The 55,081-nt window shown below is 71.5% G+C and carries 59 protein-coding genes (1 of these 59 cut by a window edge); 38 read left to right on the top strand and 21 right to left on the bottom strand.

What is annotated here, in order from left to right; translation table 11 throughout:
• Positions 1-845, top strand: the 3' portion of a protein-coding gene (locus HNR73_RS24055) for a hypothetical protein (protein ID WP_184789875.1). 280 nt of this gene lie to the left of the window's left edge; 845 of the gene's 1,125 nt are visible here — the last part of the coding sequence; its start codon lies beyond the left edge, outside the window; it ends in the stop codon at positions 843-845.
• Here the strand turns inward: HNR73_RS24055 and HNR73_RS24050 are convergent.
• A complete protein-coding gene (locus HNR73_RS24050; RefSeq protein WP_184789874.1) occupies positions 755-1,411 on the bottom strand; it encodes a hypothetical protein in 657 nt (218 codons plus the stop codon). The two genes, HNR73_RS24055 and HNR73_RS24050, sit on opposite strands and share 91 nt — an antisense overlap.
• A 537-nt stretch (positions 1,412-1,948) precedes the next feature.
• Here HNR73_RS24050 and HNR73_RS24045 point away from each other — a divergent pair.
• From HNR73_RS24045 to HNR73_RS24035, 3 genes are read left to right on the top strand one after another with little or no spacing between them, the layout of a single operon-like run.
• Complete coding sequence (locus HNR73_RS24045; RefSeq protein WP_184789873.1) at positions 1,949-2,209, top strand: hypothetical protein; 261 nt, start codon at positions 1,949-1,951, stop codon at positions 2,207-2,209.
• A gap of 17 nt (positions 2,210-2,226) precedes the next feature.
• Positions 2,227-2,853 carry a hypothetical protein gene (locus HNR73_RS24040; protein WP_184789872.1) on the top strand — a complete coding sequence of 209 codons (627 nt, stop codon included), beginning with the start codon at positions 2,227-2,229 and terminating at the stop codon, positions 2,851-2,853.
• A complete protein-coding gene (locus HNR73_RS24035; RefSeq protein WP_184789871.1) occupies positions 2,850-3,269 on the top strand; it encodes a hypothetical protein in 420 nt (139 codons plus the stop codon). The genes HNR73_RS24040 and HNR73_RS24035 overlap by 4 nt, the downstream gene beginning before the upstream one ends.
• Here HNR73_RS24035 and HNR73_RS24030 read toward each other — a convergent pair.
• Together HNR73_RS24030 and HNR73_RS24025 are read right to left on the bottom strand one after the other, a co-directional pair.
• On the bottom strand, positions 3,241-3,420 hold the full coding sequence (locus HNR73_RS24030; protein WP_184789870.1) for a DUF397 domain-containing protein: 180 nt from the start codon (positions 3,418-3,420) through the stop codon (positions 3,241-3,243). The two genes, HNR73_RS24035 and HNR73_RS24030, sit on opposite strands and share 29 nt — an antisense overlap.
• Complete coding sequence (locus HNR73_RS24025) at positions 3,417-4,268, bottom strand: helix-turn-helix domain-containing protein (protein WP_184789869.1); 852 nt, start codon at positions 4,266-4,268, stop codon at positions 3,417-3,419. The genes HNR73_RS24030 and HNR73_RS24025 overlap by 4 nt, the downstream gene beginning before the upstream one ends.
• 248 nt (positions 4,269-4,516) lie before the next feature.
• On the opposite strand from HNR73_RS24025, the gene HNR73_RS24020 reads away from it, so the two are divergent.
• The 4 genes from HNR73_RS24020 (at position 4,517) to HNR73_RS24005 (ending at position 7,357) form a co-directional block, all read left to right on the top strand.
• Positions 4,517-5,227: a hypothetical protein gene (locus HNR73_RS24020; protein ID WP_184789868.1), complete on the top strand. Its 711-nt coding sequence runs from the start codon at positions 4,517-4,519 to the stop codon at positions 5,225-5,227.
• A complete protein-coding gene (locus tag HNR73_RS24015; protein ID WP_184789867.1) occupies positions 5,224-5,463 on the top strand; it encodes a hypothetical protein in 240 nt (79 codons plus the stop codon). Before HNR73_RS24020 ends, HNR73_RS24015 begins: the two co-directional genes overlap by 4 nt.
• The gene (locus HNR73_RS24010) at positions 5,460-5,771 is read left to right on the top strand and encodes a hypothetical protein (protein WP_184789866.1); all 312 of its coding nucleotides are present in this window, start codon (positions 5,460-5,462) and stop codon (positions 5,769-5,771) included. The genes HNR73_RS24015 and HNR73_RS24010 overlap by 4 nt, the downstream gene beginning before the upstream one ends.
• 473 nt (positions 5,772-6,244) lie before the next feature.
• Positions 6,245-7,357: a 7-cyano-7-deazaguanine synthase gene (locus HNR73_RS24005; RefSeq protein ID WP_184789865.1), complete on the top strand. Its 1,113-nt coding sequence runs from the start codon at positions 6,245-6,247 to the stop codon at positions 7,355-7,357.
• Here the strand turns inward: HNR73_RS24005 and HNR73_RS24000 are convergent.
• Positions 7,347-7,601, bottom strand: a complete 255-nt coding sequence (locus tag HNR73_RS24000) for a DUF2530 domain-containing protein (protein ID WP_184789864.1) — start codon at positions 7,599-7,601, stop codon at positions 7,347-7,349. The two genes, HNR73_RS24005 and HNR73_RS24000, sit on opposite strands and share 11 nt — an antisense overlap.
• Positions 7,602-7,746: 145 nt before the next feature.
• Here HNR73_RS24000 and HNR73_RS23995 point away from each other — a divergent pair, with 145 nt between their 5' ends.
• Both HNR73_RS23995 and HNR73_RS23990 read left to right on the top strand, forming a co-directional pair.
• Complete coding sequence (locus tag HNR73_RS23995) at positions 7,747-8,904, top strand: trans-sulfuration enzyme family protein (RefSeq protein WP_184789863.1); 1,158 nt, start codon at positions 7,747-7,749, stop codon at positions 8,902-8,904.
• 69 nt (positions 8,905-8,973) lie between these two features.
• Positions 8,974-9,939: a hypothetical protein gene (locus HNR73_RS23990; RefSeq protein ID WP_184789862.1), complete on the top strand. Its 966-nt coding sequence runs from the start codon at positions 8,974-8,976 to the stop codon at positions 9,937-9,939.
• 4 nt (positions 9,940-9,943) lie between these two features.
• On the opposite strand, the gene HNR73_RS23985 is transcribed toward HNR73_RS23990, so the two are convergent.
• Positions 9,944-10,918 (bottom strand): ArsR/SmtB family transcription factor, encoded by a 975-nt coding sequence (locus HNR73_RS23985; RefSeq protein ID WP_203686718.1) that lies wholly within the window; start codon positions 10,916-10,918, stop codon positions 9,944-9,946.
• Positions 10,919-10,992: 74 nt separating this feature from the next.
• Here HNR73_RS23985 and HNR73_RS23980 point away from each other — a divergent pair, with 74 nt between their 5' ends.
• Genes HNR73_RS23980 through HNR73_RS23970 form a run of 3 tightly spaced genes read left to right on the top strand, consistent with a single transcriptional unit; the run spans position 10,993 to position 13,816 of the window.
• A complete protein-coding gene (locus HNR73_RS23980; protein WP_184789861.1) occupies positions 10,993-12,213 on the top strand; it encodes an MFS transporter in 1,221 nt (406 codons plus the stop codon).
• A gap of 58 nt (positions 12,214-12,271) precedes the next feature.
• Entirely contained in the window at positions 12,272-12,910 is a 639-nt protein-coding gene (locus HNR73_RS23975; RefSeq protein ID WP_184789860.1) for an SAM-dependent methyltransferase, read from the top strand.
• 9 nt (positions 12,911-12,919) lie between these two features.
• A complete protein-coding gene (locus HNR73_RS23970; RefSeq protein WP_184789859.1) occupies positions 12,920-13,816 on the top strand; it encodes a phosphotransferase in 897 nt (298 codons plus the stop codon).
• Between the two features lie 7 nt (positions 13,817-13,823).
• On the opposite strand, the gene HNR73_RS23965 is transcribed toward HNR73_RS23970, so the two are convergent.
• The 3 genes from HNR73_RS23965 to HNR73_RS23955 are packed head-to-tail and all read right to left on the bottom strand — an operon-like array spanning position 13,824 to position 15,932.
• Entirely contained in the window at positions 13,824-14,408 is a 585-nt protein-coding gene (locus tag HNR73_RS23965) for a GNAT family N-acetyltransferase (RefSeq protein ID WP_184789858.1), read from the bottom strand.
• A 7-nt stretch (positions 14,409-14,415) separates the two neighbouring features.
• Positions 14,416-15,048 (bottom strand): class I SAM-dependent DNA methyltransferase, encoded by a 633-nt coding sequence (locus HNR73_RS23960; protein WP_184789857.1) that lies wholly within the window; start codon positions 15,046-15,048, stop codon positions 14,416-14,418.
• A gap of 11 nt (positions 15,049-15,059) precedes the next feature.
• Positions 15,060-15,932, bottom strand: coding sequence for a DUF4253 domain-containing protein (locus tag HNR73_RS23955; protein WP_184789856.1), 873 nt, complete (start codon positions 15,930-15,932; stop codon positions 15,060-15,062).
• Between the two features lie 42 nt (positions 15,933-15,974).
• Between HNR73_RS23955 and HNR73_RS23950 the strand changes: the two genes are divergently transcribed.
• The 10 genes from HNR73_RS23950 to HNR73_RS23905 all read left to right on the top strand — a co-directional run bounded on the left by HNR73_RS23950 (position 15,975) and on the right by HNR73_RS23905 (position 25,441).
• On the top strand, positions 15,975-16,238 hold the full coding sequence (locus HNR73_RS23950) for a DUF7710 domain-containing protein (protein WP_184789855.1): 264 nt from the start codon (positions 15,975-15,977) through the stop codon (positions 16,236-16,238).
• A gap of 404 nt (positions 16,239-16,642) precedes the next feature.
• A complete protein-coding gene (locus HNR73_RS23945; protein WP_184789854.1) occupies positions 16,643-17,185 on the top strand; it encodes an NADPH-dependent FMN reductase in 543 nt (180 codons plus the stop codon).
• Positions 17,182-17,676 carry a flavin reductase family protein gene (locus HNR73_RS23940; RefSeq protein ID WP_184789853.1) on the top strand — a complete coding sequence of 165 codons (495 nt, stop codon included), beginning with the start codon at positions 17,182-17,184 and terminating at the stop codon, positions 17,674-17,676. The genes HNR73_RS23945 and HNR73_RS23940 overlap by 4 nt, the downstream gene beginning before the upstream one ends.
• Positions 17,677-17,691: 15 nt before the next feature.
• Entirely contained in the window at positions 17,692-18,759 is a 1,068-nt protein-coding gene (locus HNR73_RS23935) for an ABC transporter substrate-binding protein (RefSeq protein ID WP_184789852.1), read from the top strand.
• Positions 18,756-19,856 carry an ABC transporter permease gene (locus HNR73_RS23930; RefSeq protein ID WP_203686720.1) on the top strand — a complete coding sequence of 367 codons (1,101 nt, stop codon included), beginning with the start codon at positions 18,756-18,758 and terminating at the stop codon, positions 19,854-19,856. Before HNR73_RS23935 ends, HNR73_RS23930 begins: the two co-directional genes overlap by 4 nt.
• Positions 19,832-20,584: an ABC transporter ATP-binding protein gene (locus HNR73_RS23925; protein ID WP_184789851.1), complete on the top strand. Its 753-nt coding sequence runs from the start codon at positions 19,832-19,834 to the stop codon at positions 20,582-20,584. The genes HNR73_RS23930 and HNR73_RS23925 overlap by 25 nt, the downstream gene beginning before the upstream one ends.
• On the top strand, positions 20,581-21,915 hold the full coding sequence (locus HNR73_RS23920) for an LLM class flavin-dependent oxidoreductase (RefSeq protein ID WP_184789850.1): 1,335 nt from the start codon (positions 20,581-20,583) through the stop codon (positions 21,913-21,915). The genes HNR73_RS23925 and HNR73_RS23920 overlap by 4 nt, the downstream gene beginning before the upstream one ends.
• Positions 21,916-21,939: 24 nt before the next feature.
• Positions 21,940-23,142 (top strand): vanadium-dependent haloperoxidase, encoded by a 1,203-nt coding sequence (locus tag HNR73_RS23915; protein ID WP_184789849.1) that lies wholly within the window; start codon positions 21,940-21,942, stop codon positions 23,140-23,142.
• Between the two features lie 86 nt (positions 23,143-23,228).
• Positions 23,229-23,717 (top strand): site-specific integrase, encoded by a 489-nt coding sequence (locus tag HNR73_RS23910; RefSeq protein ID WP_184789848.1) that lies wholly within the window; start codon positions 23,229-23,231, stop codon positions 23,715-23,717.
• Positions 23,718-23,782: 65 nt separating this feature from the next.
• Positions 23,783-25,441 carry a right-handed parallel beta-helix repeat-containing protein gene (locus HNR73_RS23905; protein ID WP_184789847.1) on the top strand — a complete coding sequence of 553 codons (1,659 nt, stop codon included), beginning with the start codon at positions 23,783-23,785 and terminating at the stop codon, positions 25,439-25,441.
• Between the two features lie 73 nt (positions 25,442-25,514).
• Here HNR73_RS23905 and HNR73_RS23900 read toward each other — a convergent pair whose 3' ends face one another.
• Positions 25,515-27,218 (bottom strand): helix-turn-helix domain-containing protein, encoded by a 1,704-nt coding sequence (locus HNR73_RS23900; protein ID WP_184789846.1) that lies wholly within the window; start codon positions 27,216-27,218, stop codon positions 25,515-25,517.
• Positions 27,219-27,489: 271 nt separating this feature from the next.
• Here HNR73_RS23900 and sepH point away from each other — a divergent pair, with 271 nt between their 5' ends.
• The 4 genes from sepH to HNR73_RS23880 are packed head-to-tail and all read left to right on the top strand — an operon-like array spanning position 27,490 to position 31,015.
• The gene (gene sepH, locus HNR73_RS23895; RefSeq protein WP_184789845.1) at positions 27,490-28,488 is read left to right on the top strand and encodes a septation protein SepH; all 999 of its coding nucleotides are present in this window, start codon (positions 27,490-27,492) and stop codon (positions 28,486-28,488) included.
• Positions 28,489-28,543: 55 nt separating this feature from the next.
• Complete coding sequence (locus HNR73_RS23890; protein ID WP_184789844.1) at positions 28,544-29,242, top strand: class I SAM-dependent methyltransferase; 699 nt, start codon at positions 28,544-28,546, stop codon at positions 29,240-29,242.
• A gap of 45 nt (positions 29,243-29,287) precedes the next feature.
• Entirely contained in the window at positions 29,288-30,016 is a 729-nt protein-coding gene (locus HNR73_RS23885; RefSeq protein WP_184789843.1) for a class I SAM-dependent methyltransferase, read from the top strand.
• Between the two features lie 12 nt (positions 30,017-30,028).
• Positions 30,029-31,015, top strand: coding sequence for an aldo/keto reductase (locus tag HNR73_RS23880; RefSeq protein ID WP_184789842.1), 987 nt, complete (start codon positions 30,029-30,031; stop codon positions 31,013-31,015).
• A 52-nt stretch (positions 31,016-31,067) separates the two neighbouring features.
• On the opposite strand, the gene HNR73_RS23875 is transcribed toward HNR73_RS23880, so the two are convergent.
• Positions 31,068-31,775, bottom strand: coding sequence for a restriction endonuclease (locus tag HNR73_RS23875; protein WP_184789841.1), 708 nt, complete (start codon positions 31,773-31,775; stop codon positions 31,068-31,070).
• Positions 31,776-31,974: 199 nt separating this feature from the next.
• Between HNR73_RS23875 and HNR73_RS23870 the strand changes: the two genes are divergently transcribed.
• The gene (locus HNR73_RS23870) at positions 31,975-33,765 is read left to right on the top strand and encodes an N-6 DNA methylase (protein ID WP_184789840.1); all 1,791 of its coding nucleotides are present in this window, start codon (positions 31,975-31,977) and stop codon (positions 33,763-33,765) included.
• Here the strand turns inward: HNR73_RS23870 and HNR73_RS23865 are convergent.
• Together HNR73_RS23865 and HNR73_RS23860 are read right to left on the bottom strand one after the other, a co-directional pair.
• Positions 33,712-34,896: an exonuclease domain-containing protein gene (locus tag HNR73_RS23865; RefSeq protein WP_184789839.1), complete on the bottom strand. Its 1,185-nt coding sequence runs from the start codon at positions 34,894-34,896 to the stop codon at positions 33,712-33,714. The genes HNR73_RS23870 and HNR73_RS23865 overlap by 54 nt on opposite strands.
• 1 nt (position 34,897) lies before the next feature.
• Positions 34,898-35,260 (bottom strand): ArsC/Spx/MgsR family protein, encoded by a 363-nt coding sequence (locus HNR73_RS23860; protein ID WP_184789838.1) that lies wholly within the window; start codon positions 35,258-35,260, stop codon positions 34,898-34,900.
• Between the two features lie 180 nt (positions 35,261-35,440).
• On the opposite strand from HNR73_RS23860, the gene HNR73_RS23855 reads away from it, so the two are divergent.
• The 4 genes from HNR73_RS23855 (at position 35,441) to HNR73_RS23840 (ending at position 41,330) form a co-directional block, all read left to right on the top strand.
• Entirely contained in the window at positions 35,441-36,598 is a 1,158-nt protein-coding gene (locus tag HNR73_RS23855) for a hypothetical protein (RefSeq protein WP_184789837.1), read from the top strand.
• Positions 36,599-36,607: 9 nt separating this feature from the next.
• Positions 36,608-37,156, top strand: a complete 549-nt coding sequence (soxR, locus tag HNR73_RS23850) for a redox-sensitive transcriptional activator SoxR (protein ID WP_203686723.1) — start codon at positions 36,608-36,610, stop codon at positions 37,154-37,156.
• 191 nt (positions 37,157-37,347) lie between these two features.
• Complete coding sequence (locus HNR73_RS23845) at positions 37,348-40,191, top strand: DUF8508 domain-containing protein (RefSeq protein ID WP_203686725.1); 2,844 nt, start codon at positions 37,348-37,350, stop codon at positions 40,189-40,191.
• An 83-nt stretch (positions 40,192-40,274) separates the two neighbouring features.
• The gene (locus HNR73_RS23840; RefSeq protein ID WP_184789836.1) at positions 40,275-41,330 is read left to right on the top strand and encodes a WD40 repeat domain-containing protein; all 1,056 of its coding nucleotides are present in this window, start codon (positions 40,275-40,277) and stop codon (positions 41,328-41,330) included.
• Between the two features lie 44 nt (positions 41,331-41,374).
• On the opposite strand, the gene HNR73_RS23835 is transcribed toward HNR73_RS23840, so the two are convergent.
• On the bottom strand, positions 41,375-42,805 hold the full coding sequence (locus tag HNR73_RS23835) for an FAD-dependent monooxygenase (protein ID WP_184789835.1): 1,431 nt from the start codon (positions 42,803-42,805) through the stop codon (positions 41,375-41,377).
• Between the two features lie 145 nt (positions 42,806-42,950).
• Here HNR73_RS23835 and HNR73_RS23830 point away from each other — a divergent pair, with 145 nt between their 5' ends.
• A complete protein-coding gene (locus tag HNR73_RS23830; protein WP_184789834.1) occupies positions 42,951-43,307 on the top strand; it encodes a YybH family protein in 357 nt (118 codons plus the stop codon).
• A 5-nt stretch (positions 43,308-43,312) separates the two neighbouring features.
• On the opposite strand, the gene HNR73_RS23825 is transcribed toward HNR73_RS23830, so the two are convergent.
• Complete coding sequence (locus HNR73_RS23825) at positions 43,313-44,095, bottom strand: DUF3027 domain-containing protein (protein ID WP_184789833.1); 783 nt, start codon at positions 44,093-44,095, stop codon at positions 43,313-43,315.
• Positions 44,096-44,130: 35 nt separating this feature from the next.
• Between HNR73_RS23825 and HNR73_RS23820 the strand changes: the two genes are divergently transcribed.
• The 3 genes from HNR73_RS23820 to HNR73_RS23810 are packed head-to-tail and all read left to right on the top strand — an operon-like array spanning position 44,131 to position 47,007.
• Positions 44,131-45,618, top strand: coding sequence for an MFS transporter (locus HNR73_RS23820; RefSeq protein ID WP_239122287.1), 1,488 nt, complete (start codon positions 44,131-44,133; stop codon positions 45,616-45,618).
• Positions 45,615-46,220, top strand: a complete 606-nt coding sequence (locus HNR73_RS23815; protein WP_184789831.1) for a futalosine hydrolase — start codon at positions 45,615-45,617, stop codon at positions 46,218-46,220. Before HNR73_RS23820 ends, HNR73_RS23815 begins: the two co-directional genes overlap by 4 nt.
• Positions 46,213-47,007, top strand: coding sequence for a 1,4-dihydroxy-6-naphtoate synthase (locus HNR73_RS23810; RefSeq protein ID WP_184789830.1), 795 nt, complete (start codon positions 46,213-46,215; stop codon positions 47,005-47,007). The genes HNR73_RS23815 and HNR73_RS23810 overlap by 8 nt, the downstream gene beginning before the upstream one ends.
• Here HNR73_RS23810 and HNR73_RS23805 read toward each other — a convergent pair.
• The 3 genes from HNR73_RS23805 to HNR73_RS23795 form a co-directional block, all read right to left on the bottom strand.
• Entirely contained in the window at positions 47,004-47,903 is a 900-nt protein-coding gene (locus HNR73_RS23805) for an NmrA family NAD(P)-binding protein (protein WP_184789829.1), read from the bottom strand. The genes HNR73_RS23810 and HNR73_RS23805 overlap by 4 nt on opposite strands.
• 192 nt (positions 47,904-48,095) lie before the next feature.
• Positions 48,096-48,485 (bottom strand): cold-shock protein, encoded by a 390-nt coding sequence (locus tag HNR73_RS40840; RefSeq protein ID WP_184789828.1) that lies wholly within the window; start codon positions 48,483-48,485, stop codon positions 48,096-48,098.
• A gap of 36 nt (positions 48,486-48,521) precedes the next feature.
• Positions 48,522-50,501, bottom strand: a complete 1,980-nt coding sequence (locus HNR73_RS23795) for a hypothetical protein (protein WP_184789827.1) — start codon at positions 50,499-50,501, stop codon at positions 48,522-48,524.
• Positions 50,502-50,600: 99 nt separating this feature from the next.
• Here HNR73_RS23795 and HNR73_RS23790 point away from each other — a divergent pair, with 99 nt between their 5' ends.
• The gene (locus HNR73_RS23790; RefSeq protein WP_184789826.1) at positions 50,601-50,966 is read left to right on the top strand and encodes an MmcQ/YjbR family DNA-binding protein; all 366 of its coding nucleotides are present in this window, start codon (positions 50,601-50,603) and stop codon (positions 50,964-50,966) included.
• Positions 50,967-51,177: 211 nt separating this feature from the next.
• Here the strand turns inward: HNR73_RS23790 and HNR73_RS23785 are convergent, their stop codons facing one another.
• The 4 genes from HNR73_RS23785 to HNR73_RS23770 form a co-directional block, all read right to left on the bottom strand.
• Positions 51,178-51,561, bottom strand: coding sequence for a VOC family protein (locus tag HNR73_RS23785; RefSeq protein ID WP_184789825.1), 384 nt, complete (start codon positions 51,559-51,561; stop codon positions 51,178-51,180).
• 63 nt (positions 51,562-51,624) lie between these two features.
• Positions 51,625-53,052 (bottom strand): ATP-dependent sacrificial sulfur transferase LarE, encoded by a 1,428-nt coding sequence (larE, locus tag HNR73_RS23780; protein WP_203686727.1) that lies wholly within the window; start codon positions 53,050-53,052, stop codon positions 51,625-51,627.
• Positions 53,053-53,428: 376 nt separating this feature from the next.
• Positions 53,429-53,725, bottom strand: a complete 297-nt coding sequence (locus HNR73_RS23775) for a DUF1905 domain-containing protein (RefSeq protein WP_184789824.1) — start codon at positions 53,723-53,725, stop codon at positions 53,429-53,431.
• A 19-nt stretch (positions 53,726-53,744) separates the two neighbouring features.
• On the bottom strand, positions 53,745-54,131 hold the full coding sequence (locus HNR73_RS23770; RefSeq protein WP_184789823.1) for a DUF1761 domain-containing protein: 387 nt from the start codon (positions 54,129-54,131) through the stop codon (positions 53,745-53,747).
• A gap of 70 nt (positions 54,132-54,201) precedes the next feature.
• Here HNR73_RS23770 and HNR73_RS23765 point away from each other — a divergent pair, with 70 nt between their 5' ends.
• Positions 54,202-54,912, top strand: a complete 711-nt coding sequence (locus HNR73_RS23765; RefSeq protein WP_203686729.1) for a TetR/AcrR family transcriptional regulator — start codon at positions 54,202-54,204, stop codon at positions 54,910-54,912.
• The last annotated feature ends 169 nt before the right edge of the window (positions 54,913-55,081 follow it).

Raw genomic sequence — 55,081 nt, 5'->3', positions numbered from 1 at the left:
AGTACGGCGACGGACTGCACCGCGTCCCATTGGCCGCACAACTCGACGCCCAGCGCGAGTCCGGAGCCACCGTCGCCCTCACGCCGACGCTCTTTCTCGACGGCGGCGACATCGGTTCGCTCGTATCGGTGCTCAGCTCCACCGCGCGCCTCGACCGGGACGACACCGTCTGCCTGCTGCCGCTGCACGTCGGCTGGCTGCGCTCGCCGCATTACGCGGCCTTGCGCCAAAGTCTCGGGGACATAAGGATTCCGACCGCGCTGACCTTCGGTGCCGACCGCGATCCCTTCGCCTCCGTCGAGGCCGCGCGGCGGCTGCGCGAACTCGTCGAGGACCACCCCGGCCTCTGTCTACTGAGGACGGACCTGGCCGGCTTCGACGCACTGACGCGCGGTGCGGGATTCACCGCGATGGGAGCGACCTCCGGTCACCGGCACGCCTGGATCCCCTACACCGCACCCACTCGGCGGATGGGGCGCCGACCCCCGCACGTCTTCCTGCCCGAGCTGCTCGGCTGGAAGAGCGGGGGGACGCTGGCCCGGGTGTTCGCCGGAACCGCCGCCCCCCAATGCTCCTGCCCCACCTGCGACGGCCGCCGGATCGACCGCTTCACCGGCCTCAGCGAGAAACTGGCCCGCGAGGCCGCCACGCACGCCCTCTTCCACCGCAACGCACTGCTCGACCAGTTCCACTACGTGGAGCCCGCGTACCGCGCCGACTGGTGGCGCATCGTCTGCCACGACGCGGTAGCGGGCTACAGGCGCTGGTCGAGTCGCTGGCGGTCGACGAGCGAGTTCTCCCCGGCGCCGAGCGCCCTGCGCTTCTGGGCGACGAGCAGTCCGTAGACGTGCTCGGCGAACCACCAGCGCGCGACCGTGTGGCGGCGCAGGCGGTACGGCTCCGGCACGACGACCGAGCGAGGCGCGACACCCGCGGCGCCGACGCCGAGGCCCACGCCGTACTGGTCGGCCTCGATGGCGATCAGCGGGTCGCCCGGCTCGCTCGGCAGCACGACGGCCTGCGCGCACATCGACGAGAACACGTGGGCCGTACGCAATCCCGGCGCCCAGCGCCGCGTGAAGGCGACGGCGAGCAATGGCCGCAGCGGTACCCGCGACAGTCGTACGACGTTGCCGCCCGAGCGCTCGACGGCCCACTCCGGCAACCCGTCGAGCAGCAGCTTCTGAGCCGGTGTCAGCACCCGCTCGGGCACCGATTCCCCCTGTGGCAAGGTCATCAGGAGGTCGAGGGCCTCCCAGCTCTCGATGCCCGGGCCGTCGTCCCCACGGCGCGCGCACTCGGCCTCGTCGAGCTCGGCCAGTACCACCGCCGACCGCCCCTGCATCCGCACACATGCCGACGGCGTCGCGCCGCCGACCATTCCGGTCCAGTCCTCAGTCCAGTCCTGCACGTTCTCCACCATGCCCCAAGTAACGATCACCATCGATGCCGGTGACGGCGAACCCCGCTTCCGGCACCTCACCATCTAAGAGGAACTTACGGTGCCGCCAAATACATATAGTTCACCGATCTTGCCAACACGGAGTGGAAGTAGGCCTGACAGCCGCACGTCGCGACCGTAACGGCCCAGCGTACGGCCCCTTCGGTGGAGGCCGTCACGACACGACGACGATTACCGAGGGTTATTCCCTGTGGAGAAAGGGAAGTGACGCGCACCTCCGTAACGATTCGGCGACGGTAGGGTCGCCAATTCGATGAAGGCGCGATCTCGCCGGTGTGCTGAATCACGCACGAGCTTCGACCTATGTGGACTCCTTGCTCGATCGTGCAGTGTTCAGCTGCGGACGTCTCTGAACGTTCCGCTTGCGCCACGGATTGTGGCTGCGCGGCACCCGGGATGCTCCGATGCTGGGATCGTGAACCGGCTGTCAAGTCGGCGAAGAAGGTGGAGGGTTCCTCGTTGTTCGAATGGCGGTAGGGTCCGGGCGTGGGGATGGACGAGGTACGGGACGGGATCCGGGCCGCGCAGGACTCGGCGCAGGCTGCGGTCGCGGCTTTGGACGGGGCCCGGTCGGAGATCGAGCGGGCGCGGGGGCCGCTGATGGTGGCGTTGAAGGGTGCGATGAATCCGCGGGCGACGTCGGTCGAGGTCGACTTGGGGCAGGCGGTCGAGGGGTTCGACGAGTTGATGCAGATCTTGCGGGACGGGGCGGGGAAGTTCGACGAGTACCTGGGAACGGTGACCTGATGGCGTTGGGGGAGGTCGTGGCGCAGCTCATCGCGGTTCGTGGGGCGATTCAGACCGCGATCGGTTTAACGGCGAACGCCGCCGACGAGGTGACGGATGCCCTGGCCAAGGCGGAGGACGCGCTCGCCGGCGCGAACCACGACCTGGCGATGGAGGGGCTCGGCCTGTGGCGGCGCGCCCAGAGCGGGGACGAGTTCACGGTGGCGAAGTTGGTGGCGGCGGATGAAGCCCTGGCCGAGTACCTGGAGATCCTCAGCCCCGGAAGCGGTGCGGGGACGAAGAACACCGACATCGCGAAGCCGTCCGGCGAGGAGCTGGTCAAGGCGCGCCCGACCGGCAGCCGAAGCCAGAACCTCTTTCGCACGATGGTCCAGCGCGACAACGACATCGATGACGCCATGAAGGATCTCGGCAAGCACCAGAAGTTCCTGGAGATCAGCGATCCTGACTGGGAACCACCACCGACCTACACGACCAACGAAGTCGGCCATCGCATCCCGGTGATGACCGCTCCCGACGCGCCCCAGCCGGATGCGGCCTCTATCGGCTCACTCGCAGTCGCCTCTGGGATCCTGATCGTGGCGGGGGCCAAGAAGGCGAAAGACATCACCAAGACCGCGATCGAGCATTGGAGGAGCAAGTGAACGAGGACGAACGAAGCCTGCTGACCGCGGCCATCACATCTGGGGTGCGGGCACCGATGGACGCCATCGAGCGGCTCGGAAACAACCGGACGTTCCACATCATGGCCGCCGCAATGTCCATCGCCATCGAACGCGGATTCGCCGATGGAACGACCCCTGCTCAGATCCAAAACTACGTCGAGGACCTACTTGAGCGCTTCCCGAAGGCGGACGGCGAGATCAAGGCGTCTGCGCTCGAAGCGGTCATCCGCGCCGGCCTGGGCGAACCCGAGCTGATCGAGCCGCTGACCTACGACGACCTCCTCGGCGCGTCCTACCTGCTCACCTTTGATCTCATCAGCCAACAAGAGCTTGACGATGCGGGCCGCGAAGAGTACTTCCAGACGGTCATTGCCTTGGCTGACGAAGAGAGCTAGCGAGGAATCCTCCCCACTCACCCCGAGGGCAGGCGAGCACCGCCCCCTCGGGGTTCTTGCTGTCCCGGACCAGCACATTCCCAGCCTCGGCGGCGACCTCGACGCACTGTCCGGCGCTGCTCTGGCTGCGGCTGCTCTTACGCCACTTCATGTGAGACCTTCCAACACGCTTTCGATGTACGCGACAGACTTCTTGGGAGGTAGCGCCGCCGCGTGCAGCTCATCGTACGCATGTTGGTACGCCTGGACTTTGGCCTGATCTTCGAGGAACGTCCGCCCGACGAGCCCTTCAATGTAGACCACGTCCGGATGCGGGTCGGGCAGCTCAAAGAGGGTGAACGGCCCCGGCCAACCACGATGCCAACCCGCTTCCGTGGTGATGATGCGGATGTCGAGGTAGTCCCGGCGCGCCAGCTCGATCAGGTTCACGAGCTGATCGCGGTGAGTATCGGGGCTGCCGATCTCACGGCGCAGTGGCGCCTCTTCGAGCACGATCGACAGAAACGTCGGCGTCTCACGGTCGAAGATGCGTTGGCGCGTCATCCGCAGTTCGACCATCCGGTCAAGCGTTGCCATGTCGTTCCCGAGACCAGCCGCGCTGACTGCGCGGGCGTAGTCCGGCGTCTGAAGTAGACCATTGATCAGGATCGGGTCGTACTGGCGAATCCCCGCCGCGCGGGCTTCCAGCCAGGTGTAGTCGATGAAGCCAACGTCCAGGTCGGCGGCATCGCCATCCCACCAGTCACGCCGCCAGGAATCCTCGTTCAGTTGGAGCAGGACGGCTCGATCCTCGGCACGCACACCGTAGAAGTCGATGAGATCGCGAATGTAGGACTTCCGAATCCGCAGGGTGCCCAGCTCGAACCTGCTGAGCGTCGCGTCGGCAAGCCCGGTGTACTCGGCCACATCAACAAGCTTGAAGCCTGCTGCGGTCCGGGCTGCCCGAAGGCGATTGCCGAGCCATTGCGCCCGCAACGACAGTGCTTCGTTCTTCGCCATGACACCTCTCAAAATCTACGCAGGTCGTACTTGCGCAGATTCTACTCATGTGAGATGGTGCGAGTGTGGCACCTGTTACTTGGTGTGATCTTTCGAGGTCAACCTTGGTGTCACTGCACTGAAAAAACAGATCGGGGCGGGCCTCTACGGCCTAGGAAACCTGGCCCGCCCCGATCCTCACAAAAGGAGGAACCCGCGATGCGGGAACCCAACTCTGCGTACCCCGCACATTACTCCGGCGGTGCGCGATGACCACACGCCTCTACACCCGCCGCCGTCTCCACGACCAGCGCCGCCACGACCCGCTCTACCTACTCGCCCTCATCGCCACCCTCGTCTTCGCGATCACCACATCCCCCGCCGCCGCCCGCCTCTTCACCTTCACGATCTTCATCCCCATCCTGTGCGGCTTCGCCGCACACAACGAGGTCAAACTCGTCCTCGCCTGGCGCGTCGAGTACTGGAAATCCCCCTACCGCCACTACCCCGGCCTCCTCGCCTGGCGCGTCCTGCTCCTCGTCACCCTCCCCAACGTCGCCGCGCCCGCATTCCTCATCGGCGCCATGACCCACCGCTTCGAACCCCGAGCACTGTGGACATACGCCGTCTTCGCCCTCGTCCTCACCCTGACCTACTCGGCCTTCGCCGTCGCCTTCACCGCGTTCGGGCGATCCGGGCTCATCGCCTTCGCGGTCTACGTCCTCGGCTTCGAGAACCTGCTCTGCCACTTCCTCGCCTGGCCGCGCTGGTTCTCCATCCGCGAGTGGGCGACGTCCGCGACCGAGCTCCTCCCCACCGGCCACCTCCTCCCGCCGACCGTCCTGCCCGGAGTGGTCGGAATCGCCCTCCTGCTCGTATTCGGAACCCTCGGCCTGCTCTGGTCCGGCGGCAACATCCTCTACGCCCGCTGGCTCAAGAACGGCGGCACCGCCGACGACTTCCCGGGGAGCCTGACATGACCCGCGACCTGCGAGCGACCCTCGTCGCCGAAACCGACCTCGCTTATACCCAGCTCCGGCTCCACCTCCACGACCCGTGGGCGGGCTACTGCCCGACCTGCAACGTCCCCGGCCCGTGCGCGCTCTACACCCACCTGCTCGACCGCCTCGCCGTCCTCGAAAACGCCGAGCTCCAACTCCCCGACCACGAGGACGAGGGCAACAACACCGCCGGCACCGAGGAGGCCGCGCCGTGACCGTCTCGGCCGTCCCGCGCTTCCCGACCGCTCCGTCCAACCGCCTGTCCGCCGCCGAATTCCGACTCAGCCTCCACCTAACCCGCCAACGTCGAAGGGAGCACACCCTCCGCACCCACCGCCCCAGTCGGCGCCGCCTGCGCATCGCCCGCTTCGCGGGTTTCCCCATCCCGGCGCTGATAGCCCGCTGCCAGTGCTGCGGCGCCGTCTGGCCGTGCCGGGACCTGATCTCCACCTTGCGGGAGACACTCGGCTGGACCCGCAGGCTCAACCCGATTCTCGCCCGCCTCCGCCGCGAGGCCCCCTGAAAACACCCGGACACGGCCGCGCCGATGGTTTTCGTGCGGCCGTGTCCAGCCGACCGACCAGCACAGATAGATGATCACCAAAGTGCTCTGGGGCACCATGCGGCACCATTGCCCGAGTCAGCACGGCCTCACCGACCGTTCCGTCCCAACAAGGAACGATGGACGTGAACACCGGCGCCGTCCCGCTCTACGCGATCGAGCTTTTCACCGAGGCCTTCTGGACCGCGCGAGGCGGCGCTCCTCGACCAGATCGAAGAGGCCATGGGCAAACCCGTCCATCGCGAGTGAAGCCGCAGCTCGCCGGGAGCCCGCAGCGAGACCGTCGCCCACCTCCCCCCGACTCCGTCACCCCCATCCGGCAGACTCGTCGACGGTGGACGCCACCGTCGGAGCACAGTTGCCGGAAGGGGTGAGGCGGCGTGAGATTCCACTTCGCCGGGTCGCGCCCTTCGCATCGCCCGGGGTGGGCGCCGGTGCCCTTGCCGGTGCGGCCGGCGGAGGGCAGCAGGCGCAACGCGGCGGTTTCCCGCCTGGTCGGGGCGCTTCATCGGGCGCCGGACCAGACGGCTGTCGACCTGTTCCTCCTGGCCAGCGCGGTGCACACGGCCGACCTGCTGGCCGGGGAGGGCACCGCCCGTGCGGTCGGGGTGAGTCTGCCCGTCGTCGCGCCGGAGCGGTGGGGGCGGGCGCTGACGATGCTGGAGCGCCTCCTTTCGCACCTGACAGGCGACGACTGGGAGCTCGAAGTCCGCGCGGCGAGTTCGTACTGGTCACCGGACATCCCCGGGTGGGGCCGTCGTGCCGACACGGTCGTCGGCTTCACCGGCGGCCTCGACTCCTACTGCCACGGCTCCTCGGTCCGCGACCGGCCGATGGTCCTCGTCGACCGTCGGGGGCGGCGGCCGCTGGAGCGTTTCCAGCGCGGCCTCGCCGACGGGCTCGGCGTGCCGCCGACGCGGCTGGCGTCGCTCTCGGTGGCGCCCGGCGGGCGGACGCGTGGCCTGCTCTTCCTCGCGGCGGGTGTCCTGGTCGCCTCAAGCCATCGTGTGCGGAACCTGCGCGTGCCGGAGAACGGCCTGCTCGCCGCGTGGCCGCCGCTCGGCGGGATCCGCGCGGCCCACCCGGTCACGCTCGCGCGCCTCAACGTCGTGCTGCGCCACCTCAAACTCCCGCACCGGGTCGTGAACCCCTTCGCCTACCTGACGAAAGGGGAGACCTGCCGGGAAACCCTGGAGTCGGGCACCGACCCGGCGGCGCTCTTCGCGACGGTCTCCTGCGCTTTCCCGAAGGCCGGCGACGGGGCGGTGCTCAACTGCGGTACCTGCCTGCCCTGCCTGGTGCGGCACGCCGCCTTCATCGTCGCGACCGGCGACGACGGCACGCCTTACCGCGTCGATCCGGCGGCCCTCGAACCGGGCGAGAAGGGTTCCGAGGCGCTCGACGCGCTGCGGGACTGGCTGGCGGCGCCCGAACCGTCGGCCGACGATCTCGCGCCCTGGCCCCCCGGCGCCGACATCGCGCCGGTCCTCGACGTGATCGAGCGCGGCCGCCAGGAGCTCCGGGACGTGTGGGGCGCTACTTCTTAGGCCGCCGCCGGTCGTGCAGGACCATCCACGTCGTCCCGACGAAGCCCGAGATGACCCCGGCCCAGCAGGTGCTGATCCACCAGCCCTTGCCGGCGGCGTTGAGGTCGTCTTTGAAGAACAGGAACATCACCAGCCCGGCGAGCAGCCAGAGCGCGGTGCCGGCGACGGCGATCGGCGTCATCGGCATGTCCGGCGGCGGCGGCGCGAGGCGCAGGCCGCCGTCGGTGGGCTTGGGTTGCGGCACGCCGACAGAGTACCGCCGCCCGCGCGGGCCCGGCATCGAAGATCGTAAGGATGTGAAACGACCGGCCAGACACGGCCGAAATGGACTGCCGCTCCTAACCCGGGTTTCCCTAGGTTGACGCGAGAGGCGATCGAGGAGGTGCGCGATGCACGACGACCCGCGGATCGAGACCCTGGCGGTGCACGCCGGGGAACAGCGGCCCGGGCCCGAGGGCTCGGTGGTCTACCCGATCTACCAGGCGACGGTGTACTCGGTCGAGCCTGACACGGCCTACGACGACATGAAGTACATGCGCCTCAACTCGACGCCCTCGCAGGTCTATCTGCACGGGAAACTCGCCGCCCTCGAAGGCGCCGAGGCCGCGGTGGCGACGTCGTCGGGCATGGCCGCGATCACGACGACGCTGCACACCCTGCTCAAGGCCGGCGACCACCTGATCGTCGCCGACGTCCTCTACGGCGGCACCCACGACTTCATCACCGAGCGCGCCGAGGCGCTGGGCTGGTCGTACACCTTCGTTGACGCGCAACGCCCGGAGACCTGGGCGGCGGCGGTGACACCGCGGACGCGCGTCATCTACGTCGAGACGATCGCCAACCCGCTCATGCGGGTGGCGCGCATGCCGGAGGTCGTCGACTTCGCGCGCGAGCACGGCCTGACCAGCGTCGTCGACAACACCTTCGCGGGACCGGTCAACTACCGGCCGATCCCGGCCGGGTTCGACGTCGTCGTGCACAGCGCGACCAAGAGCCTCAACGGCCACTCCGACCTCACCGCCGGGGTGATCGCGGGCGGCGCGGAGCTGGTCGAGCGGGTCCGGCACATCCTCAACCTCTACGGCGGCAGCCTCGACGCCCATCCGGGTTTCCTGCTCGCGCGCGGGCTGAAGACCCTGGCGCTGCGGGTGCGGGCGCAAAACGAGAACGCCCGCGCGCTCGCGGGTTTCCTCGCCGACCACCCGAAGGTCGCCGAGGTCAACTACGCAGGACTCCCCTCGCACGTGGACCACACCCACGCGAGCCGGTTCCTGTCCGGCTTCGGCGGCATGCTCAGCCTGCGCCTCACGGGCGGAGTCGATGCCGCCGAAGCCCTCTTCGACGGGTTGCGCCTGCCCTACGTGGCGCCGAGCCTCGGCGGTGTCGAGTCGCTGATCACCAGGCCCGCGCTGACCTCGCACGCGGGCATGACCGCCGAGGCCCGCGCGGCGAGCGGGATCACCGACGACCTGATCCGCCTCAGCTGCGGCGTCGAGGCGGCGGAGGATCTGGTGGCGGACTTCGAGAACGCGTTGCGGAAGGTTTAGGCGGGGACCGCTCCCGGGGTCGGGGCGCCAGACTGGCCGCGTCCGTTTCCCGTGAGCGAAGGCGGCCCGATGACCGGACGAGACCTGTCCATTGCCTGGTGGAATTTCGTCGTCGGGGTCGGCGCGGTCTGGGCCGCCGCCGTGACCGTTCCGGGCGTCGCCTTGGCCGGGACCGCCGGCCAGAACGCGCTGATCGTCGTGGTGATCGCGATCGTGGAGCTCGGCCTGAGCATGTCGGCGACTCTGCTCCCCGGACCTCCTCGGGCGAGGCTCTCGCCCGGACTCCACCGGGCGGCGGGGGCGGCCGTGTTTCTCGGGTTCGTCGTGGCCCTCCTCGGCGGCCCGATCGCCTGGCTCCTGGCCACGGTCGTCGCCGGACCGCTCGGCGTGCCGTTCACGATCGACGGTTTCCTGCCGTTCCTCGTCGCGCCTCTCATGGTGTTCCTCCTTTCCTGGCTCCCGATGCAGCTGCTCGGCATCCTGATCGACCGGGCGCGGTGGTGGCGGCTGCTGGGGACGGTCATGCGCGCCCTGGCGAGCGCCGGGGGGTTCACGCTGATGTGGGCCATCGGGGACTTCCGCGTCGAGGGCGCGTCGGGGTGGCAGACGGCGGTCGCGCTGGTGACACTCGTGGCGGTGTACCACGCGTTCGGCTGGTCGTTCGCGATCGATCCGGGTCAGGGCGACCGCGAGGAGCTGCGCAGGCGCATGCTGCGCATGGCGCCGGCGCTGCTCCTGCTCGGTTACGGCACCGATGTGCTGGTGTTGTGGGCGACGGAGTTCCTGAGCCGGTTCGTGAGCGTGGAGCTGCGATTCGTCGGCGTCTCCTCGCTGTTCCTGGGCGCGGCGGTGTGCACGCTGCTGACCTGGGCGATGAACGTGCCGTTCGCGATCTGGTCGTTCAACAGGACACCGGACGTGCCCCCGCCGTGCCGGATGGTCGGGTGGGAGTTCCGGGCGGCCCGCTACGGCTACCAGGTCACGCCGATCGTCCTCGACTTTCGCGGGCCGGCGCCGGTGCGGATCCGGGCGTGACGCCCTACCCCGCCGCCGCCCCCAGCAGTGTGTCCGCGGCGGGCGTGCGGATGTTCAGCACCGAGTGCCCCAGCCGGTGCGGGGTGATCAGCCCCGCCTCCCGCAGCACCCGCAGGTGCTGGGAGACCCCGCCCGGTGTCATCCCCGTGCGCTGGGCGAGGTCGGTCGTCGAGGCCGGTGAGCTGAGCTCGACGAGGAGCCGCGCGCGTCCTTTCCCGAGCACCGCGGCGAGCGCGGCGGGCGCTTCGCCGGGGGTTTCCCACAGGGTCCCGACGCCGCGCGGTGGATAGGCGAGCTGGGGGTTGTCGGGCGAGGCGACGGTGCGGACGGCGGGCCAGACGAACACGGTCGGGACGAGCAGGAGCCCGTTCGCGGAGAGGGTCGCGTCGTCGCTGCACCACTTGTGGGCGATCGACAGCGTGTTCTCCTCCCAGCCGACGCGCTCGTGAAGGCTGTTGAGCAGCCCGACGGCGCCTTCGGCGGCCAGGACGCGCGCGCGGTGGAAGACCTCGGCTTCGAGCAGGGCGCGCATGCGCCGCCAGTGGGGCGCGATGGCGATGTCCCACAGGGTGCGGAGTTCTCCGGCGACGCGGGCGAGCCCGGCGTCGGGGTCGGCGGCCATGGCGCGCACCGACGGCGTCGGGTCCCACGCGAGCCGGCCGATCTCGGCGCGGACGACCTCGTGGGGGGTGGCGCGCAGGACGTCGAGTTCGGCGTCGAGGTCGGGGGCGAGGCTCGTCGGGGGCGGGGTGAGGAAGTCGGGGGTGTAGGTGGGGCCGGGCGGGATGAGTCCGGCGAGGAGGCTGTCGCCTCCGGGTCTTAGTCCGGCGGCGTCGAGGGCGGGGCGCACGGCCCGCGCCCAGAGGTGGAGCACCGTGTGGCCTTCGGGGCCCTGGAGGACGTGGTAGGCGCTCATGGCCTCCCAGAGGCACGACAGCGCGAATCGCATGCGCGCGACGGAGAACTCGATGGTCAGCACGCGGGAAACCCCCTCAACATTCAGCCGTGACTAAAACAGTACTGCGGTGATCGTGGGAAACCGAAGCTCTACCCATGTTGCTTGAGTCCCCGCCCAAGGGCCGTGTCCGTACCGCCCTGGACACCCGTTTCGGTGGTCTGCCGCGTCAGTTCTGGATCGTCGCCGCCGGTACGGTCGCCAACCGCATCGGCGCGATGGTCGTGCCGTTCATCGTCTTCTTCCTGGGTTCGAAAGGCGTCGGCGAGCAGTCGACCGGCACGGTCGTGGCCGCGCTCGGTTTCGGCGGGCTGGTCGGCGCGATCGCCGGCGGCTGGCTGACCGACCGCATCGGGCCGCGCACGGCGCTGCTGACCGGGCTGGTCGCCGCCCCGGCGAGCCTCGGCGCGCTCTACGTCGCCCCGACGATCCCGCTGATGATCGCCGCCGCCGTCCTCGTGGGCGTCGCCGGGAAGCTCTACCCGCCCGCCGCCGCGTCCCTGGTCGCCGGGGCGGTGACCGGTGAGAAGCGGGCGCGCGCCTTCAGCCTCATCCACTGGGCCATCAACATCGGTGCCGCGACGGCCGCCGCGATGGCGGGTTTCCTCGCCGCGCACGGCTACGGGCTGCTGTTCGCCATCGACATCGCGACCTGCCTGGTCTTCGCCGGGATCGTCCTGGCGGGCGTGCCCAAGACGGCGCGGGCCGCGCGCGGCCGGGCCGAGCGCGGTGGGTACGGCGTGCTCTTCGCCGATCGCCTGATGCTCGGTTTCATCGCGTTGTCGCTGGTCAACGAGGTCGTCTACAGTCTCGTCGAGTTCGCGCTGCCCCTGGCCATCCGTCTCGACGGCTTGAGCCCGGCGGTGTTCGGCGCGACGGCGATCGTCAACGCGGCCCTCGTCGTGCTGCTTCAGCCGGTGCTGTACCCGCGACTGGCGCGGCTCGGCCGGGTCAGGGTGATGGTCGGCGCCACCCTCGTGCTGAGCGTCGGCGTGGCGAGCACGGGGCTCGCCGACCAGCTGTGGAGCTACGTGGTGACGACGGTGGTGTGGTCGGTCGGCGAGGTCGCGGCCGGGATCGTCGTCGGCGGGGTCGCCGCCGACCTGGCGCCCGCCGGGGCGCAGGGCCGCTACCAGGGTGCGATGAACTGGGTGAACGCGCTGTCGCGGATGGTCGGCCCGGCGCTGACGACGCTGCTGTTCACGACCGTCGGGCCGGAGTACCTGTGGTGGGGCGCGCTGGTCGCCGGGGTCGGGTCGGCGTTCGTGCTGCTGCGCATGGAGCCGGCGCTGCGGGAGCGGCTGTCGCGGGCGGCGTGAGTTGCCGAAACGGCAACGAAGTTTGCGGAACCGCCGGGCGGGTGCCCAGTATGGGGCCATGAGCAGCGAATACTGGGACACCCGCTACGCCGAGAGCCACCACGTCTGGAGCGGCCGCGTCAACGACGTCCTCGGCCGTGAGGCCGCGAACCTGCCCCCCGGCCGTGCCCTCGACCTCGGCGCCGGCGAAGGCGCCGACGCGATCTGGCTGGCCCGGCGGGGCTGGCGCGTGACCGCCGCCGACATCTCCCGCGTCGCCCTGGACAAGGCCGCCGCCCACGCCGCCGAGGAGGGTGTCGCCGACCGGATCGACTGGCAGCGCCACGACCTCAACGAGACCTTCCCCGAAGGCGCCTACGACCTCGTGTCGGCGCAGTTCCTGCACTCCCCCGACGGTCTCACCCGCGACCCGATCCTGCGGTCGGCCGCCGCGGCGGTCGCCCCCGGCGGTGTCCTGCTCATCGGCAGCCACGCCGGATGGCCCGACTGGGTCGAGCACCAGCACCACGACGTGGAGTTCCCCTCACCCGAAGAGATCCTGGATCGCCTGGAGCTCGCCGACGGGGAGTGGGACGTACTGATGTGCCGTGAACACGACCGCGAACAGCGCAAGCCCGACGGGACGATCGGGATCCGCGTCGACAGCACGGTGATGGTGCGCCGGAAGGCCTTGGCGGAAGCCGCGTCGGGTCACTAGGCTGCGGCGATGACCGCCGAGCTCGACGCCGTCCTGGACCATTACGGGCTGATGCGAACCGGCCCGGCCACCCCGCTCACCGGCGGCGCCGACAACGACACCGTTCGGGTCGCCACCGACAAGGGCGACGTCGTGGTCCGGCGATACCTGCGACCGGGGCCCGTGCGTACGGAACTGCGCTTCGTGGAAGCGCTGGCGCGCCGGGGATTCCCCACGCCGGGGCCGTTGCGGACGCACACCGGGGAGCGGCTGGTTCCGGGAGACGTGCCGGTCGCGGTGTTCCCGTTCGTGGAAGGCGCCGTGCCGGCGGAGATGACGGCGGAACTCGCCGTCCAATGTGGACGGCTGCTCGCGACGCTGCACACCACGGCCCCCGACGAGCGGCTCCCCGTGATCGACCGGCGGGCCCGGCTGCGAAAGGCGATCGGCGAACCGCTGGACCTCGACGGCGGCGAGGAGTTCCGCGACACGGTGAGCGCGTTCCTCCGCGATCGCGCCGGGGAACTCGACGCCCTGGAAGCGTTGCCGTCGGGAGCACTGCATCACGACCCGCACCGGCACAACCTGCTCGTCGCCGACGGCGAGATCACCGCGTTGCTGGACTTCGGGGAACTCAACCGTGGGCCGCTGATCGTGGATCTGGCGCGCGCGTTCCACTACCTGGCGGTGGATCGGGACGACTTCCGTCCGCCGGGGGACCTGGTGGCGGCGATGCTCGGGGGATATGGGCGGGTCCGGGGGTTGTCGCCCGCGGAGCGGGCGTCGCTACAGGTCGCCGTGGACTTGGTGGGCTTGGTGGACGCCGCGGAGTTCCTCGTGGAACACGCGCCGGGGCTGGGGTACGGGAGCGTGGAGTCGTGCCACAGCTGGCGGGCGTTTCGGGGAAGCGCGGGGATTCTCGGCTGAGCGGAACTCACGCGTCCGGGGACGGGTCCGTCGCCAGCCGCGCGTGAAGGTGCATGTCGTGGTGGCCGTCGGCGTGCAGTGCGCCGCCCCGGCGGGTCCCCTCGGCCGGGAACCCGGCTTTCACGGCGACGCGGCAGGACGCGTCGTTGGCCGTCGAGTGCTCCAGCTGGAGCCGGTGGAGTCCGAGGGTGCCGAACGCCCATCCGGTCAAGGCCGTGAGGGCGCGTGGGGCGACGCGGCGGCCGCGTGCGGCGGGCAGGACCCAGTAGGAGATCGAGGCGATCCCCTCCTCCAGGGCGATGTGGCGGAGGCTGATCTGGCCGAGCAGCCCACCGGCGCCGGTGATCGCCCAGCCCGCGTCGGCCTCGTCGTTCCAGCGTTTCCTCCACGACGCGATCCACGCCTCGGCTTCGCCTTCGTCCATCGACCGGGCGTGCCAGACGCGGATCGCGGAGTCGGTGAACGCGCCGGTCACGTCGGCGGCGTCGGCGAGCCGCCACGGCCGCAGTGTGATGTCGTCGGCGGTGATGTCGGGCTGGTCTCGTTCGGCGAGGCTTCCCGGCGCGAGGTGCGGGGTGAGGAGTCGGGGCATGTGATCATTATCGGCGGGCGTGCAGGATCGCTCCGGGCAGGCGCTCGCCGATGCCGAGCAGGGTCTGGGCCTCGACGGTGAAACCGTTGTCGCGCAGGAGGTCCGCGACGGCGTCGGGTTCGCGGCGATGGACGTGGACCTTCATGGGGTGGCCGCCGTAGCCCTCGGTCTTGAGGGTCGAGCCGGTACCGGCGTGGAAGCCGGCGAGGAGGCGTCCGCCGGGCCGCAGGACCCGCCGGAACTGTTGCAGCACCTGGGGAAGCGTCTCGTCGGGGATGTGGATGAGTGACCAGAACGCGACGATTCCGGCGAGCGTCTCGGCGGGGTACGCCAGGTCGGTCATCGAGCCGACCTCGAAGGCGCATTCGGGATGGTTCCGCCGCGCGATGCCGATCATGCCCGGCGACAGATCGATGCCGGAGGCGTTGAGCCCCAGGCGATGCAGGTGCGCGGTGGCGTGCCCGGGGCCGCAGCCGATGTCGGCGACGGGCGCGCCGGGGCCGACGTGTTCGGCGAAGACGGCGAGCGCGGCGCGCAGGTGGGCCTCGGCGTCGAACATGGGGCCGACGATGTCGGCGTAGCTCGCGGCGACGGTGTCGTAGGAGGCGCGGGTGTCGTCGAGCCAGGAGTCGGTGGACATGGTGGATGAGCCTACGGCCGGGAGAAGAGCACCCAGCGGTCGCGGCCGAGGAGCGCGCGGGCGTGGTCGCGGATGCTCAGACCCGGGCCGCTGAAGGTGTTCTCGGCGAGGACGTGGTGCTCGAAGGCCAGTCGCCAGGCGGTTTCCGGCTCGGCCGGTGGTCGCGCGACCGACAGCCAGGTCATGACGCCGAGGGCGGCGACGGGTTCGGCGCCGAAGCGTTCGTGCCAGCGCCGGGCGGCGGCGGTGAGGAGGTCCTGGCCGTAGCCGCAGGCGTCGTGGAGGGCGTCGACGTAGGCGTAGGCCGACCAGGGCTCGGGGGTCGGCAGGAGGACGAGGACGGCGGAATCCTCGGTGCCGTACCAGTCCTGGACGCCCGGGCCGGGGTCGGTGAGGGGTTCGCGGCCGAGTTCCCACGCGAACAGGAACCTGTCGGCGGCGGCCCGGGCGGAGGCGGCACCGGCCGTCGCCGCGTGGACCTCGTCGAGGGTGGGCGCGTCGCCGAAGCGCGTGAGGGTCACCGATCGCTCGTACTCGGCCCAGTCGACGCCGACGGTGGGATAGCGCGTGTGCAGTTCGTGGAGCGCGCTGTCGACGTCGATCGTCCCGGCCCGGGTGAGGACCGCCGACGGAGCGGGATCCCCGTCGTGGGCGCCTTCCTCGAAGTAGAAGCGGGAGAAGAGGTCGTCCTCGTCGTCCGTGCAGAGCACCGGCCACCGGCCGGTCTCGGCGACGGCGGCGCGTGCCGTCGCCCAGGCGCCGAGCATGTCCTCGCCGGTGACCTCGACGAGCAGGGCGGTGCCGTCGCCGGCCGCGTCGAGGGAACGGACGCGCCGGCCGGCGAGGCCGGCGGCTTCGAGGGCGGCGTGGTCGCTGGGGTGCATGGGCGGAGGGTAGCGGAGGGGCCCGCGCACACTGGAGTGGTGATGCAAACGGTCTGGGTCTTCCATGGTGAGGAGGCGCGCTTCGCCTCCGCCGTGTTCGCCGCCGAAGCCGATGGCCTCGCCTGGGCCGCCCGCCACGGTGTGAGCGGCTTGCTCGCCGAGTACCCGGTCGGCGACGGCTGCTACGACGTCGCGGTCCGCGAGGGCCGATTCCGGTCCAGTAGGGAACACCACGGCACTCCGGGGCACGTCGCGGGTTTCGGGCCGGGGCTCCGGCATGTGCACATCCGCGACGGCGCCCCTTAGCGGCCCGCCTGTGCGGGCGGGGCTGGGCCGACGAGCGTTGGTCCGGCCCGTTCCGTGATCCACTACTCTGTACCACATGGTGAGAATCCCTAGTTACCCGATCGGAATTAGGGAATAGTCGTCCCCATGACCGCGGTCGGCAAGTTCACCCAGCGACGAGACCTCGTCCCGACTCGCGCTTTTCGCGCGTGCTGTTGCTGTCGTTAGAACCGCCCTGACGGACCCGGGCAAGCGCGCCGCCATCCGGCGACGACGCGACCGCCCGTAGCCCGGCCCGCCCTCCCCACCGACCTACCGCCGACGGCCCGAGCGTGGCCCGTCCGCCCGGCCGGCGTCGGCACGCCGTTCGCTCTTCTCCTGTCTCCGCGCCGTCGCGGATCCGCGCACCCATCGAAGGACCCTCCATGCCTCCACGTCCCATCGCCGTGCTCGTCGGCAATCCGCGAGCGGCCTCCCGAACGCGCCTGGCCGCCGAGCAGCTCGCCGTCGACCTCGCCGCCCATCTGCCCGAGTCGGAGTCGACGACCATCGACCTCGCCACGATCGGCCCCGCCGCCGTCGGCACCGCCGATCCCGCACCCACATCCGCGGTGGCGCAGGCGATCCGGGACACGACCGGCGCGCGTGTCCTGGTCATCGCCACACCCGTCTACAAGGCCGCCTACACCGGCCTGCTCAAACTCTTCCTCGACCAGCTCGCGCCCGGCGCGCTCGACGGCGTCGTCGCCGTGCCCGTCACGATCGCCGCGGCACCGACGCACGCGGCGCTCGCCGACCTCCAGCTCCGCCCGGTCCTCGCCGAGCTCGGCGCGAGTCTGCCGGTCCCCGCGCTGGCGCTCACCGAGAAGGAACTGCCGAACCTCACCGCGCTGACGCGGGCGTGGGCGGCGCAGCACGGGGCGGCCGTCCGCGCGCTCACCGACGTCGGCGCGGGGGTGACGGCATGACCGTCGCGACGCGGCCCGAACTCGACGCGGCGACCTTCCGCTCGGTGTTCCGGACGCACGCCGCCGCCGTCGCGATCATCACCGCCGACGACGGGCACGGGCCCGTCGGCTTCACCGCGACCTCGCTGACGAGCGTCTCCCTGACCCCGCCGCTGGTGTCCTTCGCACTGTCCACGGTGGCCTCGTCGTGGCCCGCGGTCGCGGTCGCCCGCAGCCTCGTCGTCCACCTGCTCGACTCCGGGCAGCACGAGCTGGCGCGGCGCTTCGCGACCAGCGGCATCGACCGCTTCGCCGCACCGACGCGCTGGTCGCGACTCGACACCGGCGAACCCGCCCTCGACGAGGCGCCGATCCGGCTGCGCGGCCTCGTCGAGCACCGCTACCCGGCGGGCGATCACCACATCGTCGTCGTGCGGCTCACCGCCGCCGACGTCGCCAGACCCCACTCGCCGCTGATCTATCACGGCGGCTCCTACGCGTCCCTCACCTGACCTCGAAAGGCCACCATGTCAACGCCATCCGCGCGCCGAATACCCTTCGCCGCTCCGCTCGCCCTCCTGCTCACCGCGCTGGCGGCGCTGACCGGCTGCGCCGGCGCCGACCCGGAAGGCCCGGTGCTCGCGCTCGACGCGCCGCTGCCGGGCGCGGTCCCCGAAGGCACGAAACTGATCGTCGGCGACCCCTCCACCAAGGTCGCGCTCCAGCTGTCGGGCGAGCTCGACAAGTTCTCCTTCGAGGTCGAGTGGGCCAACATCAGCGGCGGCCCGCAGACGACGGAGGCGTTCCGGGCCGACGCGCTCGACGTCGGCGCCGTCGCCGAGATCCCGGCGATCCACGCGACGTGGACGGGTCTGCCGGTGAAGATCGTGGCCTCGAAGTTCCGGGTGGACCCGATCGCGCATCCCCTGTACCAGCTGGGGATCGCGCCGGGCGTGACCGTCGCGGGTCTCGCCGACCTGCGCGGCAAGAAGATCGCCTACAGCCCGGGGCAGGCGCAGGGCGCGCTGATCCTGCGTGTCCTGCAGAAGGCCGGGCTGTCCAAAGAGGACGTCGAGCTCGTCGAACTGCCGAGCACGGGCGACGTCTACCCGAGCGCGCTCGCCGGGCATCAGGTCGACGTCGCGCCTCTCGGTGGGGTGAACATCTCGCGCTACCTGGCGAAGTACGGTCCCGACGGCGCCACGACGATCGCGCACGGCCTGCGTGACGATCCGAGTCACCTGTACGTGCGCACCGAAACCCTTGAGGACGCGGCCAAGGCGGCCGCGATCGCCGAGTACGTCGCGGCGTGGGGGCGGGCGACGAAGTGGGTGTACGAGCACCCGCAGGAGTGGATCGACGGGTACTACGTCGCCGACCAGGGCCTGTCCAAAGAGGACGGTCAGTACCTCGTCGACTCGGCCGGGGAGCCCGATGTCCCGGCCGACTGGACAGACGTCATCGCGCGGCACCAGGAGACCATCGACCTGCTCGCGGCCGAGACGGGGAATCCGGTGATCAGGGCCGAGGACCTCTACGACCGCCGCTATGAGGCGATCGGGGCCGAGGCGTACGGAAGCGGTGAGCGGGGATGACGGCCAACGTGACGCGCGCGGTGGGCGCGCCGACGGTCTCGGGGCCGGTGGTCACCGAGGATCCGGTGCACCAGGACGCGGGGGCCTCCCCCGGGGTGGGGGTGGTCCAGGGCACGGCCACGGCTCTGGGGCCGCCCGTTCCTCCCTCCACGGCCGACCGTAGCGCGAGCCCAGGCACGGCCGGCGAACGCGAGAACCGTTCCCTGTGGACAACCCTCCGCTTGTGGACAACCCGCGCGGCACCCCGCGACCGGGTACCCGGCGCCCCCTCCCCCAGCCGCCTCGCCGCCCGTACGGACCGCAAGGCTTTCAAACCCCGCCGTCCCCGCCTCGGTCCCGGCCGGCGCATCCCCGGCGGCGCCCTGCTCGGCCCCTTCCTGCTCCTCGCGGCCTGGGCCGCGGGCTCGGCCACCGGCGTCCTCGACCCGCGCGTCCTGTCGGCGCCGTGGACCGTCGTCACCACCGTCGGCGACCTCATCGCCAACGGGCGCCTCCAGGACAACCTCGCCACCTCGGCCGAGCGCTTCGCCTACGGACTCGTCCTCGGCGTCGCCATCGGCACCGTCCTGGCCCTCGTGTCCGGGCTTAGCCGCTGGGGCGAAGCCGTCCTCGACGGCCCCATCCAGATCAAACGCGCGGTCCCCTCCCTCGCGCTCCTCCCGCTGCTGATCCTCTGGCTCGGCATCGGCGAGGGCATGAAGATCACCACGATCGTCCTCGGCGTCCTCATCCCCGTCTACATCCACACCCACAACGGCCTGCGCGGCATCGACAGCCGCTACGCCGAACTCGCCGAGACCGTCGACCTGGGCCACGCGGCCTTCATCCGCCGCGTGATCCTGCCCGGCGCCCTGCCCGGATTCCTGCTGGGACTGCGCTTCGCGGTCACCTCGGCGTGGCTGTCGCTGGTCGTCGTCGAACAGATCAACTCCACCAGCGGCATCGGCTACATGATGGAACTCGCCCGCACCTACGGCCAGACCGACGTCATCGTCGTCGGTCTCGTCCTCTACGGCGTGCTGGGCCTGCTCTCCGACGGCGCCGTCCGCCTCGTGCAAAGGAGGGCGCTGTCATGGCGACGCACCCTGGCGGGCTGACCGTCGACGCCCCCGCCGTCCGGATCCGCGACCTCGACCGGTCCTTCGGCGAACACCGGGTCCTCGACGGCCTCAACCTGACCCTCCACAAAGGAGAGTTCGTCGCGCTGCTCGGGCGCAGCGGCTCGGGGAAGTCGACCCTGCTGCGGGCCCTGGCGGGACTCGACTACGACGTCCACGGCACCGGGGAGATCAACGTGCCCGGCAAGGTCTCGGTCGTCTTCCAGGACTCCCGTCTCCTGCCCTGGCAACGGATCCTCGACAACGTCCTGCTCGGCCTGAAGGCACCCGACGCCCGCCGCCGCGGACTCGCCGCCCTCGCCGAAGTCGGCCTCGCCGGACGCGAACGCGCCTGGCCCAACGAACTCTCCGGCGGCGAGCAACAGCGGGTCGCACTCGCCCGTTCGCTGGTCCGCGAACCCGAACTACTCCTCGCCGACGAGCCTTTCGGGGCGCTGGACGCCCTGACCCGCAGGCGCATGCACGGCCTCCTGCGCGAGCTCTACCGGCGGCACCGCCCCGCCGTGCTGCTGGTGACCCACGACGTGGACGAGGCGATCGCGCTCGCCGACCGCGTCCTGATCCTCCACAAAGGACATATCGCCGCCGAGCAGGCCGTCGACCTCGACGGCGAGCGCGGTCCGGGTGATCGGGACTTCGCGCGGATCCGGGCGCGGCTGCTGGCGGCGCTCGGGGTGGGCGCCGATGACGACAAGGATGGAACATGAGCCGGAAACACCTGCATCTCAACGCCTTCCTGATGAGCACGGGCCATCACGAGGCCTCGTGGCGGCTGCCGGAGAGCGATCCGTACGCGACGACCGATGTGCGGCACTACCAGGAGCTGGCGCGGATCGCCGAGCGCGGGAAGCTCGACTCGGTGTTCTTCGCCGATTCGCCGCAGTTGTGGGGCGACATCGGGCGGCGGCCGTCGGGATCCCTTGAGCCGACGGTGGTCCTGACGGCAATCGCGGCGGTGACGACCCGTATCGGGCTGATCGCGACGGCGTCGACGACGTACAACGAGCCGTACAACCTGGCGCGGCGCTTCGCGTCGGTCGATCACGTGTCGGGCGGCCGGGCGGGCTGGAACATCGTGACGACGGCGGGGATCGAGGCCGCGCGGAACTTCAACCTGGACGAGCTGCCGGCGCACCGGGCGCGTTACGAGCGGGCCGACGAGTTCCTGGAGGTGTCGCGCAAGCTGTGGGACAGCTGGGACGACGACGCGGCCCTCGGCGACAAGGCGAGCGGCGTCTGGGGCGACAACGACCGGGTGCGGCCGATCGACCACCGTGGACCGCATTTCCGGGTGGCGGGGCCGCTGAACGTGCCGCGTTCCCCGCAGGGGTACCCGGTTCTGGTGCAGGCGGGTTCGTCGGAGGACGGCCGGGACTTCGCCGCCCGGCACGCCGAGGCCGTGTTCACCGCGCAGCAGACGCTCGACGACGCCCGCGCGTTCTACGCCGACGTGAAGCTGCGCGCGGCCCGGCTCGGCCGCGACCCCGACAGCGTCAGGATCCTGCCCGGGATCGTGCCCGTCCTCGGCGACACCGAGGCCGAGGCCGCCGCCCTGGAGGCCGAACTGGACCGGCTCATCGTTCCCGAGTACGCCCGTGACCAGCTCGCCAAGACGCTGCGGGTGGCACCCGGGGACCTGCCGCTGGACGCCGAACTGCCCGCCGATCTCCCCTCGGAGGACGAGATCGAGGGCGCCAAGAGCCGCTACACGCTCATCGTGGAACTCGCCCGGCGTGAGCGCCTCACCGTGCGGCAGCTGATCGGCAGGCTCGGTGGCGGGCGCGGGCACCGGACCTTCACCGGTACGCCCGTCCAGGTCGCCGACGCGATCGAGGAGTGGTCGGCCGCCGGGGCCGCCGACGGCTTCAACATCATGCCCGCCGTGCTCCCGTCCGGCTTGACGTCCTTTGTGGACAAGGTCGTGCCGATCCTGCGGGAGCGCGGCCTGTTCAGACACGACTACGAGGGCACGACCCTCCGCGAGCACTACGGCCTGGCCCGCCCGGCCAACCGCTACGCCAAGGCCGTCGCGGCCTGACCCGCTCCACACCTGAGGAGAACCGTGCACAAGACGTCCCGCAGGCGACTCATCGTCGCCGCCGCCCTGACCCCGGCGGCGCTCGCGCTGCCCACCCCCGCCCACGCCGACACGATCGACCCGGTCGCCGAGTGGTACGACCTGACCGCCGACGCGGTCACCACGTCCGGACCGTCCGCGCAGGTCAGCGGCAGCCGGATCTGGGCCCTGGCCTGGCTTTCGGCCGCCCGCGCGCTGCACGGCGACTCGCACCCCGACCGGCAGAGCGCCGCGCTGGTCTCCGCCGTCCACGCCGTGCTGCGCGACCAGATCCCGTCCCGCGCGACGGATCTCGATGCCGCGCTGGAGGCGTCGCTGGCCCGCGTTCCCGACGGCTCCCCGAAACGACGCGGAACGGCGGCGGGCCGTGCCGAAGCCCGGTCGCTCCTCACCGGCCGGGCCGGTGACGGTCTCGACCCCGCGTCGGTCAACGCGCCCTACACCCCCGACCCGCCGACACCGGGACGATGGCAGCCGACGCCACCGGCCTTCGGTCCTGGACAGCAGTCCGGAACCCGTCACGCCAGGCCGTTCCTGCTCGGCCGCGCCGACCGCTTCCGCCCACCACCGCCGCCCGCGCTCGACTCCGCCCGCGATGCCCGCGACCTCGCCGAGGTCCGTGCCTTCGGCGCGCTGGACAGCACGGTGCGAACCCAGGCCCAGACCGACACCGCGCAGTTCTGGTACGGCTCCTCCCTGGTGCTGTACAACGGGATCCTGCGGGCCGCGCTACTCCAGTCCCGGCGGTCGGCGTACCGGCGCGCGCGGCTGGTCGCGCTGTTCCACGTCGCCCTCGTCGACACGCAGATCGCGACCTCCGACGCCAAGTACCACCACCGCTCGTGGCGGCCGGTCACGGCGATCCGGGCGCTGCACGATCCACAGTGGACGCCGTACCACGTCACGCCCTCGCACCCCGACTACGTCTCGGGCCACAACACCTACTCCGGCGCCGCCGAGGCGGTGCTCGCCGAACTGGCGGGCCCCGCGCGGCCTTATACGATCGGCAGCCCCAGCGCGCCGGGTGTCACCCGCACCTACACCGACTGGTCGACCCCGTCGCGCGAGAACGTCGACGCTCGCGTCTGGTCGGGGATCCACACCAGGACCGCCGACGAGGCCGGGATCATCCTCGGCCGGAAGGTCGCCCGCCACGCCCTGAGCCGCGCCGAACGGCTCTTCGACTAGCCGATGGGCGCCGACACCACCGTCGGCGCCTATCTTTTTCTATCCGGATAGTTGCTGGATTTATCCAGAACAGATATCGTCGAGCCATGAGCAGCTCCCCCCGATACGAGGACCTCTTCGCCTACCTCGACGCCGTCGCCCGCGCCGGCCACCTCAAGAAGACCTCCATCGACCTGGCGCGCTCGACGCTCAAGCGCGTCCTGGAGGCCACCGACGTCACCATCGACACCGCGCTCAACGACCTCGACATCGACCGGATCCGCGAACAGCTGGAATCCCTCGACCTCAAGCCCACCACCGCCGAGGCCTACGCCGGGCGCCTGCGCCGGATGGTCAAGGAGTCGCGCGAGTGGGCGACCGGTGAGCCGCTGAAGAAGGCACGGGAGGAGAAGTCGATGATCGACTACCCCTTGCAGCTGCGTCCCGGGATGCGGCTGAACTTCACGCTCCCCGCCGACCTCACGGCCGCCGAGGTGGACCGGATCGGACGGTTCCTGACCGCCCTGATCGTCGAGGAGGACGAGACGGAGAACGCGGCGCCCCAGGCGAAGGGCGAGGAGGAGACCGAGGACTGACGCCTCGGGCCGAACCCGCCAAAGGGGATTTCCGCATCCGATCTTTGGTCGATAGGGTGCGCACCATGATCTATCGTCCACTGAGGACAGCCCACCTCAATCCCCTCCGCACCAACGCTTCCCACCGCAGGAGCCCACTCCTGCGGCGCGGCCTGGCCGCACTCGCCGGTGTCGCCCTGGCCGCCGGAGGCCTGGCGGCGACACCGGCCGCCGCCGGGCCCTCCGAGACCCCCGCGCCGGCGGCGGTCGAGGCCCCGCCCGCGCCGATCTGCGGCAACGCGGCCGTCCTCGACGGCCCCGCCACACCGCCCGACGGCGCGACGATCGTCGCGGCCGAGAACAACAACGACCTGTTCTTCGACTTCCGCGCCGAAGGCGGGACCTTCTGGTTCGCCCCCGGCGTCCACACCATGGACGCCGACCAGTACGGGCAGATCGAACCGGGCAAGAACACGACCTTCATCGGGGCACCGGGCGCGATCTTCGACGGTCAGGGCATCAACCGGGCCGCGTTCACGCAGGGCGCCACGGGCGTCACCATCGCGCACCTGACGATCCAGAACTTCGTCGCCGATCAGGACCAGGGCGTGGTCAACAAGGACGCCGCGCGCGGCTGGACCGTCCGGAACAACACGATCATCGACAACAAGGGCGCAGGGCTGATGGCCGGGCGCGACAACGTCTACCGCGACAACTGCATCAAGGACAACGGCCAGTACGGCATCAACGCCTGCTGCGGCGGCCACACCGAGGCCGACGACATCGCCGGCTTCGTGCTCGACCGCAACGAGATCGTCGGTAACAACACCGACGACTGGGAGACCCAGGTCCCCGGCTGCGGTTGCAGCGGCGGCGTCAAGTTCTGGATCAACCGGAACGTCACGGTCACGAACAACTGGCTGCACGACAACCGCGGCGTCGCGCTCTGGCTCGACAACAACAACCGCGGCTTCGTCATCGAGCACAACCTGATCGAGGACAACGACGACCAGGCCCTGTTCATCGAAGCCGGATACGACGCGCGCGTGCGGTTCAACACCATGCGCCGCAACGCCATCGTCGCCGGAAAGAAGAAGGCCGACCGGGGCGACACCTTCCCGATCGGCGCGATCTACGTGTCGGAGGCCGGAAGCCCGGCCGGGTACGGCCTGCCCACCTCCCCGATGGTCATCAGCGACAACGAGCTGACCGACAACTGGGGTGGCGTGATCCTGTGGGAGAACCCCGACCGCTACTGCTCCTCCGAGGCGCACACGCATCCGCCGTTCTGCACGATCAAGACCGACCTCTACGACGACGCGCAGTGCGAGACCGCCGTCGAGAACGACATCCCGGACGCGATCGACAAGTACCGCTGCCGGTGGTCGACCGAGAACATCGTGGTGGAGAACAACACCTTCAGCATCGACAAGGCTGCCGTCGGCGCGAGCTGTGCCGGCGGACGGTACTGCGGCCTCAACGGCGTGTTCTCCAACTGGGGCAACTTCGAGGAGTTCCCCGGCTACACGATCCCGTGGCGACTCACCTTCCAGCAGGGCATCGTCTTCCGCACCAACCACTACACGGGTGACTGGTGGTTCGCGGGATTCCAGCAGGTGCGTCCCGACGGCCAGCGTGTGAGCTGGGCCGACTGGACCGCGCCCGCCCCGGAGGTGCCGCCGGTGTTCACCCACGACAACCGGCCGACGACCTTCGGGCAGGACCAGGGAAGCACGTACAACTGATCACGGCTTCGACCCGACCGCCCCCGGACGCCGACGTGTCCGGGGGCGGTTCGTTCGTCGCGCACGGTGGCGGCTAGCCCAATCCCTCCGCCACCCGCAGCGCCCCCTCGTACACCCGCGCGTCGACGCGCACCGCCGGATCCGCCAGGACCCGGCTCAGGCCCGCCGTGGCGTGCTCGACCTCGCCTTCGGCGAGCAGCGCCTCCACCATCCCCAGTTCGGCGTGGAGCCGGGCCGGATGGTCCCCCAGCCGCATCGCCGCCACGCGTGACCGGGCGTACCAGCCGACGGCCTCGCGTCCGCGTCCGGCGTCGCGGAGGTGCGCGGCGCGGGCGACCGCGGCGACGGCGCGCGGCATGAGCCCGTCGGCGACCCGGAGGGCGTGTTCGGTGGCGGCGTCGCCGGGACGGGCGGCGGTGACGGCCGCGAGGCGCCACACGACCTCGGCGAGCCCGAGGCGGACGGCGGTGGGCAGCAGGGCCGTCGCGGCCTCGTACCAGCCGGGTCGGCCGGGGGCGGGTTCGCCGCCGAGCCGCCTCCACAGTGGACCGATGCGCTCGGCCGGGGAGTCGGGTGCTCCGGCGGCGATCCGGACGACGGCTCGCGACGCGCGTTCGACGGCGTCGCGCACGTCACCGGGCCGGTCGGTGGCCATCCGCCGGCGCAGCGCGAAGGCGCGGACGACGTCGTGCATCCGGTACAGGCACATGCCTTCCACGTACCCGCCGCGGTCGACGAGCCCCGCCTCGGCGAGCTCGTCGAGCCGGACCGTGCCCTCCACTTCGGACAGTCCGGCGAGCTGTGCGCCGAGCCAGCAGGGGGCGGGGTCGAGTTCGGCGACGGTGAGCAGTCGCAGGAGCCGCGCGGTGGGTTCGGTGAGGGACCGGTAGGCGAGGTCGAGGGCCGTGCCCTCGGTCTCCAGGCGGGCGGCGAGTTCATCCATCGTCCACTGTGGCCGGTCGGCGAGCCGGGCGGCGGCGAGCCGGATCGACAGGGGCGAGCCGCCGCAGGCCGTCACGATCCGTGTCGCGTCCTCGTCGCGTCCCGACAGGGCTCGCAGGAGCGCGGCACCGGCGTGCGGGGCGAGTGGGCCGAGGCGCCGTTCGGCACCGAATCCGAGTGGGCGGCGGGCCGTGACGACCGTGAGGCATCCCCTCGACGGCAGCAGCGGGCGGACCTGTGCGGCGCTGGAGGCGTTGTCGAGCAGCACGTACAGGCCGCGCCCGGCGGTGAGTTCGCGCCATCTGCCGGCCAGTTCGCCGACGTCGCCGGACGGTGTAGTCACGCCGAGGGCCGCCAGCAGCGAGCGCAGGGCGGCGGCGAGGGACAGCGGTTCGGTGGTGCCGCGCAGATCGAGGTAGACGCGCCCGTCGGGGCATTCGGCCGCGGTCGCGCGGGCGACGCCCGCGGCCAGGGCGGTCTTGCCGACGCCGCCCGGGCCGGTGATCACGAGCGGTCCCGAGCGGGCGAGGACCGCGCAGGCGCGCAGTTCGGCGTCGCGGCCGGTGAAGTGGCGCGGTGTGTCGGGTAAGAGGTCGGGCGCGACGGCGAGGGCCTCGGGTTCGCCGCGTCCGGCGGCGACGAACTCGCCGCGTTCGCGCCCGCCGAGTTCGAGCGCGTCGGCGAGCAGCGCTATCGAGCTCGGGCGTGGTCTGGCGACCCTGCCGTGTTCGAGGTCCCTGATGGTCCGCACGCCCAGTCTGGCGCGTTCGGCGAGACGCTCCTGGGTGAGACCGAGGCGGACCCGGTGGCCGCTCAGCCGTGCGCCGAAAGTCATGGCATCGCCCCCCTTGACTCCACGTTCACGTTACGTCGCCGAAAGAGCGTGCGATATCACGTTTCCGGCACTACGGTGGTGCACATCCGTGATGACCTGGGAAGTCCTTCCCGGGCCGGCGGCGGATACATCCGTACGGTCCGATTCGGACGACCAAGGTCTAGAAGAAATTGGTGATCTTCTTCCTTTCGCGGCGGCGCGGCATGGATGTATGCCGGTACGGTGGGGCGTAATGTGACCTGAAGCGACATCCGATGCGAGGAGGAGCGCGATGCGGCCGGTACGTTTTGTCGCCCTCTCCGAGGACGGGCAGGCCCTCGTTCTGGCCGATGAGGTCGGCCGTCTCCTCACGTTGCCCCTCGACGAGCGCATCGCCACGGCCGTCCGCCATGAGAAGGGCGTCGCCCTCGAAGGCGACGAGCCGCCGCCGGTCATCACCTCGACTCCCGTGACCCTGTCGCCGCGCGACATCCAGTCCCGGATCCGCGCCGGCGAGTCCGCCGACGACGTCGCCCGCCACGCCGGTGTCCCGGTGACGCGGGTGCTCCGTTATGCCGGTCCGGTCCTGCAGGAACGCGCCATGCTCGCGCAGCACGCGCGGCGGGCGCGGTTGCGCACGTCCGACCGGGGCGCGCGCCTGGCCGACATCGTCGACGGCAAGCTCGGGCAGCACGGCGTCGACTCCGACAAGGTCTCCTGGGACGCCTATCGCCGTGAGGACGGCACGTGGCGGATCACCGCGACGTGGCCGAGCGGCAAGGCGACCGCGCAGGCCGTGTGGGAGCTCGACAAGGCCCGTCAGACGGTCGGCCCGGACGACGAGATGGCGCAGTTCCTGTCCACGGAGGGCCCGGCCGGGCTTTCCCCGACGGGTCTCGGCCAGTCGGGTCCGGCGGACCGGACGATGACCGCGCCGAGCTCGCGTCCGTCGCGGGATCCCTTGCACGGTGCGCCTTCGCGGCCCGCCGGGCGGGAGACGATCACGACGCGCGACCCCTTGCGGCGGGACGCGCTGCGGGCGGTCCTGGAGCGCCCGATGGGCGCGCCGAGCCGTCCCGAGCCCGCTTCGGGTGGCCTGGGCCTGCCCGGGTCGGAGCCCGTCGACGTGCGCGACACCCCGAGCGTGCCTTCGCTGGCGGTCCTGCGTCCGCGCCGGACCGAGACCGAGCCCGAGGGCGAGGCGACCGTGGGCGGCAAGCCCCGCAACCGGCTCCCCGCCTGGGACGACGTGCTCTTCGGCGACACCTCGCCGCGGTCGAGCACCCGCTAGCGGCACCGGCCGTAAACGGGCTGCGCCCCGGCGCGGCCGGGGTTAACGTGCGGTCATGTACGCCGAGGACACCGCACCCATCTATGACCTGATGTACTCCGGCAAGGACTACGCCGCCGAGTCGGCGGCCTTGACCGGGCTGATCCGCGAGCGCGTCCCGCGGGCGGCGTCGCTGCTCGACGTGGCCTGCGGGACGGGTTCGCATCTGCGGCACCTCGGCGCGTCCTTCACCGCCGAGGGGCTCGAACTGTCCCCGCAGATGACCGCGATCGCGCGCGGCCAGGGTCATACCGTCACCGAGGGCGACATGCGGGATTTCACGCTCGGCCGCCGTTTCGACGCCGTCGTGTGCCTCTTCGGGTCGATCGGTTACGCCGGTGGTGCCACCGGTCTCGACGCGGCCGTCGCGCGGATGGCCGCGCACCTGGCTCCCGGTGGTGTGCTGGTGATCGAGAACTTCCACCAGCCCGGGGAGTTCTTCGACGGGTACCGCGTCGCCGACGGCTGGCGCGACGAGCGGCGTGCGGTGACCCGGCTGTCGGTGTCGGAGCACCACGGTGCCGTCGGGGTGATGAACATGCACGTCATGGTCGCCGACGACGCGGGCGTGCGCTCCTTCCTCGACCGGCACGAGATGTCGCTGTACTCGACCGCCGACTTCGCGCGGGCCTTCGGCGCGGCCGGCCTCGACGTGGCCCGCGTCGAAGGGATCCTGCCGCGGGCGCTGTACGTCGGGGTCGCGCGAAAGTCCTAAGTGGACGTACGGTGTCGGGACCGCCCCTCCACCGATGGGACATCCATGTACATCGACACCGAACCCTATGCGGGCGACGCCGTCGCCGCCTCCTACGACCTGATCTTCGCCTCGCGCGACTACGCCGGTGAGAACGCGCGGCTCATCGCCACGATCCGCGCGGCGAACCCGAAGGCCGCCTCGGTCCTCGACGTCGCCTGCGGACCGGGGCGGCACCTGGAACTGCTCGCCGAGGAGTTCGTCGACGCGGCGGGCGTCGACCTGTCACCGGCGATGGTCTCCATGGCCGAGGGGCGGGTGCCCGAAGGTGTGCCGGTGACCGTCGGCGACATGCGCGACTTCGACCTCGGCCGCCGCTTCGACGCCGTGGTCTGCCTCTTCGGCTCCGTCGGGTACATGCGCGACACCCCGGTCCTCGACACCGCGATCGCCCGCATGGCCGCGCATCTCAACCCCGGCGGCGTGCTCGTCGTCGAGCCCTGGCACACGCCGGACACCTTCGAACCCGAGCGGACCATCCCGCTCGCCTCCCGCGACGGCGGCAACGCGATGACCACGCTCATCGTCCAGCGCGTCGAGGACGGCTACGGGGTCATGGACATGTACCACGTGGTCGCGCTGGGCCTGGAGGTCCACACCATCCACGAGGTCCACCGCCAGGGCCTCTTCACCGACGCCGAGTACCGGGCGTCCTTCGAGGCCGCGGGCCTGTCGGTGACCGCCGAAGAGGACGCGGCGGGAGGGGCGGGGCTGTACGTCGGCGTTCTTCGGTGAAAGGCTCGGGGCATGGATTACACCCACCTCGGCCGCACCGGCCTCAAAGTCTCCCGCCTCTGCCTCGGCACCATGAACTTCGGCCCGAAGACCTCCGAGGAGGACAGCCACGTCCTCATGGACCGGGCCCTTGAGCTCGGGCTGAACTTCTTCGACACCGCCAACGTCTACGGCTGGAAGACCGGCGAGGGCGTCACCGAGAAGATCCTCGGGACCTGGTTCGCGAAAGGCGGCACCCGGCGCGACGACGTCGTCCTGGCCACGAAGGTCTACGGCGGCATGGGCGACGGACCCAACGACCGCGGACTGTCGGCCCGCCATGTCATCCGCGCCTGCGAGGACTCCCTGAAGCGGATGCGGACCGACTACATCGACCTGTACCAGATGCACCACGTCGACCGCTCCACCCCGTGGGAGGAGCTGTGGCAGGCGATGGACCTGCTCGTGGCACAGGGGAAGGTCCGCTACGTCGGGTCGTCCAACTTCGCCGGCTGGCACCTGGTCCAGGCACAGGAGGCCGCGAACCGCCGCCACAGCCTCGGCCTGGTCTCCGAACAGTGCATCTACAACCTGCTGACCCGCCACGTCGAGCTGGAGGTCCTGCCCGCCGCGCAGGACTACGGCATCGGGATCATCCCCTGGTCGCCGCTGCACGGCGGCGCCCTGTCCGACGCGATCCGCAAGATGCGTGAAGGGACCGCCGAACGCAGCGGTGACGGTCGCTCCAAGGAGTACGTGGAGGCCCACCGCGACCAGCTGGAGGCCTGGGAGAAGTTCTGCGACCAGCTCGGCAAGGCACCCTCGCACGTCGCGCTCGCCTGGCTGCTGGCGCAGCCGGCGGTGACCGCGCCGATCGTCGGGCCGCGCACCACCGCGCAGCTGGAGGACACCCTCAAGGCCCTTGAGGTCACCCTCGACGAGACCGAGCTGTCCACACTGGACGACATGTTCCCGCCGGTCGGCAACGGCGGACCCGGCCCGGAGGCCTGGGCCTGGTAAGGCATTCCACCTGACCGGTCGGTCCCGGACCCACCCCCGGGACCGACCGCCGCTAACCGACCTCGAAGAACGAGTCGTCGACGTCGAGGGTCCGGCGGACGCCGAAGCGGTGCCGGATCATCAGCTCCCCCAGTTCGCCCTGGTCGATCAGGCGCAGGGTCACGCGCCCGGCGACGGCGGCGGCGTAGTCGCGCGCCTCGGGCGTGAAACGGCCCGTCGTCACCACACAGCCCCGCGTCGTCGGCTGCGCGGCCATCTCCCGCGCGAAGTCCTCGACCTCGCGCACTCCCACGGGACGGCCGATCCCGACCTTGCGGCACACCACGAACAACGGATCGGTGTCGTACGGGTCGTGCCAGATCACCCCCTGCACCACGGTGTGGCCGAGGGCGTCGAGCGTCATCCGGTGCCCTTCGGCCGACTGGTAGCCGTCCGCGGCGAGCAGGCCCAGCACGGTGCTGATGAAGAAATCGTGACCGCACTCACGCATCCGCGCCACGAGTCTGGCGCCCAGGTCGACCGGTTCGGCCGCCACGGCCCTTCTGTCGGCGTAACGCGCGTAGCGGCCCGGTTCGCCCGAGGGGCGGGTCCGGTCGCGCCTGCGCCCACTCAACCGGGCCAGCCCGGCACGGAGCCCGGCCTGCCGCTGAGCGTGCGCCGGATCGGGTGAATCGTCGGGATCGGGAATCCGAAACGGCTCGCCATCGCTGATGACGCGCCGCCGCCAGGGGAACCGCGGCTCCCCCGCCAAGGTCGACATGTGATGTCCGGCCTTTCTTCGTGGGTGGCATTTCTCTTCGGCCCGCAGGGGACCGGCTGACCGCCAGCGATCCCTTGTGGACGGTCAAATTAGCACGCTACGGACATGCCGCCGGAGCGATGGTGTCAGCTATGTCAAATCGTCGATATCTTGCAACGGCTAGTACCGTGGCCTGGGCCTTACCGTTGGGAGCAAAGGGATGCCGCACGCGACGATGATCACCGCCGCCGACATCGCGCGCCTGGCGAACGTCACCCGCGCGACCGTCAGCCACTGGCGCAGACGGCACGAGGACTTCCCCGATCCCTCGGGCGGAACGGCCGCCAGCCCCGCCTACGACCGCGAGCAGGTCGTCAGCTGGCTGCGCCGCCGGCGGCGGCTGCCGGCCCTGAGCCGGGCCGAGCAGCTGTGGGCCTCACTGCGCAGGCGCGTCGACCACTCGACGGTGCCGACGCTGGCGGCCCTGCTGCTGCACCTGGAGACCGGTGGGCCGCGTCCCTTTGACGTGGACGAATCCTGGACCGGCCTGGCGGCCGAGGTCGCGCCCGTCGCCGCCGAACGCGGTGCCCGGCGGCTCTTCGCCGAACTGCACGGCCGGATGCTGGCCACCGTCGCGCCCCGCGCGACGCAGACCCCGCCGGAACTGGCCGCGCTGATGGCCGCCGTCGCCGGTCCCCGCCCGGCCGTCCTCGACCCCGCCTGCGGTTCGGGGAACCTCCTCGCCGCCGCGCTCGACGCCGGCGCGGGCCGTGTCCTGGGCCGCGAAAGCGATCCCGGGCTGGCCGCGCTGACCGGTGTCCGGCTCGCCTTCGACGGCGGGCTCGGCGAGATCCACGCGGCCCCCGGCATCGGCGAGGCGCCCGGCGAGCGCGTCGCGGCCTCTGCCGTGGTGTGCCATCCGCCGTTCAAGGAGCGCGCCGCCGTGGCCCGCGGCGCCGATCCGCGCTGGACCTTCGGGCGGCCGCCGCGCAACGAGTCGGAGCTGGCCTGGCTTCAGCACTGCCTGTGGCTGACCGAGCCGGGCGGCCCGGTCGTGGTGCTGTTGCCGCCCGCGGTGGCGTCGCGGCCGAGCGGGCGCGCGATCCGCGCCGAGCTGCTGCGTCGCGGGGCGCTGCGGGCCGTCGTCGGCTTGCCCCCGGGTGCGGCGGCCCCGGCGCATCTGGGGCTGCACCTGTGGATCCTGGTCGCGCCCGGCGCGGACGATGCTCCACAAAGGACGCTGTTCGTGGACGGTTCGGCCTGCGCCGACGGGCGCGAGATCGCCTGGAAACGGCTGTCGGAACTGGTGCTGCCCGCGTGGCGCGAGTTCGCCGCCACCGGCGAGGTGCCCGCCTCCGGGATGCGTCTGGCGGTGGCGTCGTCGGCGTTGCTGGAAGGCGCGGTCGACCTCACGCCGTCCCTGCACGTCTCGCATCAGCCGCTGGGCGCCGAGGTCGTCGCCTCCATGGCCGACGGGCTCGCCGAAGGGCTCGACCAGCGGCTGCGGGCGTTCCGCAAGGACCTGGCGCGCCTGCGTTTCGCCGCCTCCGAGGCGGGTGCCGCCCGCAGCGAGGCGTCCGTGGCGGAACTGGAACAGGACGGCTCCCTGGCGATCCTGCGCGCCGAGGTGCCACAGGTCGGCGACATCGTGCTGCGCGGGGTGGGTGAACGTCGTGAACCGACCGTCATCACCGCCGCCAACGCCGAGGCCGCCGGGTCGCGTTTCGTGCTCCGGCCGGTGCCGGTGCGGCTGGATTCGCTGTTCCTGGCCGGTTTCCTGGGCGGACCGGCGAACAAGGCGCTGCTCGACCGCGGCCCGGCGCTCACCGGAGAGATCGTGCGGCGCCTGACGGTGCCGAGGATCCCGGTCGCCGAGCAGCGCGCCCTCGGCCGGGCCTTCGCGATGCTGCGCGACTTCGCCGAGTCCGCCGAACAGATCACCGCGATGGGCACCGCGCTACGGCGGACCGTCGAGGACGGACTGGCCACCGGCGTGCTCGAACCCGGCTGACATGGCCCGCAGCAGCCCTTCGGCCGACACCACCGGGACGCCGTAGCGGCGGGCCGTGGTCGCCTTGCCGGACATGGAATCGGGGTCGGCGGCGACGACCAGCGCCGTCCGCCGCGACACGTGCCCGGCGACGGTGAGCCCGGCCGCGTCGGCGACCTCGGCCCAGTACTCCTTCGTCTCCGGGAAGGAACCGGTCAGCACCACGATGTCCCCGGGCCGCAGCGCGAAACGCCGCGCCACGGGCGTTCCCGGCGAGGCCGGGACCGACGACAGCCCCAGCAGCCGCGCCCGTTCGGCGAGGTCGGCGCGCCCGACGCCCTCGGCGACCAGACCGCGCAGGTAGGCGCGGTGCAGGCCGAGGACGTGATCGCGGTCGAAACCCTCGGCGGCGGCGATCGCGACGAGCTGGTCGGCCTCCGTGGCCGAGACGCAGCCGTCGAGCAAGGCGATGTCCACCGTGGACAGATACCGTGCCGGATCCCCGGGCGGACCCGTCCGGGCCGCCGGGATCCGCGCGACGAACTCGCCCGGCACGTCCACGAGCGTCCGGTGGCGTTCGGCGACGACGCCGTGCGGCAGGCCGGGCCAGCGCATCGTCGCCGCCGTCGACGCCAGCACCGCCCACGGCGGCGGATCCCCGGCCCGTTCGATGTAGACGCGCAGCAGGGCCGCCGTGGCCAGCGCGTCGTCGAGCGCCTCATGTGGACGGTCGCCGGTAAGGCCGATGGCGGCCCGGCAGGCGGCGAGGCTGCGGGCGTTGCCGGGCAGGTACTCCGCCGCCCACGACATGGTGCACACGCCGTACTCGGGCAGGTGCGGGATCTCCAGACCGAGGCGGGCGTACTCGGCGGTGAGGAGCCGGCCGTCGAAGGTGATGTTGTGCACCACCGGGATCCGGCCGCGCATCCGGATCGCGATGTCCCCGGCGATGTCGGCGAAGAGGGGCGCGCGCCGGGCGTCGGCGGCGCGGACACCGTGCACGTCCTGGCGGCCGAGGTCGCGCTCGGGATTGACCAGGGTGTGCCAGCGATCGGTGATGGCGCCGCGGGAGTCGGCGTGCACGATGGCCACCTCGACGATCCGGTCCCGGTTGTACAGGCCGGTGGTCTCCAGGTCGAGGACGGCGTACACGTCAGGCCTTCTCGACCGCCGCGTCGAGCGCCTCGGGCGTGCGGGCGACCAGCGCGGTGCCGTCGTCGAAGATCAGGATCGGCCGCTGGATGAGACTCGGATGCGCGACCATCGCGGCGATCCAGCGTTCCCGGTCGGCCGCTTCCCGGCCCCACGCGGACAATCCGAGCCCGGCGGCGGCCGCCTCGCCCGTCCGGCAGATGTCCCACGGCTCGGCCCCGAGCCGCCGCAGCACCTCCGTGAGCTCCTCGGCGCTCGGCGGCTCGTCGAGGTAGGGGCGGATACGGTAACCGACGTCGGCGGCGTCCAGCCGGGCGCGCGCACCGGCACATTTGGAGCACGACGGGTTGTTCCACATTTCCATGCCGCGATTATCGCGGTGGGCTATGACGTTCACATCGTGCGCTCGCCGGGTATGCCAAGCTCGAAAGACACGAAGGACCCATATCCGTCTTCCGAAAGGCTGACTCCGGCCCACAAAGGCCCCAAAACGACACACTGATGAGGTTGCATGGCCGAAAGGTCTGCGCCACCGGAGGAGCCAGTGACCCGCGCCCATCTCGATCTCGCCGCCCGGCTGCGCCGGATCGCCCGCCTGGCAAGGGAGGCGGCCGTGCCGCACGCCGAGCGCACCGAACCGGGGGCGGTGCTGGCCTTCGACCGGCTCGTCGGTGCCGCCGACGACGCCGACCGGGCCGCGCGGGTCGTCGGCTCCGGGGCCCGGCGCTGGCACGGGGTCGCCGCGCGCTACGGCGCGATGGCGCTCGCGGCCACGATCGTGGTGCTGCTGCCGTTCGGCGGGGCGCCGGGATGGGTGCGCTGCGCGGCGGCGGTGTTCGCCGGCCTGGCCGCCGGGAGACTCGCCGCGGCGGCGTACCGGAAACTGCGCCGCCGTCGCGGGAACCGGGTCCCGCCACTGCTGTGGACCCGCTCCCCCGAACCGCTGGCCGACCTGCGGACGTCCCTTGTGGACGTCCGCTCTGATCTGCCGGCGAAGACCGCGCGGATCCCCCTGCGCCCGCTCGACCGCGGCGACTCCACCAACGTCGGCGAGCTCCTCGCGCACGCCGAGACCTCGGTGTGCCAGGCGGTCCTGGCCCTCGACGACAAGGACTGGGACACCGGCCGGCACCGTTTCCCCGACAGCGCCGAGCATCACGACCACGAGGGCTGCGCGCTGGCGGTCGCGTCGGGCCGCGTCTCGCGTTCCCTGCGGCCGGTGCTGTGGGCGCTGCTCGCGCTCGACACGACCCGCCAGCAGGTCGCGCACGCCGTCGGGCGGCTGGCCACCGCACGGGACCTGATGCTCCAGTCGGCGACGCGTCTCGACCATCCCCCGCCGCGCGGGTTCAGCCCGGCCGTCCGCGACGTCGTCACCGTCTGCTGCGGGCTCGCGGCGACGGTCGCCGCCTGGTCGGTCACCGGCTCGGCCTTCGCGATCGTGGCGGCCCTGCTGGCCGCGAGCTGTCTCGTCGACGCCGCCACCCGGCGCGCGACCCGCCCGGCCGCCCTCGACCCCGAGACCGCCGAGGACCGCTGCGCCGAACTCGCCGGGGTCATCACCGAACTGGGCGAAGGAGGCGCGACCAGCGCGGCCACGGCCGCGGCGAGACGCAACGCGCAGGTCGCCGCGGACTTCGTGTACGACGCCGTCGTCGACCTGACGACCCTCACGGTTGGGTTCAAGCCGAATCAAGGTTAAGGTTCAGCGGTGTCGCAGATTTCGCCCTCGTGCACCGAACTGACCGTGGGACAGGTCGCCGAACGTTCCGGCCTCGCCGTGTCCGCGCTGCACTTCTATGAGCGCAAGGGTCTCATCGAGTCCCGCCGTACGAGCGGGAACCAGCGCCGCTATCGCCGCGACATCCTCCGCCGTGTCGCCTTCATCCGCGCCTCGCAGCGCCTGGGCATCCCGCTGTCGACGATCCGCGAGGGACTCGCGCTCCTGCCCGACGGCCGCACCCCCACGCAGGGCGACTGGGTGCGCCTCGCCCACGCCTGGCGCACGGTCCTCGACGCGCGCATCGCCGAGATGAACCACATGCGCAACACCCTCGCCGGATGCATCGGCTGCGGCTGCCTGTCCCTCGAACACTGCATGCTCGCCAACCCCGACGACGCCCTCGGCGCCGACGGTGGAACGGGACCGCTGCGGCTGTTCCCGCAGGACGACCGGGACCCGGTCATGGACGAGCGGCTGGCCGTGGCGATCGCGGTGGGCGCCGACGAGAGCGGCGACGACTGCGTGACCTGCCAGTAGGGCCCGCGAAAGCGGCCAACCGTCACCGACCGTGCGGTTACCGGCGCGTCCGCGGCGGCCATCGCGCGGCGTTGGTTCAACGGCCACCGAAAGTTTCCCGCTCGCCTGCCCTCGCGCACGCGGGCCTGATAACTTTCGCGAGGCACAATCACCCCTCGTAAAGCCCATTCGCATCCCCTCAGGAGCATTACGTGCCCCTACCCAGAACCCGTGCGGTGAGCGGCTTCGCCGCCCTCGTACTCGCCGCCGCCATCGCGCCGCTGGCCGCCGCTCCCGCGTGGAGCGCGCCGTCGGCCGACCTCGTCCTCAACGAGGTGTACGGAGGTGGCGGCAACTCCGGCGCCACCTTGACCCAGGACTTCATCGAGCTGACCAACCGCGGCTCGGCGCCGATCAGCCTGTCGGGCTGGTCGGTCCAGTACCACTCGCGCAGCGGCACGGGCACATGGCAGGTCACACCGCTGACCGGCACGCTCGCGCCCGGCGCCTTCTACCTGATCGCCGAGGCGAAGGGAACCGGTGGCACGCAACCGCTTCCGGCGCCCGACGTGACCGGCACGATCCCGATGGGCGGCTCCGACGGCACCGTCGCGCTGGTCAACGGCACCGCGGCGCTCACGTGCACCGACGCCAACTGCGGCACCGTCGCGTCCATCAAGGACCTCGTCGGTTACGGCACGGCCCTGATCCGTGAGGGCAGCCCGGTCGGGGGCGCCTCGGCGACCCAGTCGGTGCAGCGCACCGCCGCGGCCGACACCGACGTCAACGCCACCGACTTCACCGGTGCCGTCCCGACCCCCAAGGCCGCCAACGGTTCCGGCGACCCGGACCCGACCTGCCCGGCCGAGCCCGGCCCGGCGCGGATCCACGACATCCAGGGCGACACCTGGATCTCGCCCTTCGACGACCAGAACGTCACCGACGTCCCGGGCGTCGTCACGGCCGTGCGCGGTGCGAGCGGACGCGGGTTCTGGATCCAGGACGCGCAGCCCGACGCCGACGGCGCCACCAGTGAGGCCGTGTTCGTCTTCGTCGGTTCCGGCGGGGCGCTCAACGTCGCCGTCGGCGACGCGGTGATGGTCTCGGGCAAGGTCCAGGACTTCTACCCGGTGCCCTCCGGTGAGACCTTCCCGAACGTGTCGACGCTGTCGACGACCGAGATCACCAACCCGACGGTCGCGGTCTGCTCGACCGGGAACGCCGTGCCCGCACCGGAACTCATCACGCCCGACACGATCCCGGGCGTCTACGCGCCGGTCTCGGCCAGCGGCAACGTCGAGGACCTCGTCACGGTCGACCCGGCCCGGTCCACTCTGGACTTCTGGGAGAGCCGCGAGGGCATGAGCGTCCAGGTCGACGACGCCCGCGTCGTCGGCGCCGGCAACGACTTCGGCGAGATCTACATCACCGCCAAGCCCGGCGAGTACGCCTCCACGCGCGGCGGCACCGTCAACACCGGCTACGACAAGACCCCCACCGGGCGCATCGTCGTCGTCCCGGTCTCCGGTGACGCGCCCCAGGCCGACGTCGGCGCCGTACTGACCGGTGCGACGAGCGGCCCGGTCGACTACTCGCTGTTCGGCGGATACGGCATCGCGGCCACGACGGTCGGCGGCGTCACGCCCAGCACGAACACCCGTGAGGTCACCACGCCGCAGGCCGAGGACCAGCTGTCGGTGGCGACCTACAACGTCGAGAACCTCGACCCGAAGGACCCGGCCGACAAGTTCGCCACCCTCGCCGAGGGCGTCGTGCACAACCTCGCCTCGCCCGACATCCTCGTCCTGGAAGAGATCCAGGACGACAACGGGACCACCAACGACGGCACCGTCGGCGCCGACCAGACCCTCGCGAAGTTCGCCGCGGCGATCACCGCGGCGGGCGGCCCGGCCTACGACTGGCGCCAGATCAGCCCGGAGGACGGCCAGGACGGCGGCCAGCCCGGCGGCAACATCCGGGTCGGCTTCTTCTTCGACCCCGCGCGGGTGTCCTTCGTGGACCGTCCCGGCGGCGACGCCACGACGCCGGTCACGGTCGGCGCCGACGGCGACGGAACCGCCGCCCTGAGCGTGTCGCCGGGCCGCATCGCGCCCGCCGACGAGGCGTGGACCAGCAGCCGCAAGCCCCTCGCCGGTGAGTTCCTGTTCGGCGGCGAGAAGGTCATCGTCGTCGCCAACCACTTCAACTCCAAGGGCGGCGACCAGAACGCCGACGGCCGCTTCCAGCCGCCGAACCGCACCTCGGAGGTCCAGCGGACCAAGCAGGCCACGCTCGTCAACGCCTTCGTCAAGTCCGTCCTGGACGTCGACGAGGACGCCAACATCGTCGTGGCCGGCGACATCAACGACTACCAGTACAGCCCGGCCCTGGCCGCGCTGACCGACGGCGGCGTCCTGATCGACATGATCAACACGCTGCCCGAGACCGAGCGCTACTCCTACGTCTTCAACGGGCTCTCGCAGACGCTCGACCACATCCTGGTCTCGCCGGCGCTGTCCGATGTGGAGTACGACGTGGTGCACATCAACGCCGAGTTCTCCGTCCAGGCCAGCGACCACGACCCGCAGCTTGTGAAACTGCGGCCCTCGACGCTGCCGAAGTGCACCAGCACGGTGACGGGCGACCACATCGGCGTCCTGAAGGTCACGACCGGGACGGTGTGCCTCGACGGCGCCCGCCAGATCGGTGCGGTCACGGTCGCGCCGGGCGCGAGCCTGCTGGTGTCGGACTCGACGCTGATCGGGGCCGTGCAGGTCAACGGGGCGGCGTACACGCGGCTCTGCGGCTCGACGGTGCTCGGCGCGCTGTCGGTGCGCGGCGCCACCGGGCCGGTCGTGATCGGCGACGGCGGCGACTGCGCCGCCAACACGATCACCGGCGCGATCTCGCTGTCGGCCAACACCGGTGGCGTGACCATCGGCGGCAACCGGATCACCGGGCTGCTGTCCTGCACCGGCAACGACCCCGCGCCGGGCAACGACGGCACGGCCAACCGGGTCATCGGGCGCGCCTCCGGGCAGTGTGCGGGACTGTAAACGACACAAGGGATCAAAGGCCCCGTCCGGTGGAAACCGGGCGGGGCCTTCCCCTTTGGGGCAAGATCGGGCTAGCCTGCGGCATGTCCGATCCACGACTGCTGTCGCAGATCTCGCTTCCCGAGCGCGCATATGACACCGTCGGCGCCTTCGCGACGCCGGCCGGACCCCTGGTCCTCGGCAAGTTCCACGACGGGCCGGTGTGGGCCTGGGATCCGCAGAACTCCGAACTGCGCGTGACCCTGTTGCGGCACGAGGGTTTCGACGCGCATCTCGCCGACTACCTCGGTGAGGAGGACCTCGCCACCGTGCTGGCCTTCGCCTGGCATGACGGGCGCGCGCTGATGCTGGCCGGTTCGAAGCACGACGATCCCGACGAACACGTCCACGACGACGGAGCCGAGTGCTTCGACTCCTCCGACGAGGATCTGGAGATGCCCGCCGGGGGCGCGGTCCGGCTCTACGACGCGCTGACCGGCGAGCTCGTGCGCGGGCCTTTCGCCGCGCACGACTGGGATCTGTGGTCGGTGGCGCTGCTGTCGACGCCCGGCGGGCTGGTCGGCCTGTCCGGCGGCGGGGACGGCTGCCGCCTCGTCATCGCCTGGGATCTCGACAAGGGCGCGATGATGGGCGAACCCTTCGAAGGCCACGAGGACGGCGTCTCCGGCGCCTCACTGTCCCTTGTAGACGGCCGGGTGATCGGTGCGACCGGGAGCCACGACTCCGGCGTGCGGGTCTGGGACGTACGCGCGACCGGTCAGCTCGGGGAGCCCTGGGCCCTGCCCGGACAGGTACGCGTCACCCTCGTCACGACCGTCGCCGGACGGGCGGTCATCGCGGCGGGCGGCGACTTCGACGGGATACACCTGCGCGACCTCGACACCGGTGAGGCCCTGCCGCCGATCGCCGGGCCGCCCGCCCGCGCGCTCGCCGTACTGGAGCACGACGGGCGGTCCCTGATCGCCGGCATCGGCGACGACGACGTCGCCCGGATCTGGGACCCCGCCGACGGTTCCGAGGCCGCCGCGCCGATCCCCTGCCACGGCGACATGCTCGCGACCACCGACGTCGACGGCCGCGCCCTGGTGGTCGTGTCCGGCGGTGAAGGCGTCGTCCAGGCCTGGGATCCCTTCGCCTGACAAACGAGGACGCGACCGCCGGGGCGGTCGCGTCCGGTGTCGGGCTAGGCCGTGAGCCCGGCGGCGGCGAGGGCCGCGTCGATCTGCGCGGAGCTCGCGTCCCTGCCCGCCCAGGCGATGTAGCCGTCGGGGCGCACGAGCAGCGTGGTGTCGCCGGGTTCGGCGGCCACACCGGTCTCGAAACGTCCGTCCACCGTGGCCTTCGCGCCCTCACCCGGGATCAGCACGTGCCGCCCCGCGCGCAGGAGCTCGTAGAGCCGCCCGCCCACGAGCGGGACGTCGGCGGCGCGCTCACCGGCCGGGCGGTGCGCGCCTTTCGGCGCGTCGTAGGCGATCCCGACGCCCGACAGCATCCCGGTGGCGCGCCTGGCGACCGCCGGGAGGCTCATCGCGGTCTTCACGAGGACGTTGCGCAGTCCACGGGCCGCGTTGGATCCCAGCAGCGCCATGCGAAGCAGCGTGCCACTGGTCTTCAAGACCGTCCGGCCGACCGGGTGGCGTTCGGCGTTGTAGGTGTCGAGCAGCCCTTCGGGCGCCCAGCCCTGGACGGCGGCGGCGAGCTTCCAGCCGAGGTTGGCGGCGTCCTGAATGCCGGTGTTCATGCCCTGACCGCCCGCCGGGGAGTGCACGTGGGCGGCGTCGCCGGCGAGGAAGACACGGCCGACGCGGTAGCGCTCGACCTGACGCTCGTCGCTGTGGAAACGCGAGGTCCATCGTGGACTGTGCATGCCGTGGTCGGTGCCCAGCAGCGTGACCATGAGGGCCCGCAGCTCCTCCAGGTCGACCGGAGCCGAATCGGGCAGCTGACGGTCGCGGTCCCAGGCGATGATCCGGTACCAGCCGTCGCCGAAGGGCGCGGTGAAGACGAAGCCCGCCGGGCCGCTGTCGGCGGTCAGGAGGTGCTCGGGCGGTTCGGTCATCCGGACGTCGGCGAGCACGACCGACAGGACCGCCGACTCGCCCGGGAAGGACAGGCCGAGCGCCTCGCGGACGGCGCTGCGGTGGCCGTCGGTGCCGACGACGTACGACGCCTGGTGGGTCGCGACCGCTCCGGCGTCGTCGACGGTGTCGACCTCGGCGCCGGTGTCGTCCTGGCGGACGCCGGTGACCTTGAGGCCGCGGGTGATCACGGCACCGGCGGCCAGCGCACGGCGTTCGAGGACCTGCTCGGTCGCGTACTGCGGCGCCACGAGGAGGAACGGGAAGCGGGTGGGGAGCTCGCCGAGGTCGAGGGCGACCGAGCCGAACAGGCGCAGGGACGCGAGCGGGCGGCCCGCCGCGACGAGCTCGTCGGCGACGCCGCGCGCGTCGAGCTCTTCGAGGGTGCGGGCGTGGACGGCGAACGCGCGGGTCAGGTTCGACTCGGTGGTCCGGCGCTCGATGACGGTGACGCCGACACCCGCCGCCGCGAGATCCCCGGCGAGGAGGAGGCCGGTCGGGCCGGCGCCGATGACGAGTACGTCGGTGGTGGTCATGGCGGACTCCCTTGGATCTTGGTCAACTAGTGTTGGCCAACGCTTGTTGACTTAAGTGAAGCACTGCGGCCCGGCTATGTCAACACGCGTTGGCGCCCTGTCCGGCGCATCACAGTGGACGGGCGCGGAATGCGATGATCGGCCCATGACCGCACCAGAGAAGGCCCGCACCCCCGAGGATCTCGCCCGCCTGTGGTTCGAGCACGCCACCGCGCGCGACGCCGACGGCCTCGCCTCGCTCTACGAGGCCGCCGCGGTCCTCGAACTCCCCGGCGGCGAACTCGCCGGCGGGCGTGCGGCGATCCGGGCGTACTACGCCGGCTTCCTGGCGAGCGAACCCGCACTCGTGCGCGGACGCACCCGCAAAGCCGTGCGCAAAGGAAACCTCGCCCTGACGTCCACACGCCTCGAAGGCGGCACGGTGTCGGCCGAAGTGGCCCGGCGGCAGCCCGACGGCGCCTGGCTGTGGGTCCTGGACGCGCCCGACCTCACCACCGGGTAAAAGGGCTACTCCCCTTCGAGGGACTCCACGGCGTTGTCGTCGTACACCGTCTCCAGGTGATCGACGGGCCCCTCGGCCGCGACGAGCACCTCCGAGTGGGCGCCACAACCGTGGTCGGCCGACACGGCACGCGCGTCATCGGCGGCGTACAGGTTCCCGCACACCCCGAAGGCCTGCCGCAGCGAACCCGCCAGCGGCAGGAAGAAACCGCACGTCCCGCAGCGGGCGTCGGCCGGAGCGCTCGTCGAGATCTCCGCCTCCGGTCCCGAATCGCCCTCGTACCAACGCTGAGCGGTCTCCATCCGGCCCTCGCGGTTCATCACCCGCGTACGCCCGACCCCCAGCTCGAAGGCCAGGTCCTCGACACCGTCATCGTCGGAGAACGTGTAAGCCGGCATCAACCGGTCGTCGTCGGGAGCCGTCGGAAGCAGATCCCCGGCACCCACGTCACCCGGCGCCAGCCGCTCCGACCACGGCACCCACACCGGCGCGCTGATCGCGTCGTGCCCCGGCAACAGCGCCGTCTCGCACACCGTCACCTTGCGGGCCCGCGGAGCACGCGTGACCACGACCGCCCAGTGCCAGCCCTTGTACCCGGGCAACTCGCACTCGAAGAGATGCGTGACGAGCCGGTCGCCCTCGTTCACCGCCTCGACGTAATCGCCGACGCCCTCGGCGCCGGTCTCGTCGAGCGCCTCACGGGCGACGTCGACGGCGTCGGCACAGGTGCGGTCGAGCCGGGCGCGGCGAGTCGCGATGCTGGTGGTCACCAGCCTATTGTTGCTCACGGTTCGTGGTCGCCGGGAACGGGGATGATAGGGCTGTGCGCCGACTCATCGTCACGCTCTTCCGCGCCGTCCGGGCACTCGCCCGCGGCGCGCTCGCCGTCGCGCGCGGCATCGGCGGTTTCGCCCGCCGCCAGGTCGGCTCCGCCCGGGAGAAGGGCGGTGGCGGCGAGACGGGCATGATGCGCCTGCTCGACCTCCACGCCGCCTCCTGCGCCGGGGACACCCTGGTCGCCGTCGGTCTCGCCGGGACGATCTTCTTCAACGTCCCCATCGACGAGGCCCGCGGGCAGGTCGCGCTCTACCTCCTGGTCACCATGGCGCCCTTCGCGCTCCTCGCGCCGCTCGTCGGCCCGGTCCTCGACCGCGTCCGCCACGGCCGCCGCTACGCCCTCGCCGCCACCATGCTCGGCCGCGCGTTCCTCGTCTGGATCGCCTCCGACAACCTCGACGGTCTCGGCCTCTACCCCGCCGCCTTCGGCATCCTCCTGCTGTCGCGCTCCTACGGGGTCGCTCGCAGCGCGGCCATCCCCCGCCTGCTGCCCGAAGGCCTCAGCCTCGTCGAGGCGGGCGCGCGGGCGTCCCTCTACGGAACCGTCGCCGGAGCCATCGCGCTCCCCATCGGCCTTCTCACGGCCCTTGCCGGGCCCGCCTGGACTCTGCGCGCCGCCGCCGTCGTCTTCCTCGTCGGCATGGTGTGGGCGCTGCGCCTCCCGCCCCGCACCGACTCCCAGCCGCCGGAGACGCCCCCGCGCCTCTTCCGGCTCCCCGGCCGCCGCGACACCCGCGTGCTCAGCGGGAAACTCGTCTGGGCGAGCCTCCTCGGCTCCGGCGCGCTGCGCTTCGGCTACGGCTTCCTCACCCTCTACCTCGCCTTCCGCAGCCGCGCCGGCGACTTCCCCGTCCCCGTCAAGCTCCCGCAGCAACTCGCCCTCGGCGTCGTCGCCGCCTCCCTCGGGCTCGGCACCTTCGCCGCGACCGCCGCGTTCACGCGCATCAGCATCCGGCGGCCCCTGCGCATCCAGACGATCGCGCTGGCCGCCACGACGGTCGTCGCGGTCGCCGCGGGCACCGTCTACAACCTCGGGACCGTCGCCGTCCTGTGCGTGGTCACCGCGACGGCGTCGGGCGCGGCGAAACTGGCCGTCGACGCCGTCATCCAGGAACGCGTCCGCCCCGAGGTGCGCGCCTCGGCCTTCGCGCACTCCGAGACGCTGCTGATCCTGGCGTGGGTCGCCGGGGGCGGCGTCGGGATCATCCCGTTCAACGGGCCGCTCGGCCTGGCCGTCCTGGCGCTGGTCGTCCTCGTCGCGACCGTCCGCACCTACCTCAGCGCCCGCGGTCTGCGCTCGGAGCGCCTGACCGGCACCGATCCGCACCTCGCCGAAGACGACAACGAGGAACCACCCACCGTCACGATCCCCGAACCGTTCGCCACGGGCGGCGAGAACGACGCCCCCGCCGGTTACCACCTGTACCGACCCGGCAAGCGGTCTCGGGCGGAGGACTACCCTGACAACCCGTGACTCTCCTCATCGTTACGGCGGTCGACGCCGAACGCGACGCGGTGCGCGCGGGACTCAAGGACAACGCCGACATTTCGGTCCAGACCATCGGTCTGGGTCCAGCGCAGGCCGCCGCGGCGACCGCACTACTCCTCTCCAAGGGCAATTACCGGGGCGTCGTCAGCGCGGGCATCGCCGGCGCCTTCGCCGGGCGCGCCGAGATCGGCGACACGGTCGTCGCGACGCGCGCCATCGCCGCCGACCTGGGCGCGCAGAGCCCGCGCGGGTGGCTGCCGGTGGTCTCCCTCGGCTTCGGCGGGGTCTCCTCGATCAGCGCCGACGCCTCCATCACCGCCGACATCGAGGGGCGCCGTGGCGCCGTCCTCACCCTCGCGACCGTCACCGGCACCCAGGAGACCGCCGAGGAACTCTCGGGCCGGTATCCCGACGCCCACGCCGAGGCCATGGAGGGCTTCGGGGTGGCCACCGCCGCGAAGCTGTGCGGGGTGCCCTTCGCCGAGATCCGCACGATCTCCAACATCGTCGGCCCGCGCGACAAGGACGGCTGGCGCCTGCAGGACGCCTTCGCCGCGCTGACGAAGGCGGTCGGCGGCCTTGCTTAAGCTCGCCTACTCCCCCTGTCCCAACGACACCTTCACGTTCCACGCCTGGACGCACGGTCTCGTCGACGGCCCGCCCGTCGACGTGACCTACGCCGACGTCGACGTCACCAACCACGCCGCCGAGCGCGGCGAGTTCGACGTCGTGAAGGTCTCCTACGCGGCCCTGCCGTGGCTGCTCGACGACTACGAGCTGCTGCCGTGCGGCGGGGCGCTCGGGCGCGGCTGCGGGCCGCTGGTGCTCACCGCGGGCCGCACCGAGCTCGACGGCGCCGTCGTCGCCGTCCCGGGCGAACGGACGACGGCCTACCTGCTGTTCCGGCTGTGGCTGGACGGCGTGAAGCCGGGGCGGATCGAGGTCGTGCCGTTCCACGAGATCATGCCCGGCGTGCGCGACGGGCGTTTCGACGCCGGGCTCGTGATCCACGAGGCGCGGTTCACGTACCAGGACTACGGGCTGACCTCGCTGGCCGATCTCGGCGAGTGGTGGGAGGGCGAGACGGGCACGCCGATCCCGCTGGGCGCGATCCTCGCGCGCAAGGGGCTCGACACGGCCGCGCTGGCCGAGACGATCCGGGCGTCGGTGCGATACGCGTGGGCGCATCCGGAGGCGTCGAAGGACTATGTCGTCGAGCACGCGCAGGAGATGGCCGAAGACGTCGTCGCGCAGCACATCGGCCTCTACGTGAACACGTTCACCGAGGATCTGGGCGACGAGGGCTACGCGGCGGTGCGGACCCTGCTGGGTCGCGCGGCCGAGCTGGGACTGGTGCCGAAGGCGGAGGTCTAGGGGCCTTCCTTCGGGGTGGCGCGCGCGGCCAGCGCGGGCAGCAGTTCCTCGTGGCACCACGCGGCGAGGCTGGTCGGCGTGGTGGTCCGCGCCGTGCGCTCCTGCTCGGGTGTGAAACCGTCGCGCAGGCCGGTCGACATGCCCATGATCCCGTCGGCGAAGCCGGGCGGCAGGCCGGCGCCGGTGAGGCGTTCGCGCATGACGCCGTCGGGGATCCGTGCGACGCCGACCTCGCGGCCGGTGACCTCCGTGACGACGCGGGCGGCCTGTTCCCAGGTCAGGTCGGCGGGGCCGTGGACGGCCTGGACGACACGGCCGGACCAGCCTGGGTTGAGCAGGCGCCCGACGGCGACCTCGGCGATGTCGCGTGGCGCGACCCAGCCCATGGGCTGATCGACGGGGAGGATCACCTCGATCGTCCCGGCGCGGATCGCGTCGAGTTCGAGCATGAGGTTGGTGAAGAAGAAGCCGCAGCGCAGGTGCGCGACGTCCGCGCCGGTCGCGTCGAGAAGTTCCTCGGTGCGGGCGAGGCCGTCGATCTCGCCGGCGCCGGTGCGCTTCTCGGCGCCGACGCTGCTCTGGAAGACGACGCGGCCGATGCCGTTGGCCGCGACCGCCTCGGCGGCGACGGCCCCGAAGCGGGCGTAGGCGGCGACGGGGTCGGGATCCACCGACGGCGGGTCGACCCAGTAGAGGGCGTCGACGTCCTTCGTGGCCGCGACGACGGCGGACCGGTCGGACTGGTCGACGGCGACGGCCTCGACGTAATCGGCGAGGGACGCATCGAGCTTCGCCGGATCGCGTACGAGGACGCGCGGCCGGGTTCCCGCGCGCACGAGGCTCGCGAGGACGTGGCGGCCGACGTTGCCGGTAGGGGTGGTGACGGCGACGCGCATGGCGGGTCCTCCCTGTCGGCGGCGGTGATCCCAGCCTAGGGAGAAAGCGGGACGAATCGCGGCACTCTTGAGGAACCGGGCCTCACCGCGCGCGCTCATGGCGGCATGCCCGTGCCCGCCCCGGCCGAGTGCCCCCCGGTGCGGGAACGCCGCCGCACCCTTGGGCGACGCGGCGGCGGTCCGAAGCGACGGCTAGACCTCCAGCTCGCGCGCCACCGCGTGGACGACCTCGGCGATCTTGGCCGTGGCACGGCGGTCGGGGTGGCGGCCGCGGCGCAGGGAGGGCAGCACCTTCATTTCGAGGACCTTGATCATGTCCTCGATGAGGCTGTTGAGATCCTCCGGGGAGCGGCGGGTCGCCGCCGCCACCGAGGGGGGCGCCTCAAGGATCTTCACGGTCATGGCCTGCACACCCCGGCGGGTGTCCATGACGCCGAAGTCGAGCTTCTGCCCGGGGGTCAGCGCCTCGACGCCGTCCGGGAGCGCGGCCTTGTGCACGAAGACGTCGCCGTCCCCGTCATCGCGGGAGATGAATCCGAAACCTTTTTCGGTGTCGTACCACTTGACTCGACCCGTGGGCACCGCTGACCTCAGCTCGTAGACGCAACACTTACCCGCCTAGGCTAGCTGCATCTCCGGGAGGTACTCCACTCGAAGCTTCAGGTTCGGATTGGCCAGCGAGAACTCCGCCAGTTCGGCCGCGACGGCCTGGTTCCCGACGATCACCTGCAGCGGGTACTCGGTCGCGCGGATGGCGTCCTTGAGGGCGTTGAGGGCGTCCGCGGCGGGGCCGGTGACGCGCCCGTCGGCGTCCAGCGCGGGGTTTCCCAGCCCGTCGATGTCGTCGACGAGCTCCATCGGCGGCGTGATCGTGCCGGTGTCGCGGTTGAGGACCCCGACGAACATCGTGACGTGCCGGTTGAAGTGCCCGTCGTCGTTGTAGACGACCAGGCTCGGCGACCCGTCGATCAGGTCGCTCTCCACGAGGGCCTTGGTCGCGTCGTCGAAGGGCGACTGCACCTTCCGCGAGGTCCAGCCCTGCGCCCAGGTCGTGTTCGGGCCGGGGTGGAAGGTTGGCCAGGCGGTGAAGATCTTGTCGGTCGCCGAGGGGAGCATGCCCGCCGCGACGACCATGATGACCAGCGCGGCCAGGGCGGGAACGCCCTCTTCCAGCCGCCGCGAACCGAGTCCGCGCCAGGGCTTGAGGAACAGCGCGACCGCGCCGACGCCGACGAGCGCCAGCACGTAGACGACGTGGATCAGCTTCTCCAGGTAGTACCTGGTCTCGCCGAAGGCCGCGAGCTGCTGCACCGCGAAGGCCATGACGATGCCGAGCCCGATGACGATGGTGACCGCCGCGATCGGCCAGACCGCGACGCGGCGGCCGGTCCGGCTGAGCATCGCGGCGACGACGACGAGGCCCAGCGCGGCGACCGTGCCGCGGTCGAAGGGGACGATCCCGCCGATCTCGTTGGTGTGACTCGGGCCGAGCCCGACGAGGAGCTGCTGCCAGAACACGAAGGAGGCCGCGGCCCCGGCGACGACGATCGCGCCGACGGTGTACTTCCAGATCGGCGCGAGGCGTTTGCGGTAGGCGATGACCGCCGCGACGGCAGCCGCGGGCAGGAACAGCGCGAACAGGTTGTAGGTGATCACCGTCGCGGCCGCCAGGAGCGTCACCGTGGTGATCCACTCGTAGGCCGACGGGGGCGGCCGCAGCAGCAGCGCGAAGGTCACCGCGAGGAGGGCGAGGCCGATGATCTCGGAGTCGTAGCCCTGCCAGAACAGGGTCGTCAGGGGCCCGGACACGACGACGACGCCGACGAACGCGCAGACCAGCGCGCGGCGCCAGCCGGCGACGGTCGGGCCCGCCGCCCAGCGCGTCGCCCACACGAGGGTCGCGCAGAGCAGGCCGAAACCGATCGCGGTGTAGCCGTAGTAGTTCCAGAACTGGACCTCGGTGTCACCGGGGGCGCTGGAGCTGCGCAGGAAGTTGTCGACCGCCGCGTAGAGGAAGTGCGCGCCGGGCGGGTAGACGTCCATGTCGGCGGTGATGCGGGTGACCTCGGGCTCGTTGAAGACCGGGTAGCCGCCGAAGTAGCCGATGGCGTCGAAGAGCGAGAAGTGCCGGAACATGTCCTCGCGGGCCGAGGTGTAGCGCAGGGAGGTCTCGAAGTCACGGCCGAGGACGGGCCAGCGGGCCATGAGGCCGCCGACGACGGCCGCGGAGGCGATGAGGAGGTCGCTGCCGAGGAGCCGCGTCGGAACGCTGGGGCGGCGGTCGGTGAAGAACGCGATGGCGAGCAGGCCGGTGAACCAGGTGCCCGCGATCGGGACCGGCGACAGGCCCCACGGCCACGCCGAGTAGGCGAGGCCGAAGACGATGATGCCGCCGAGGGTGATGAACAGCGAGATCATCAGCCGGTCGACAAGCGAGCGGCCCGCGCGGATGACGCAGGCGACGGCGCCGACCATGAGCGGCAGGAGCAGCCAGTCGAGCGAGATCAGGTGCGTGACGACGGGCACGGCCCACGCGGCGGCCAGGAGGCCGAGGGCGGGCACGAGTCGTCCGCGTTGGTAGCGCGCGGTACCGGTCACAAGCCCACCTCTCCTCCAGCGCATCAGGTTACGTGGCGGGCCGGGCGGGGTCGTGAGAAGGCTCCGCCGAGCGTCGGAGGGCGGTGCGACACTGCGGTGATGACGACCGAGAGCGAGTGGCGGGCCGCCGCCGAGTCGCTGCCCGAGGTGACCGAGAGGCCCGCGTGGGGCATGACGTGTTACCGGGTGAGGGACAAGATCTTCACCTCGATGGACCCCGACGAGCCGGAGACCGTCGGCGTCGCCGTGGACAAGGGCGAGCGGGCGGCACTGCTGGCGGGCGAGCCGGAGAAGTACTTCGTCAAGGAGGGACACGACGACAACTACCACTGGATGCGCGTGCGCCTGACGGAGGTCGGGGCGGAGGAGTTGCGGGAGGTGCTGGAGGACGCGTGGCGGCTGAAGGCGCCGAAGCGGGTGGTGCGAACGTGGGAGGAAGGGCGGGAGGGTGCCGTGGGGGGTTGAGGCGGCGGGCTTGGGGCAGCGCACGTTTCAGCGCGCCGCGACCTCTCGCGTTCGTGCCCCGCGCTCGCAGGCACGCCGGGGGTGAGGCCCGTGGCGGGGGCGCGAGCCATCGCCCGCCCCCAAGGGGCCCCAAAAATCACGATACGGGCGAGGTGCGACGTTTTCCGCGAGCGTGCTCGGCCGCCGGTCGCTCGCCGCCGAGCCCTCTCCCCTAATACCCCTGCCCCTCCGACAGGCAGATCATGTTCCCCTCGGAGTCGTGCAGCCAGGCCGCCTTCGCGTCCCCCTCGGTGAAGATGCTGTTCCGCGTCGTGAAGCCCGGCAGGTCGTAGTCCTCGAACTCGACCCCGTTCGCCTTGAGGCCGTTGACCTCCGCTTCGAGGTCCTCGACGTCGAAGGAGACCTGCGTGTGGTCTCCGCTCGCGCGGCCCGTCGACGGGAACAGGCACACCTTCGTGCCGCCGTCGAGTTCGTAGACGAGACCGCTCGCGTCCTCCGCGGTCGGCTTGAGGCCGAGGTTCTCGGCGTACCAGCTCTTGGCCCGCTCCAGGTCGCCCGCCGGGAGCGTGGTGACACTTCGCTTGATCGTGGGCATGACGATCACCGCCCGTATTTCCGTTGATTCTGCCTCAATAGCGACAATACGCCGAGCTGTCGCCTACCGGAACCGCTCCGGCTCGGCGAGCATCTCGTTCATCGCCCCGGACCGGAAACCGCGCGCGTCGACCGTCACCGCCGGGAACCCGGCTCCCTCGACGGCGGCGAGCAGCTCCGGTGTCAACGCGGCGATGTGCTCGGCGTCGACCTCGACCTTCGCGCCCTCGTCGCCGAGGTCGCGGACGCGCAGGTTGCGCACCGGCACACCGGCCGCGTGCAGGGCGGCGCGCAGCGCCGACTCGGCGTGCTCGACGCGCGCGAGCCGCGTCGGGGTGATGCCGATGCCGTAGGCGACGCGGCTCGACAGGCAGGCCGCCGCGGGCTTGTCCCATGTGGACAGTCCCCAGTCCCTCGACAGCGCGCGGATCTGCGTCTTGGTCAGCCCGGCGTCGCGCAGGGGCGTCGCGGCGCCCCGCTCGCTCGCCGCGCGGATGCCCGGACGGAACCCGGCGACGGCGTCGTCGGCGTTCGTACCCGTCGCGACGGCGTCGACCCCCAGGGCCGCGGCCAGCGGCCCCAGGGTGTCGAGAAGCTCCGCTTTGCAGAAGTAGCAACGGTCACCGGCGTTGGCGCGGTAACCGGCGCGGGCCATCTCGTCGGTCTCCGGGGTCTCGTGCCGCACGCCGAGCCCGGCGGCGAAGGCGCGGGCGGCGTCCAGTTCCGCCGACGGCAGGCTCGGCGAGATCGCGGTCGCCGCGATCACCCGGCCGGGGCCGAGCACGCGCGCGGCGGCGGCGAGGAGGAACGCCGAGTCGGCGCCGCCGGAGAAGGCGACCATCAGCGACCCGTACGACTTCAGTCCCGCCGTAAGGGTTTCCATGCGCTGCCGCGTCAGGTGGGATTCGAGCCAGGCGGGGAAGTCCACAAGGGACGGCAGGACGACGTCTGCCGCCGCCAGCGTCGTCTCGTCGTCGTTGCCCGTGAGGACGCCGACGCCGACGCCGCCCGCGGAATGCGCGGCGGCGATGTCGGCGGGGTGGTCTCCGATGTAGACGGTGATGCCGCGCTCGCGCATCGCGACGGCCTTCTGCTCGGCCCAGACCCAGCCGATGATCTCGTCGACCTCCAGCCCGGCGTGCTCGATGTGCCGGGTGGCGTCGTGGCCGTTCTTACCGGTGAGGACGTAGACCTTGCCGTGGTTGCGGCGGATCGCCGCGATCGCCTCCCGCACCCCCGGCAGCAGCGGCGAGACCGCGAGGCCGTGGTGGCGGTAGATGCGGCGGTAGTGCGCGACGTAGTCGTCGATCTCGCCGGCCGGCACGTACGGCGCGATGAGGTCCTGGATCGGCGGGCCGATCTGGGAGACGATGCGATCGACGTCGATGAAGGTGCCGCTCTCGGCCGACACCGCCCGCCACGTGGCGCCGATCCCGGGCCGCGTGTCGAAGAGGGTCAGATCCAGGTCGAAGCCCACCGCGAGTTCCGTCACGGAACCGAGGGTACGCACCTGTTGATCGAGGCGGCCAGCACGCGCGTGCGGGGGCCGAAGCCCCCGCCGCGTCACCCCGGCCCCTTCAGGAGGTGCCCCCGACGTCGGGAGCTGCCCAGAACCGCCCTGAACATGGGTTGGGGCGGGCGCCGGATGTAGGGAGGTCGTCAGTCTCTCGCCCCATCGCCCCTCGTCGACTTGAAACGAGAACACTCCGACTCACCCGGCGCCCGCCCCGATCAGTGTCGCCGCGAGGCGTAGTTCGAATATGCCGACGGGCGCTGTGACCGGGCTGAGACGAACCTGGGACTCGGCTGGGAGCAGGCGGATGACCTGGAGGCGGGCCCGATGGGGAGTGACGGGAGACACGGCTTCTTCACCCGAGGCGCTCTTCGAGGTGGACGGCGACGGTGTCGCCGGCGTGCTTGCCGATCGCGGTCCGGAGTTCGGCGTTGACCGGGAGCTTGTGCGTGCCGTCGCCGAGGGCCATGAAGGAGGTGGTGAACGGTTCACCGTCGACGGTTCCGGACACCTTCACCCGGCCCCGGGTGCCGAAGAAGTCGGCCGAGCCGTCCATGACGACGTAGGTCCAGCCGCCTTTCGCCGGGCTTTGCAGAAGAGTCGCGGTGAAGGTGTGGTCGAGGGGGCCGGTGGGGTGCGCTGAGGTGTTCATGACGCGGTCCTTTCGGGGATCAGTTGACGGCGCCGACGATGGCGGCGATGAGCAGGAGTTTGAGCAGCCAGTCGCCGGCGTGCATGGCGGCGGTGAACGGGGCCGCCTTCTCCCAGGCGACCGAGCCGGTGAGGATCGCGACGGGGAAGCCGACCCAGAGCAGGAGTGCGAGCGGGAGGGCGTCCGGGAGGGAGAGACGGCCGGCTTCGGAGGCGATCCAGGCGAAGACGGCGGCGACGGCCGCGGTGCGGACGATCTCGGCGACGATCTTCACGGGGGTGGGGCGGCCTCGGTCCAGGGCCTTGCCGCCAAGGGCCTTCCGCTCGACGGGGGCGAGGAGGGCGTAGTAGACGCTGCTGAGGATGAAGGCCGCGATCGCGGCGAGGGTGATGCCTAGGGCGAGCATGTGGGCTCCTTTTTAGTACGTGGCAGTACTATAACCCTGCGAGTTGAGTACTGTCCAGTACTATTAGGGGATGTCGCAGAATTCGGTTCCCGGCTCCGCTCCGGGCCCTACCTCAGCTTCCGCGGTTTCTGCGGCTCCCGCGGCTTCCGCCTCGTCCGGGCGGACGCGTGGGCGGCCCGGCGGGAGCAGCGGGGCCGAACTCCTCGCCATCGCTCGGGAAGTGTTCCTGAGCAGCGGGTATCCGGGCGCGACGATGGACGCCGTTGCCGCCGGGGCGCGCATTTCCAAGCAGACGCTCTATCGGCGGTACGCGTCGAAAGACCTGCTGTACGCGGCCGTGGTTCGCGACTGGGTCGACAAGGGGCACGACGTCATGCGGCCGCATGTGCGGGCCCTGCTCGACGCGGAGGATGTGGCGGAAGGGCTGTACCGGCTGGCGCGGGTCATGCAGGCGGGGATTCTCAGTGCGCCGGTGCGGCAGATGCGGACGCTGGTCGCGACGGAGGCCGAGCGGTTTCCCGAGGTCGCGGCCGACTATCTGGACCGGAGCTGGCGGCGGAACCAGGAGCTGCTCGCCGACGCGTTGCGGGAACTGATGGTGCGCGGGGTGCTTCGGATCGGCGACGCCGACGTGGCCGCGGAGCAGTTGACGTGGTTGGCGGTCGCGGCGCCGTTGAACCGGTTGACGCTCGGGGCGGAGGCCGAGGAGGAGCGGGAGCTGGAGGGGGTTGCGGCGGAGGCGGTGGGGACGTTTTTGGGGAGGTTTGGGGGCGGGGGGTGATGGGGGGTTTGGGGGTTTGGGGGTTTCACCGGAGCGTCTGGTTCCTTGGGGGCGGGTTCACCCGCTCCACCGGGACCCCTGCGTCTTTGAGATCGGGGGCGTTGCGGGGGGGGGGGGGGGGCGGGGGCGGGGGGGGGGGCGGCCCCCCCCCCCCCCCCCCCCCCCCCCC

The organism is Phytomonospora endophytica, from assembly GCF_014202425.1.
Classification (GTDB): Bacteria; Actinomycetota; Actinomycetes; order Mycobacteriales; family Micromonosporaceae; genus Phytomonospora; species Phytomonospora endophytica.
This window is presented reverse-complemented; position numbering and strand designations above follow the sequence as displayed.

Bases quoted from the DNA above. Each gene is read 5' to 3' on its own strand.
- HNR73_RS24030 (WP_184789870.1), bottom strand. From the start codon at position 3,420: ATGAAGTGGCGTAAGAGCAGCCGCAGCCAGAGCAGCGCCGGACAGTGC.
- HNR73_RS24025 (WP_184789869.1), bottom strand. From the start codon at position 4,268: ATGGCGAAGAACGAAGCACTGTCGTTGCGGGCGCAATGGCTCGGCAAT.
- HNR73_RS24020 (WP_184789868.1), top strand. From the start codon at position 4,517: ATGACCACACGCCTCTACACCCGCCGCCGTCTCCACGACCAGCGCCGC.
- HNR73_RS24015 (WP_184789867.1), top strand. From the start codon at position 5,224: ATGACCCGCGACCTGCGAGCGACCCTCGTCGCCGAAACCGACCTCGCT.
- HNR73_RS23995 (WP_184789863.1), top strand. From the start codon at position 7,747: ATGCACGACGACCCGCGGATCGAGACCCTGGCGGTGCACGCCGGGGAA.
- HNR73_RS23990 (WP_184789862.1), top strand. From the start codon at position 8,974: ATGACCGGACGAGACCTGTCCATTGCCTGGTGGAATTTCGTCGTCGGG.
- HNR73_RS23980 (WP_184789861.1), top strand. From the start codon at position 10,993: ATGTTGCTTGAGTCCCCGCCCAAGGGCCGTGTCCGTACCGCCCTGGAC.
- HNR73_RS23975 (WP_184789860.1), top strand. From the start codon at position 12,272: ATGAGCAGCGAATACTGGGACACCCGCTACGCCGAGAGCCACCACGTC.
- HNR73_RS23970 (WP_184789859.1), top strand. From the start codon at position 12,920: ATGACCGCCGAGCTCGACGCCGTCCTGGACCATTACGGGCTGATGCGA.
- HNR73_RS23965 (WP_184789858.1), bottom strand. From the start codon at position 14,408: ATGCCCCGACTCCTCACCCCGCACCTCGCGCCGGGAAGCCTCGCCGAA.
- HNR73_RS23960 (WP_184789857.1), bottom strand. From the start codon at position 15,048: ATGTCCACCGACTCCTGGCTCGACGACACCCGCGCCTCCTACGACACC.
- HNR73_RS23955 (WP_184789856.1), bottom strand. From the start codon at position 15,932: ATGCACCCCAGCGACCACGCCGCCCTCGAAGCCGCCGGCCTCGCCGGC.
- HNR73_RS23950 (WP_184789855.1), top strand. From the start codon at position 15,975: ATGCAAACGGTCTGGGTCTTCCATGGTGAGGAGGCGCGCTTCGCCTCC.
- HNR73_RS23945 (WP_184789854.1), top strand. From the start codon at position 16,643: ATGCCTCCACGTCCCATCGCCGTGCTCGTCGGCAATCCGCGAGCGGCC.
- HNR73_RS23940 (WP_184789853.1), top strand. From the start codon at position 17,182: ATGACCGTCGCGACGCGGCCCGAACTCGACGCGGCGACCTTCCGCTCG.
- HNR73_RS23935 (WP_184789852.1), top strand. From the start codon at position 17,692: ATGTCAACGCCATCCGCGCGCCGAATACCCTTCGCCGCTCCGCTCGCC.
- HNR73_RS23930 (WP_203686720.1), top strand. From the start codon at position 18,756: ATGACGGCCAACGTGACGCGCGCGGTGGGCGCGCCGACGGTCTCGGGG.
- HNR73_RS23925 (WP_184789851.1), top strand. From the start codon at position 19,832: ATGGCGACGCACCCTGGCGGGCTGACCGTCGACGCCCCCGCCGTCCGG.
- HNR73_RS23920 (WP_184789850.1), top strand. From the start codon at position 20,581: ATGAGCCGGAAACACCTGCATCTCAACGCCTTCCTGATGAGCACGGGC.
- HNR73_RS23910 (WP_184789848.1), top strand. From the start codon at position 23,229: ATGAGCAGCTCCCCCCGATACGAGGACCTCTTCGCCTACCTCGACGCC.
- HNR73_RS23905 (WP_184789847.1), top strand. From the start codon at position 23,783: ATGATCTATCGTCCACTGAGGACAGCCCACCTCAATCCCCTCCGCACC.
- HNR73_RS23900 (WP_184789846.1), bottom strand. From the start codon at position 27,218: ATGACTTTCGGCGCACGGCTGAGCGGCCACCGGGTCCGCCTCGGTCTC.
- sepH (WP_184789845.1), top strand. From the start codon at position 27,490: ATGCGGCCGGTACGTTTTGTCGCCCTCTCCGAGGACGGGCAGGCCCTC.
- HNR73_RS23890 (WP_184789844.1), top strand. From the start codon at position 28,544: ATGTACGCCGAGGACACCGCACCCATCTATGACCTGATGTACTCCGGC.
- HNR73_RS23885 (WP_184789843.1), top strand. From the start codon at position 29,288: ATGTACATCGACACCGAACCCTATGCGGGCGACGCCGTCGCCGCCTCC.
- HNR73_RS23880 (WP_184789842.1), top strand. From the start codon at position 30,029: ATGGATTACACCCACCTCGGCCGCACCGGCCTCAAAGTCTCCCGCCTC.
- HNR73_RS23875 (WP_184789841.1), bottom strand. From the start codon at position 31,775: ATGTCGACCTTGGCGGGGGAGCCGCGGTTCCCCTGGCGGCGGCGCGTC.
- HNR73_RS23870 (WP_184789840.1), top strand. From the start codon at position 31,975: ATGCCGCACGCGACGATGATCACCGCCGCCGACATCGCGCGCCTGGCG.
- HNR73_RS23860 (WP_184789838.1), bottom strand. From the start codon at position 35,260: ATGGAAATGTGGAACAACCCGTCGTGCTCCAAATGTGCCGGTGCGCGC.
- HNR73_RS23840 (WP_184789836.1), top strand. From the start codon at position 40,275: ATGTCCGATCCACGACTGCTGTCGCAGATCTCGCTTCCCGAGCGCGCA.
- HNR73_RS23835 (WP_184789835.1), bottom strand. From the start codon at position 42,805: ATGACCACCACCGACGTACTCGTCATCGGCGCCGGCCCGACCGGCCTC.
- HNR73_RS23830 (WP_184789834.1), top strand. From the start codon at position 42,951: ATGACCGCACCAGAGAAGGCCCGCACCCCCGAGGATCTCGCCCGCCTG.
- HNR73_RS23805 (WP_184789829.1), bottom strand. From the start codon at position 47,903: ATGCGCGTCGCCGTCACCACCCCTACCGGCAACGTCGGCCGCCACGTC.
- HNR73_RS23790 (WP_184789826.1), top strand. From the start codon at position 50,601: ATGACGACCGAGAGCGAGTGGCGGGCCGCCGCCGAGTCGCTGCCCGAG.
- HNR73_RS23785 (WP_184789825.1), bottom strand. From the start codon at position 51,561: ATGCCCACGATCAAGCGAAGTGTCACCACGCTCCCGGCGGGCGACCTG.
- HNR73_RS23775 (WP_184789824.1), bottom strand. From the start codon at position 53,725: ATGAACACCTCAGCGCACCCCACCGGCCCCCTCGACCACACCTTCACC.
- HNR73_RS23770 (WP_184789823.1), bottom strand. From the start codon at position 54,131: ATGCTCGCCCTAGGCATCACCCTCGCCGCGATCGCGGCCTTCATCCTC.
- HNR73_RS23765 (WP_203686729.1), top strand. From the start codon at position 54,202: ATGTCGCAGAATTCGGTTCCCGGCTCCGCTCCGGGCCCTACCTCAGCT.